Origin of the sequence: Shewanella aestuarii, from assembly GCF_014647215.1 — a bacterium.
Lineage (GTDB): Bacteria > Pseudomonadota > Gammaproteobacteria > Enterobacterales > Shewanellaceae > Shewanella > Shewanella aestuarii.
Genome location: NZ_BMOT01000011.1, coordinates 1 through 57671 on the forward strand (window position 1 = coordinate 1; position 57671 = coordinate 57671).

Here is a 57671-nt window from a genome sequence, read left to right on the forward strand (position 1 = left end):
TGGGTCTCACATTACCCGAAACAGGGAAGTATTTGTAAATTAGGTGGGTTTATTATCCATACAAGGCGCTTAAACGGAACTAAAACAGTGGGTTACGTTTCGCTTCGCTCCACATTATAACCCACAATTTTAGTCCGTTTAGCGCGGCGTTAGGTATTTGGAGAAGTATGAATAATTACGCAACTTTAATCGGCCAAATGCCAATTGATAACCATGCCATTGAGACGAAGTTATCGACGTGGAAAAAATATGAATTAGAGTTTCCAGATGTATGGGAACTCATCGAATCTTTATTTTCTAGTCAACAAACTCTTAAGCTAAGTAGACTTGAATTAAAAGATATTGCTAAAAGTAAAGATTATAAAAAACTAATTGTTGCCACTATCCTTTGGGGTTATTCATCTGGTATGAGAGGTAACAATTTTTCTAAAATAGTAAAAAATATAGACAACATTGTTTGCCTGTTAGATGAAGCTAAAAATGGAGTTGAGAATTGGCAGTCTCATTTTTCTAAGGTAAAAAAAATTAGTGGGCTAGGATTATCTACATATTCAAAATTTGTTTATTTTGTTGGCGGTAAAGTTGAAGGAAGCGAACCATTAATTTTAGATGTACGTGTCATTGATGCTATAAATACTGGATTATATCAGGAGTTTAATTGTGTCCGAAATATAACCTACACAAATGCTCCGACTATATATCCAGAATATTTAAAGGCTGCCAAACTGTTCTCTGCTAATTCCAATTGTTCAGCAGAGCAAGTTGAAATGTTTTTGTTTATGTTTGGTCAAAACCTCAAAAAACATACCTAACAAGGCGCTTAAACGGAACTAAAACAGTGGGTTACGTTTCGCTTCGCTCCACATTATAACCCACAATTTTAGTCCGTTTAGCGCGGCGTTAGCTGTATAGGGAAGTTTGGCATATGAAATCAATTTTTTTTATTTTCCTTTGTCTATTTTTTGTTTCTGAAGTGCAAGCCAAACGGTTGATTTTGGTTACAAAGGTACTTTCAGAAGAAGTGGTGAAACGCAACTTTGATGGCAATGAAGATCCAAGATTAAAACCATTCCAACTAGAACACTCGAATGCTTGTGGTATACAGTTTGTTGAGCTTTATGTTGAGAGCGTTTTAGATGGAAATTTCGATGAGCAAGTCATAGAAGCACATGTGATTATAGGCGAGTGGTGCGGACAACCATTTAAACCATTTCAAGAGTATGTTGTAAGATTATTTGATAAAGAAGACTCAATCGTTTCAATACACCATACTCAATTAGATGGTTGGGAAGTGTTTAATCTATACAGTATTAACAAGCTTTCAAATAACGAGCGGGCTTTAACTAAAGACTGGCATATTAAGCATTTTGATCATTTAACACCTTCAGTTATTAGTGACTATAATGGCAGGCCAGTAATTAAAATAAATGACTTAAAGGCGTCGTATACAGCTAACACATATGAGCCTCCCGCCAGTCAATAGACGAGCCTAACTTATTTGACTGCTTTTGCAGTCAAATTAAAATCAATCAACAAATTCATCTACTTCGTCTGTCATTTAGCTGTCAAATCGTCGTGCTTTTAGAAATAGAAGCATGCAAACACAGATAGAGGCTGTTTAGTGTGAATTTTTAACAATAAAGCATGCTGTTAGACGCTTTATATCGCTTTGTAATATCAGAGGCACGATTAAATAACCCAAGATTTGGCTAAATACATTGCCTTTGAGCTCATTTAGTATACCGTTGACCTCCCTTCGTTTTGTCATTTATCAAAGATACCTGGCTGAGCGCCAATTATTAGGCAGCCAAATGACAAATCTACGCTTACGCTATCAAACCGTTGAGTTTGGTAATACAGATATTCACCTTTGTACTCTTCGCGATAATCAAGAATTTGATGACCCCCAAGGCATAGCTGAAAAGCTGGGTATTTCGTCTGCGACTTGGCCGATATTTGGCATTGTCTGGCCTTCAAGTTTAGTGCTAGCGCATTATATTTCAGATTACGATACAGGCACAAAAAGGATTCTTGAAATCGGCTGTGGCATGGCATTAACCAGTTTAATGTTAAATAAAAAGCACGCCGATATCACAGCAACGGATTATCATCCTGAGGTGGGTAAGTTTTTGCTTCGAAATACGGTGTTGAATCAAGATAAACCGATTGCATACCAACAAACTGATTGGGCAAACCATGATGACAGTTTAGGTTTGTTTGATTTGATTATTGGTAGTGATCTGCTTTACGAAGATGAGCATGTTGAATTATTGGCAAACTTTATTAATGATCATGCCAAACCACACTGTGAAATGATTTTGGTTGATCCAGGTAGAGGCAATAAAAACAAACTGAGTCATAAAATGATTGAGTTTGGTTTTAGCTCAGTGCATTTGAAGCCTGTTCATACTGAATATCTTATCAATCCCTTTAAAGGGCATATTCTCAAATTTGTGCGGTAATTTGAAGCTGCCTTTGTTCTAATAAGCTCGATGCCCTAAGCGTATTGGCCAAGATTTTTTGGTTTCAAATGCCGGTTTGCTATTCCTGATGTTGGCTTGAAGGGAGTTTGATTAAGTCATATTTAGCTGAGGGGAGATTGATAATAAGTACCAATGAAGAATTGGATTAGTAAGTTAACCAGCTTGGTATCTGTTTAGAAATGGAGTCTATTCGAGGTAAAGGTTTATAAAAAATACCTGCTAAACCACTTTAATCTGCAACAGTTTGAACTTGCTCGAACTCTCATGCAGACATAATGACGGTCATCCAGGCGTGTGCTCGCACCTAGCTAACGGGTAATTATAACTGCCACCTTTATCAAGGCAGTGGTCAACTTGCCAAAATTCCGTTTGGCGAAATACGATTTGTAGAATCAGACTCACCATAAAAAACACACATGTTTTAAAGAAAAGAGGGCGGCGTTTTTTCACTAAGCTCCAGATCAGCCCCATTAAGGCCATCAAAGAAGCGATAGGTAAAAACAGCAATAAAGCGCTTTGTACAGCAAGCATGTCAATTAACCTTAAATTTTCATTTTTTACACGGGTTGGACATTTTACCATCAGCCATGGCTAATGAACTCAGCATCTGAATGTATTTGTGGCGCTGTAATACTGGCAGCGACCTGTTTCATTGCTGTGGTGAGCTGGGTTAGTTCATCAGTGCTAATGATGTAGGGCGGCATGATATAGATTAAATTACTGAAGGGTCTTATCCATACGCCTTGCGCAATAAAAGCCTGTTGTAATTCAGCGGTATTGACTGTGTGGTGCATTTCAATCACGCCTACACCACCTAACACGCGCACATCTTTGACCTGTTCAAATGCAATTGCCTCGGCGAGCTCTGCTATCATTTGAGTTTCAATGCTAGCGATTTGTGTTGGCCATAGCTGCTGATTAATTAATTGTAAGCTGGCGGTGGCGGCTGTACAGGCAAGGGGATTAGCCATAAAAGTAGGGCCGTGCATAAACACGCCTGCTGGCGAGTCACTAATGCCTTTGGCGACCTCATCGCTGCACATAGTGGCGGCAAGGCTGATGTATCCACCCGTTAATGCTTTGCCTAAGCACAGTAAATCGGGCTGAATATTAGCATGCTCATAGGCAAATAACTTTCCGGTTCTGCCAAATCCTGTGGCTATTTCATCTAAAATAAGCAACACGTCGTAGTCATCACACAATTGACGGAGTTTAGTTAAATAGGCGGGCGAATAAAACCGCATGCCGCCAGCACCTTGCATGATGGGTTCGATAATAATCGCGGCCACTTGCTGATGATGAGTTGCAAAAGCATGGATTAACGCATCAAGATCGGCTTTATCTAGGGTGTTATTCGCATCTTCTGCGCTTGTTTGTAAGGGACTAAAACCAAATGGTGTTTGCGGGGCAGGAATAAACACTTGTTTGGTGACGTTATCACCAAACATAGTGTGCATGCCGCCATCAGGGTCGCACACACTCATGGCGGCAAAGGTGTCGCCATGATATCCACGTTTCACCGTCATAATTTTTTGTTTGGCGGGTTTGTTTCGGCCCTGCCAGTATTGCAATGCCATTTTTAAAGCCACTTCAACAGCTATTGACCCCGAGTCTGCTAAAAACACTTTGGTGAGTGCCGGGCAGGTCATATTCACTAGGGCTTTACTGAGATCAATTGCCGGTTTATGGGTGATACCGCCAAACATAACATGGCTGAGTTGATGCAGTTGCTGTTGCATTGCGGTGATAATTTCTGGGTGACCGTAGCCGTGCACACATGCCCACCATGAACTGGTGCCATCAATAACGTTTCGGCCATCATCGAGGGTTAACTGACAACCTTGTCCCGATACCACACCTTGGGTTGCAATGGGTTGAGTCATTGATGTGTAGGGATGCCAGATATGCTGACGATCAAAAGCGTAGTCAATGGCGGGATCCGTTACTGAAGGCATGCCCTGTGGAGAAACTGCAGGTTGTAAAAAACTCGAATTGCTCATAAAATAACCATTAGTAAAGTTTGTGGTGTGTGCTGCGTTGACAGTTTACGGGCTACAGGTATCCTAGCCAACATAAAATCAAAATAAAGGAATGATCCATGTCGTTAGCTGAAGTTCGCCATGATTGGCAAAAAGCAGAAATTGAAGCGTTATTTGCACTGCCAATGAATGACTTACTATTTAAAGCTCATAGTATTCATCGTGAAAGCTTTGATCCTAACGAAGTGCAGATCAGCCGTTTATTGTCGATTAAGACCGGTGCTTGCCCTGAAGATTGTAAATATTGTCCTCAAAGTGCGCGTTATGATACCGGCCTTGAAAAAGAACGTTTATTAGAAATCGAAAAAGTTATCACCGAGGCGAAAAGTGCTAAAGCCGCTGGCGCTTCGCGTTTTTGTATGGGCGCAGCATGGCGTAATCCCCGTGAGCGTGACATGCCTTATTTAACCCAAATGGTAAAAGACGTTAGAGCCTTAGGCATGGAAACCTGTATGACCTTAGGCATGTTATCTAAAGAGCAATCTGATCAATTAGCCGAAGCAGGTTTAGATTATTACAACCACAATTTAGACACATCACCTGAGTATTATGGCGATGTCATTACCACCCGTACTTATCAAAATCGCATTGATACCTTAACTAATGTACGCGCATCAGGTATGAAAGTCTGTTCTGGTGGCATTGTGGGTATGGGCGAGCAAGCGTCTGATCGCGCAGGTTTATTACAGCAGTTAGCAAATTTAGCGCAGCACCCAGATTCAGTGCCGATCAATATGTTAGTTAAAGTGGCAGGCACGCCATTTGAAAAAATTGATGATTTAGATCCACTTGAGTTTGTACGTACTATTGCGGTAGCGCGTATCATTATGCCGAAATCTCGGGTACGTTTATCGGCGGGGCGCGAAAACATGAGTGATGAGCTGCAGTCGATGTGTTTCTTTGCTGGCGCAAACTCGATTTTCTACGGCTGTAAATTGTTAACCACGCCGAACCCTGAAGAAAACGACGATATGAGTTTATTTAAGCGTTTAGGCTTACATCCTGAGCAAGGCCCTGTTGCCAATATTGATCAAGATAGCCAGATAGTGGCTAAAGCCAGCGCCCAAAAAGATAAAGCGACTAAACAGTTTTATGATGCTGCGGCTTTATAAACATTTTTCCAGCTTGAATAGGCATGGCTGTTATTTGCGATGATATTAAATTGCCATCGCATTCAGTTAACCATCATAAATTGGCAGAGTAATGGCGCATCCTCTTACTGAGAAAATCACCCAACAATTAACCCAGCAGCAGGCCAGTGGCTTGCTGCGTCAACGTAAATTGTTAGGCTCTGGCACTGATAATCACCCTGTTAATTTTGACTTTAGCCACAATGATTATCTTGGCTTAGCCTCATCAACTGAATTAGCCCAAGCTCTTTATCAAGGCGCATTAACCTATGGGGTTGGCAGCAAAGCCTCGCCTCTGGTCAGTGGTTATGGCGAAGCACATCAGCTGCTGGAACAAAAGTTATGCGCTATAACAGGTCATCAAGCCTGCATGTTGTTTTGTTCAGGATTTAGTGCCAACAGCACACTGATGAAGACCTTATTTGATAGTACTGATGTGGTGATAGCCGACAAGCTAGTTCATGCCTCTATTATTGATGGCCTTGTTGATAGTGGTGCCAAATTAGCCCGTTATCTTCATAATGATATAGACAGTGCCGAGCGCCTTTTAGCCAAACATCCAAACAATGTGCTGATCACCGAAAGTGTGTTCAGCATGGATGGTGATAGCGCCCCCATCAATGCATTAAGTGCGCTTTGTCAGCAATATAATAGCTGGCTGATTGTTGATGATGCCCATGGCTTTGGCGTGGTGGACCCTCATGGTTCAGCGGCTATTACCGCCAAACAAGTTGATATTCAAGTAGTGACCTTTGGTAAAGCCTTAGGCTGCCAAGGCGCGGCTATTTTGGCTAGTCAGGATGTGATTGATTTTTTAGTGGCCAATGCGCGTCATTATATCTATTCGACCGCATTGTCTCCGGCTAATGCCTACCTGGCGTATGCTGCCATCGAGTTGATCCAGAAATCACCTCATTTACCGTCTCAGCTTAATGACAACATCACCTTATTCAGAACCTTAGCATCGCAAGCGGGAATTAACTTAACGGCCTCGCAAACGGCGATTCAGCCGATCATTATTGGTGATAATGCATTAACCATGATGGTGGCAGAATCACTGGCTCAAAAAGGCTTTAAGGTTGGGGCGATACGCTCACCCACAGTGCCTGTTGGCAGTGCAAGACTGCGTATTACGCTCAATGCTAAGCATACATCATTACAGATCAACCAACTGGTAACCCAGCTCGCTTTGTTATTAATAGACCAGCCAATTGAGAATCCATAGATGTTAGATAAATCGGTTGCCGATACCTTTTCCCATGCGGCCAGTCTTTATAAACAACATGATGTGTTACAGCGGATCACCGCCAAAACATTGCAGAGTAATGCCACATTAACAGGCCATCTGGCAGATATTGGTTGCGGACCTGGTACCTGTTTTAATGATTTTCCAGAGGTCTCAAACGTCACCGCAATAGATATTGCTGCTGGCATGCTAGAGCAGGTTAGCTTGAATTATCCTAAGTACTTAACCCTTAACTGTGATGCACAAGAGCTCATGTTAAGCGCCAATAGTGTTGACAGTGTGTACTCAAACCTTGCGCTGCAATGGTGTGAAAGTTTCCCTAAAGCCGTTAATGAGATAGAGCGCGTGCTAGTTGCTAACGGTTTTTGTAATCTCGCCATCGTGGCCGATGGCAGTTTACCTGAGCTACAAACATTAGGTTTCAGAACTAACCAATTTGCCAGTATGCCGACTTTGTTAAGTGCATTTGGTGTTAAAGATGCTGCAACACCATTAAGCAGCAGCCGTTGGAAGGTGTTGCAGGCAAAAGTCGAAAAAGTCACCGTTTATTTTGATGATTTACGCAGTTTATTGTATTCAATTAAAGGTGTTGGTGCATCAGCGGGGCAGGCAGGTAGCCAATCGCGAGTGATGCTATCAAAATCCGCATGGCAAGAGCGGGTGTTATTAGCAAAAGGGCTTGCCACTGAAAAAGGGATTCCTTTGACCTATCACATTGCTTATATCCATGCGCAAAAAGGTTAATTTTCGATAATGGTGTGTGTTTTACATTCTTTTTAAAGTAGGCAGATAATGATTTACTTTGTGACGGGTACTGATACCGATAGCGGTAAAACCTTAATTTCTTCCGCGTTGCTTGCCTTAGCCCACGGCAATAAGTGTGGCTTTAAACCTATAGCATCGGGTTGCGAACCAACACCGGATGGGTTAAGAAACACCGATGCGCAAGCTTTGATGGCACAGTCAAACATGGGCTTGAGCTACCAACAAGTCAATCCTATTGCATTTGAACCTGCCATAGCACCGCATATAGCGGCTCAACAAAGCGCAACAGTGTTAGATGCCAAAGCGGTTGTAAGCCATCTGTTATCTACGCCGATGTTAACGGCTGATTTTGCATTAATCGAGGGCGCCGGAGGTTGGCGATTACCTTTAGGTCATCATCAGTATTTGTCGGACAGTGTTAAGCAACTGGATACATATGTACAGACACATCGAGGCGAACGAGTGGGCGTTATTCTGGTTGTAGGGATGAAGCTAGGCTGTTTAAATCATGCCTTATTGACCCTACAAGCAATTGAAGGTGATGGCTTAAAGGTAGTGGGTTGGGTGGCAAATCAGGTGGATGCCAACATGAGTGAGATTGCCGCTAATTTGGCAAGCTTACAACAAATGATCACCGCCCCTTATTTAGGTTATGTGCCTTACTTAGTTCAACCTAGTGCTGAGCAAGCCGCAACATACTTAAGGTTTGATGCTATTAGCCTGGAAGGGAATTAAAAATACAAAAGGCTTAATCAGATTTGATTAAGCCTTTAACGTTGGCCTGGGCAGCATTCTTGTCTGTTTTGTCGCTGCTTTAAGACTTAAATGTGCTCCAAATCGGCGCGTGATCAGAGGGTTTTTCGATGCCGCGTAATGCATAATCGACATCAGACTCGATTACGTTTGCCACTAAAGACGCCGTTGCTAAAATCACATCTATTCGCAGTCCACGGTTGTCATCAAAGCCCTTGCTGCGATAATCAAACCATGAATAACGTTCAGTGCGCGAAGGATGTAATTGACGGAAACTGTCAATAAACCCCCAATCTAACAAGGTTTTTAACCACTGACGCTCTTCAGGTTGAAAACTACACTTACCCGTTTTTAACCAGCGCTTGGCATTTGGCTCACCGATCCCAATGTCTAAATCAAGCGGCGAGATATTAATGTCACCAATAATAGCGATATCTTCATCAGGCGTATGATGCGTATCTAAATGGGTCATTAAATCTTGATAAAACTTACGCTTTGCTGGGTATTTTGTTTCATGATGGATACTCTCTCCCTGGGGAAAGTAGCCGTTAATGACGGTCAATACCCGGCCATTTTCTTGCATAAATTGACCAATGATTAATCGGCGCTGTGCATCTTCAGCATCATTGTCAAAGCCTTTTAGGACTTTTAATGGCTCTGCTTTAGACAGCATAGCCACGCCGTAATGGGCTTTGCCACCATGATAGTGAACCTTGTAACCCATAGCTTCAACATCCGCAACAGGAAAGGCTTCATCATGTACTTTGGTTTCTTGTAAACCAATGATATCAGGCTGGTGGCTGTCAATTAACGCTTGCAATTGATGCAGGCGAGCACGTAGACCGTTGATATTAAATGAGACTATTTTCATTACGGTAGTACACGCTTAAAGGGTTTTACAATCACGCTTTTATATACGCCAGCAGCAATGTATGGGTCAACATCGGCCCATGCTTGGGCGTCTTCTAATGAAGCAAAATCAGCAACCACGAGTGAACCGGTAAATCCAGCTTCACCTGGGTTTTCATTATCTATTGCAGGATGTGGCCCTGCGGTTAATAAACGACCTTCATCGGCCAGAGCCTGTAAACGAGCAAGGTGATCAGCGCGCACAGATAAACGTTTTTCTAAACTGTTTTCAACATCTTGAGAAGAAATCATATACCACATATTCAAGGCTCCATTTGTTTTATCGGTCGATTTATTACAAAGTTATTATATTAAATTTGGCTAAACATCCAATGAGTTACCCATTACAGTTGGGTTTCTTCAGGGGGGGGTTCCATATGTTTAAATAGATACATGACGGTTAATACCGTATTGATTAAGGTCAATGCGGTTAAACCAAACACTTTAAAGTTAACCCAAGTTTCTAACGGTAGGCTAAATGCTACGTATATATTAACCAAGCCGCAGATAATAAAAAATGCTACCCAGTACCAAGTTACCTGCGCCCAGATCTTGTCTTTTACCTGGATTTCTTTGCCAAGCATGCTTTTAAGTGCAGGTTTGCCGATTAATTGACTTACCCCTAAACCCACTGCAAATAATCCATAGACGATGGTGACTTTCCATTTAATGAATGCATCATCATGAAAAAACAGCGTTAAAGCACCAAATACCGTCACCATAGCAAAGGTGATTAAATGCATTTTTTCAATGTGCTTATACAATATATAGCTAACAACAAGTTGAATGGCCGTGGCAGCAATCAATGCTCCTGTGGCAGTATAAATATCTGCAAATTTATACACGGCAAAGAAAATAATTAAAGGTAAAAAATCAAGCAGTTGTTTCATATTAATTCATATTCACTGTGGGTATTAAGGCTAAGTTGCCTTATCAAAATAGGGCGTGAGTGTACCATGTATCTGCGCGTATCGAGAACCCTTGTGCGACTGAAAAGCTCGCTTTATAGATTAACAATGATTCATTGCTAATCTAACGCAAATGACTAGGCATTAATCCATTTTCCCTCATTAAATCCTTGTTAACTCGAAAAAATCAACTAACAAAGGCAGCAGATCTTAGTGCTCCATCATTTTTAAAAATAGCATTGAGTTGTCTTTTTCATAATCGCTTGTATTTACGAGTGATAATTCCATATGGAATAACGGTTATCCTCAAAATACGATTTCGTTGTGACATTATGTCAACATTATCCAGTAGGAGCGACATCATGAAATCGAGTCTTTTAACTTTATCGCCATTAGCATTGTTAGTGTGTTTACCTGTTAGCGCCAGTGGACTATTTTTGCAAGAAGCTGTTTATGCAAACCAAGGTGCAGCGGGTGCTGGCGACGGTGTTTATACCGGGTCAGCTGCATCAATATGGGTTAACCCTGCTGTGATGTCTTTTATGGAAGGCAACAAAACCACAGTCAACGGCTTAGTATTAGATTTAGGGGTTGATTATTATGATCAAGATAACCCGAGTGTTCGCAATGGAAATAGCCAAGATTATATCGGCTCAGCCGCCATGTTCCATGTTCAGCAGTTAACCGATGACTTACATTTAGGTTTGTCTGTTGCTACCGCTGGAGGCTCTGGTTTAGATTACAGCGCCAACTGGGCGGGTGATTTACAGCTGGAAAATATCAATCTGCTGACGTTACAATTTAACCCTTCATTAAGTTACAAGATAAACGATCAGTGGTCTGTTGCTGTTGGTGCACAAATTAACTTTGCTTCAATGGATGCTCGTATGGTGAAAAGCGATCTTTCAAGTGAAAGCGATTGGGCCTTGGGATATAACGCAGGCGTTGTCTATCAGCCCTCTGAGCAACTTACTTTAGGCCTAAGCTACCGTTCTAAAGTTGAACATGACTTTAATGGCGACATAGATTCAGATTTAGGTGCAAGATTACCTCCCGATGGCACATACATCACCCTAGATAGATACCAAATGGACACCTCTTTAGTGGCGATTGCGGATTTCAGCGCACGTTATCAAGTCAATGCACAGTGGGCGGTGATGTCAACCATTCAATGGCATCAATGGAGTGATTGGGACAGCACCCCAATGTCATTTGACGGTACAGTTAGCGGTAATAATAAGTCAGCGGATTTAACCCAAGCTAGAAATTGGGATGATGTTTGGCATTATGGGATAGGCGCTGAGTATGCCATTACTCCCGATTGGACTTTAAAAGCGGGGGTGTCTTATGAAACTTCACCTCAAGATGATCCAAGCATGCAAACGCCAGATATTCCAGTTGGCAGTCAACTACGTTATTCGGTAGGAGCAAGCACTATGATTGGTGAGTCAAAACTGGATATGTTTTATGAGTATGCTGATTTAGGCCGAGTGGATATTAGTCAGCAGGGTTTCGAGTTAGGCTTAGCTAATGATCACTTATTAAATGGTTACTTTGAAGGGCGGATGCACTTTGTTGGTTTTGCGCTAACCTTTTAATCACTTAAGCTAAAATCATCATTTTGCGATAGATAAAGGAGCCAATGTTTATTGGCTCTTTTTTGATTTTAATTTTGCTGTGTTGTGGGCGAGATTTTTTCTAATGCCGTTAACCACAGCTGCGATTCTGTTAATAACGCGGCACTTTTAGGCGACAGTAAAGGGTTGTTAATTTCAAACTCTATTCGTTTATCTAGCTGTGCTTTTGCGATAACCCCCTCAGTGATAGGGTGATTGTAAAAGAGCTTATCAAAACTACCATCATTAATGGCCAGACGTAATCCATACTCAATCCGCTCAGCCAAGGCGGTATTTTTTTTATTAACAAAAAAGTAGATTGGTGAGGCATACCGTAATAATAAACGCTGCTCTAATACAATGTCATCACTGCGCCTTAATTCATCCCATGGTTCATGGATGGCTCGGGGAAAGTAATCAAAACGCGCTTTAGACAGCATGGCTAATAATTTACTCGCTGATCCTGAAACTACTTTAAAGCCATTTTGCTGCAAAATTTCTGTGTCAGGCCAGTCAATACCTTGTCCTATGATAATTTGTTTGAATGCATTGATTGAATCTACCTGATCAAATCGTGCTTGATCACCTTGACGAATAATCCCAATTCGATAGCCCATTAGGCCTTTTAATAGCGGAATATATACAGCTTGAAGGTGATGCTCTCTAGCTATTGATGTCATGGTCCACACAATATCAAGATGTTGTTTGGACTCCACTAGCTTGATCGTTCGGCTTTGTGGCATTTCAATTTCCACAGGCGTCATTTTATAAGGGCCATACTTGGGTTCACTTTTGTCCATTGCAAGTTCAAGTAATGAAATATAGTAGGCTTGTTTAGGATCAATAAATTGCGCTGATAAGTTATATCTTACTTCCGTCACAGAGGTTTGGGCTGTATTGGCATGACCCCAAAAACTTAATGGTATAAGGCAACTGACTAATAATATGAAATAAATACGGGTTTTCGGCATGGCATCCTGTCCATTAGCGAGTCATAGCAGTGAATATGGTAATCAGTATAGCAGCATAACAAAATGGAGCCGATTTCGGCTCCATTTTCATTGATGGGTCAACTTAGCACAATTACAAGGCTGTAGCGGCCTTCATGTTAGAAGTAAACTCAGCCAGTTTAGCCAGTAAAATGGCTTCATCATGTTGATGAGCTTCAATAATTTTGACTACAGCAGAGCCTGAAATCGCTCCAGCAGCGCCAGATTTTATTGCCTCACGCACCTGTGATGGCTCGGCAATACCAAACCCTAATAGCGGTGGTGGCGCATTAAACTCAGCCAATTGTGCCAAAATTTGCTCGACAGGAGTGCCTGCTTTGGATTCGGTTCCGGTGACACCGGCACGTGATAAAAGATAAGTGTAACCCGCACCGGACTCACTAACCTGTTTAAGTGTTTCAGTGCTTGCATTAGGCGGTGCAATAAATATCGGGTCTATACCATGTGCTTTAGCGGCTTGGCTAAATGGCGTTGACTCTTCAACCGGAACATCGGCAATTAATACTGAATCCACTCCAGCAGCTTGTGCTTTGGCATAAAAGTGCTCAATTCCGTTAGCAAAAACCAAGTTAGCGTAAAGTAATAGACCAATTGGCAATTCAGGGTACAAAGCCCTTACTTTGGCTATTAGCTCAAAACAATCTTCAGGTGTTGTCCCCGCGGCCAGTGCACGTAAGTTTGCCCCTTGAATGACAGGGCCGTCAGCTAATGGATCTGAAAACGGAAAGCCTAGCTCTAACGCATCGGCCCCATTTTCGACTAAGGTTTTGATAATGTTAAAAGACACCTCTAAACCTGGGTCACCTATGGTAACAAATGGCACAAATGCACCTTGTTGCTTTGCGTTTAATGCGGCAAATGCTGCCTGATATCGATTACTCATTGCCGCTCTCCTGTGCTTTGGCTGCTAAAATGTCTGAAACAGTGAAAATATCTTTATCACCTCGGCCGGATAAGTTAACCACTAAGATGGTCTCTTTAGTGGCTTCTTTGGCCATCTTTACTGCATATGCCAGCGCATGAGCCGACTCTAACGCTGGAATAATTCCTTCCGTACGGGCCAGTAATTGGAACATGTCTAAGGCTTCATCGTCGGTCGCCGACTCGTAACGTGCTCGGCCAATGGCATTTAAATGCGCATGCTGTGGGCCTACCGATGGAAAATCTAAACCTGCAGAGACAGAGTAAGACTCTTCAATTTGACCATGGCTGTCTTGCATTAATGGCGCCTTCATACCAAAGAATATTCCGGTTTTACCGTGCTTGAGTGGCGCGCCATGCATTGGCGTATCAATGCCTTTTCCTGCAGGCTCAACCCCAATTAGCTCAACCGAGGGTTCATCAATAAAGTCAGCAAACATCCCAATGGCGTTTGAACCGCCGCCAACACAGGCAATGACAGCATCAGGAAGGCGACCTTCTTTTTCTAACATTTGCTTTTTGGTTTCTTCACCAATAATACGTTGAAACTCACGCACTATTGTCGGAAATGGATGCGGGCCAGCTGCTGTACCTAATAAATAGTGGGCTTTGTCATAACTGCCCGACCAATCGCGCATCGCTTCATTACAAGCATCTTTGAGTGTTGATGACCCCGAGGTTACCGGTATCACTTCCGCGCCCATTAGTTTCATTCTAAACACGTTTGGCGATTGACGTTCAACGTCTTTAGCGCCCATGTAAACTTTACATTTCAGGCCTAATAACGCACAGGCAAGCGCGGTAGCAACGCCATGTTGCCCTGCGCCTGTTTCAGCGATAATTTCTTTTTTACCCATACGTTTGGCGAGCAATGCTTGGCCTAGCACTTGGTTGGTTTTGTGCGCGCCGCCATGCAGCAAATCTTCCCTTTTAAGGTAGATTTTTACCATTGGATTCGGGCTTAAATTACGGGTCAGGGTTAACGCGGTTGGACGGCCAGCGTAGTTTTTAAGTAAGTCGGTAAACTCTGCTTGAAATTCAGGGTCTGCTTGCGCTTCAACAAATGCTGTTTCGAGCTGTTTTAATGCGGGTACTAAAATTTGCGGGACGTACATGCCGCCATATTCGCCGAAATAAGGGTTCAGCTTTAACTTATCCATAATATTGTCCTATTGTTCAATCGATTTAGCACTTTGACTAAGTCAGCGATTCTTGTGAATTTGGTATTATGGACTCAGCCTATTTGAGGCTGAGCCCTAAATTTGGGTTAATAACTGTGATGTTCAGTGTTGTCTTAGTGAGCTAAACACTTGTGCCAGTAGTGTGTGATCTTTTATACCTGGACTGGTCTCAACACCTGAGTTGAAATCTAAACCATAAAACCCCTGCAACGAGGCCTCATAGGCATTACTGGCAGATAACCCGCCAGCCAACATGGCTTGAGATTTATTTTCAATTGCGAGTTGCCAATCAAATTGTTGCCCCGTGCCACCGAACTGGCTTTGGGTTTTACTGTCATATAAATATCTATCTGCGCCTTTTGGGGCCGGTGATATTTGTTGTGTTTGACTATCAATTGCTACGGCTTTCCATATCTGACAAGTCAGATCTAATGCTGCAAATTGTTGCGATAGTTCGGCTATTTCAAGTTCTGTTTCATTGCCATGTAATTGCACCGCATAGAGTGCGAGTGTTTGCGCTGCAGCGACAATATCTTGGGTGTCTGCATTAACAAATACGCCAACTAAATTCAAACTAATCTGCTTTGCTTGCATTTGAGAGACTAAGGCTTGTGCCTGCTCTAAAGTGACAAATCGTGGCGATTTAGGATGAAAAATTACCCCCCCGAAAACACCACCTAATGCAGCAACAGCTTGAATGTCCTCGATTCGAGTTAAGCCACATACTTTATTATTACCGAATATTAACTGACGACAGGCTAAATCAATATCATCTTGCGCCATAATTGAGCTACCAACAAGATAACCATCAACCAAAGGGTTAAGGCGTTGAATTTGCAGATGATGATAAATGCCAGATTCGCTGATCACCACTCGGTCAGCAGGTATTTGCGGCGCTAATAATTCCGTTGTGGCCAAATCTGTAGATAGATCACGTAAATTACGGTTATTTATACCAATAATCGGCGCATTGAGATCAATCGCGCGTTGCAATTCCGCTTCGTTACTCACCTCTGTTAAAGTATCTAATTGGTATTTGTCGGCTTCTGCGGCCAATACACGATACTGTGCATCATCAAGTACCGACAACATCAGTAATACCGCATCGGCGCCTTGGTGAGCGGCTAATTTAACCTGGTATACATCAACGAAGAAGTCTTTACATAATATTGGTTGGGTAACTCGAGCTCGTACCTTGGGAATGTAATCCATGTCGCCTTGAAAAAATTGTTCATCGGTTAATACCGAAATACCCGCAGCGTATTGGGTATAAATGTCTGCAATGGCTTCGACATCAAACACAGGGCGAATTAACCCTTTAGAAGGACTGGCTTTTTTACATTCAAAAATATATTGCGCATTAGGCTGCTTTAAAGCATCGAATAAACTGCGGTCAGATATTTTAGGTTGTAAGCTCACCTCAGGGAAACGCAGTTTTAATGCGGCAATATGGGCAATTTTAGTATCGACAATACGGGTTAATACATTACTTATCGGTTGACTTGGTTGGCTCATTTTCTTGTTACCCTTGTGTTGGCGCAGAAGCTTGGCTGATGGCGGCAAGTTCAGTTAATACATTCATCGCTTTGCCACTGGCTAGAGTTGCTAACGCCAGCTGAGTACCAGCTTGCACAGAATCTACTATGCCACTGACATATAACGCACAACCAGCATTAATGGCGACGGCATCGCGCTGAGCTGCTTCACCTTGGCCCTGTAAAATGGCTTTGGTGATTTGAGCATTCTCACTTGGCTCGCCCCCAGTCAATAAACTGATATCTGCACGAGTGACCCCTAGCTCTTCTGGGGTAAGGGTATAAAATCTAATCTCGCCATTATGTAGCTCGGCCACCTGCGTATCGCCGTGTAAAGCCACTTCATCTAAACCACTACCATGAACCACCATTGCCCGTTTTACGCCTAACGCATTGAGCACATTAACAATAGGGGCTAATAAGGTTGGCGAGTAAACACCCAGCAGCATATATTCAGGCTTAGCTGGATTAATTAATGGCCCCAGTATATTAAATATGGTGCGAGTTTTTAATGCTTGGCGAACCGGAACTGCGTGGCGAACACCTGCATGATAATGCGGGGCAAACAAAAAACATAAACCGAGTCTATCGAGTGCCGCACAAGACTCTGCTGGTGTCATGGTCAGCCCAATACCGCAATGCGCCAGTAAGTCGGATGATCCTGATTTACTCGACACACCGCGGTTACCGTGTTTGGCTACTTTAGCGCCAGCTGCCGCGGCAACAAAGGCCGCGGTAGTTGAAATGTTGATGGTATTAAAACCATCGCCACCGGTGCCGACAATATCCACAACCCCAGTGATAATAGACTGATTGCTACGTGTAAACGGCTTGGCGGCTTGACGTAATGCATCCGCAGCGCCGGTGATTTCATCAATGGTTTCACCGCGCATTTTCAACGCAACTAACATGCCTGCCATGGCGATAGGGTCCATTTCACCTGCAACTATATTGGCAAATAAGCGGGCACTTTGTTCACGAGTTAACGCATTACCTTGATATAAGGTATCTAATAAGGCTTGGGTTGATATTACTGATGTTGACATTATCGGCCTCCTTGAGAGATTGAGGTCGTTGTTAAGTAGTTAAGTGTTTGGGTAAGTAGCTGACTCCCCAAGGTGGTAAGAATGGATTCTGGATGAAACTGAAAGCCCACCGCTTTATGTTTCTCATGCAAAATAGCCATCGGCATTTCATCGGTAGTCGCGATGATATCAAGGCAATCAGGTACTTTTGTTGCCACTAAACTGTGGTAACGCGCCACCGGTAATGGTGAGGGTAAATTTGCAAATACGCCTTGGCCGCTGTGCACAGTCGGGCTGGCTTTACCATGGACTACAAAAGGTGCGCGTTCTACTTTGCCGCCATAGTATTCGACCATAGCTTGATGGCCCAAACAAATGCCTAACATAGGCACTTTCCCTGCCACTTTAGCGATTAATTCCATCATGCAGCCAGCTTCGTGCGGCGCGCCGGGACCGGGTGATAAAACCAATGCCGCATATTGAGTTTCATTGAGCAACTTTTCCGCTAAGTAGTCAGCGCTAACATCGTTTCGGTAAATCAGTACTTCAAAGCCTAAGCTTCTAAATTGATCCACCAAGTTGTAGGTAAAAGAGTCAAAGTTGTCTAGTAAATATAATTTCATTTTGGCTGCTGATGGCGTAACTGAAGCGCTCATAGTCCGCCTCCTAATTTGATTGCAGTGATCACAGCTTGTGCTTTTTGACGGGTTTCATCGGCTTCAGCTTGTGGGTCTGAATCAAACACCACACCTGCGCCTGCTTGAATATGGGCTACATCGTGTTTGACAAAAGCTGAGCGGATAACAATGCAGGTATCCATATCGCCTAGTCCATTTAAGTATCCCACCGCGCCGCCATAACTGCCTCGGCGTGCTTGCTCAGCTTCACGCACTAGTTGTGATGCTCTTACCTTTGGCGCACCCACTAGTGTGCCCATATTCATACAGGCTTGGTATGCGTGTAAGGCATCTAAATCTTGGCGAAGTTGACCTGTCACGCGGCTCACTAAGTGCATCACGTGTGAATAGCGGTCTACTTTTAATAACTCTGCCACTTTACGGCTACCGCTTTGGCTGATACGGGCAATGTCGTTACGGGCTAAGTCGACTAGCATTAAATGTTCAGATAACTCTTTTTTGTCTAAACGCAGCTCTAATTCAATGCGGCTGTCTAAATCAAAATCAATTTGGCCATCTTGAGTTTTACCGCGTTTGCGAGTACCCGCAATTGGATACACTTCTACTTGGTTATTAGCTGCTTCATATTTAAGTGCTGACTCAGGCGATGCGCCAAATAACGTAAAGTCAGGACCACGAAAATAAAACATATATGGACTAGGGTTGGTTTTACGCAGCGCGCGATAGGCACCAAGGGTGTTGGGGCAGGGCAAACTAAAACTGCGTGACGGCACCACTTGAAAAATATCACCGGCAACGATGTGCTCTTTTAAATCGACCACTGTTTGCTTGTAATCGTCATCACTGATGTTAACCGTTTCGTCAGCCATAATGGGCACTAAAGCTTTTGCCGCCGTAATGGTTTGGCACTGTGTAATCACCTGCTGGCGTTGCGCCGTTAGCGCGTCTGTAATACTTTCATTGTGGCTAAATTGCTGGCTAATAATATCTGCCTTTTGCAATTTATGGTCAATTAAAATCAGGGTTTCAGCTAAGTAGAATAAATAGTCTGGACATTCATTGCTGGCGTTTGGCACGGCAGGCAGCGGCTCTACCGTATCGATTAAGTCATAAGCTAAAACACCACCGAGAAATAAGTCTTCAAATTGTGGCTGCTCGTCCGTTTTAATGAATTTAACTAAGGCCCGTAAACCGTCTAGTGGTGAGGTTGATTTTAAGCGGGCATCTTCATCCTGTAAGCTGGTGGCTTTTGCTAGCACTATGGTTAACGCGTTTTGGCTTAACGTATTTATGCTGCCAAACTGCGCTTTAAAGAAAACATCTATTGGTGCGAGTAAGCTTTGGCCATTGGCACTTAAGGCACTGAAGGTTAATTGGTAACCATCACATCGAATCATCAATGCGCCATGAGTTAGCACTATGCTTTTAAGATGATCCTTGCTGTCAATTTCAGCCGATTCCAGCAACATAGTATGCGGCGCATTTTGAGTGACATGTTCATACAGGCTCAAAGGATCTGCATGATAGGTTAACGGTTGTTTTACCGTGCTAACTTGGGCTATTTGTTTTGCTGTCATATTACTGCCTTCGTTTATTGCTTTGCCGAGTCATTGATAACAGTTGAGTCGATAATCACATCAAAAATAATTAAGGTTATTTAGCCTCTGAGCGGGGGCCAAATAACAAGAAAGCCCACATCTCTGCGGGCTTTCTTGTAAAATCTTGTCTCTTAAAATGAGCGCAACGCTTCACACAACCCGATAATTTGGGAAGTGCCACCACCAAGTAATGTTTTGAGAAGCGATAATGTGTGTCATGCGTATCAATCTAAGTTTGTTTTCGTGCCTATAGGAAACCTTAGCTGGTGTTTAATGTCAATTGAATATTACTCATTATGCTAATAAATGAGCAATTAATTGGTTATGTTGAAGCTTTGTTGGCCTATCTTGCTCTTATCTGGTGATTTATTTACACAATCACAAAGCTTTTAGTAGGAGTATCAAGTACAATAACGCCATGAATACTGAATCTATCTTGGCTGATTTACATAGCCACACCACCGCATCCGATGGCATGTTAAGCCCATCAGACTTAGTCGCACGCGCGCTGGAAAAAGGCGTGCAAATGCTATCGATAACCGATCACGATACGGTTGATGGTTTAGCGCAGGCCCACCTATTTAATCGTCAACAGCCAGAACCATTAACCTTGATTGATGGCACAGAAATTTCTACTCGTTGGAATAATTTTGATATCCACATCGTGGGTTTAAATATTGATAGAACTCAGCCTGAGTTGTTGGCGTTTTTAGCATCGCAACGTGAATTGCGTGAAGTGCGAGCACAAGAAATCGGTGTGCGCTTAGCCAAAGCCGGTATTGATGGTGCCTACGAAGGGGCAAAAGCGATAGCGGGTGACGCGGCCTTAAGTCGTGGTCATTATGCCAGATGGTTAGCCGACAATGGTTATGCCAGTGATATGCCCAGTGTATTTAAGCGCTATTTAGCGCGGGGCAAAACCGGTTACGTTCCCAATAATTGGGGCGATATGGCCAATGCGATAAATGTGATCCATCAAGCGGGTGGTTTAGCGGTTTTGGCGCATCCTAGTGGTTATAAGTTGTCAGCAAAATGGCTTAAAAAGCTTGTTAAAGATTTTGCTGAGGCGGGTGGAGATGCTATGGAAGTGGTGCTTGGTCAGCAAACCATTGATGACCGAAATAACTTGCTTGCGTTATGCCACCAACATCAGTTGCTGGGATCGCTGGGAAGTGATTTTCATTTTATAAGCAACTGGATAGAATTAGGTAAAAATTTATATCAACCCCAAGGCGTTACTTGGGTTTGGCAATCAGAATCATGGATGGAACGTTAATGAGCCAATTTTTTTATATACATGAAGAAAACCCTCAAGCTAGATTAATTAATCAAGTTGTGGAAATTTTAAAACAAGGTGGGGTTATTGTTTACCCAACCGACTCTGGCTATGCGCTGGGTTGTATGATTGGCGATAAAAATGCAATGACTCGTATGGTTCGCATTCGTCAGATTGATAATGATCAAAACTTTTCGCTAATGTGCCGTGATTTATCTGAGCTAGCTAACTTCGCTAAAGTCGATAATCAAGCTTATCGTTTGCTCAAAAGCTGCACTCCGGGTCCATACACTTTTATCTTTAAAGCCAGTAAAGAAGTTCCTCGTCGTTTACAGTGTGAAAAGAAACGAACTATTGGTATTCGCGTACCGGATAACTTAATTTTACAAGCACTGTTAGAAGCTTTGGGTGAACCTTTAATGTCAACCAGTTTAGTGATGCCAAATGAAGAGCATGCTGAATCTGATCCAGAACATATTCGCGATATTCTTGAGCACCAAGTTGAAGGCATAGTGTTGGGTGGTTATTTGCCAGAAAAGCAAACAACAGTGATAGATATGTCTGAAGGTGAGATTAATATTTTACGCTATGGCGCAGGTGATACATCAGCATTTGAATAGCCGCTATCCTGATTGCAGATAATGGTATAAACCTTGTGCAATAATGCGTATAATCGCGCGCTGAGTTTTAAGCTTCCCGTTTTTTAGGTACTTATAAACATAATCAATTGATAACGGAGCGATATGCAGGGTCATCAACAAAGCCTTCCATTAGCCATCGTTCGCGGCCAAGCGTTAGAGACGATGCCCATTGATTTGTTTATTCCGCCTGAAGCATTAGAAGTTTTCTTAGAGTCGTTTGAAGGGCCGTTAGATTTACTTTTATATTTAATCCGTAAACAAAAATTGGATGTGGTTGATTTACCCATTCAGCAAATTTCTCAGCAATATTTACTTTATATTGAAGTACTCACTGAGGCTCGGATTGAATTAGCCGCTGACTATTTAGTGATGGCTGCAACTTTAGCGGAAATTAAATCACGTTTATTGTTACCTAAAATGGTGACCGAAGATAACGTAGAAGAAGACCCAAGGGTCATGCTAATTAGGCAGTTAAAAGCCTATGAAGTGATAAAACAAGCCGCATACGATTTAGATGAGTTACCCCGACTAGAACGGGATGTATTTCAAGTCAGTGCTGCGAGAGCACCAAGTATCAAACCTATTATTGTTCCACCCGATGTCACCCTATTTGAGCTAGCAAGGGCGTTTGGTGAGGTACTTAAACGCATTGATGCCAATGAAGATCATCATGTAAAACGAGAGCAGCTGTCCACTCGTGAGCGCATGAGCCAAATTTTAGCTAAACTATCCAGTAGCGACTATCTGCAGTTTGAGCAGCTATTCGATTTTGAAGAAGGCCGAGCAGGCGTGGTAGTGAGTTTTTTAGCGTTAATGGAATTAGTGAAAGAGTTATTAGTGGACGTGGTTCAAAACGAGCCTTTTGCGACCATATACATTAAAGCAAAGTGATCTTGAAGAAGCGTAAATAACCATGCCGACACCAATAAACCCGACTCAATTGAAACAATTAATCGAAGCCAGTTTATTTGTATTAGCAAAACCTATGACTATAAAAGCGCTAAAAGAAACCGTATTAGCGGACTTTAGTGTGTCACGGATGAAAATTAAAGCGGCTGTGGAAGAATTACAGCAAGAATACCAAGAACGTGGTGTCCAATTAGTGAAAGTTGCTGGTGGGTATCGCTTTCAAACTCAAGAAATACTTAGCCCTTTTTTACAGCCGTTATGGCATGAAAAAGCCCCTAAATATTCTCGTGCAACCATGGAAACCTTAGCCGTGATTGCCTATCGTCAACCCGTAACTCGGGGCGATATTGAACAAGTAAGAGGTGTGGCGATCAGCAGCCACATCATAAAAAGTTTAGCTGATAGACATTGGATAAAAGTGGTTGGACACAAAGAAGTGCCGGGCAGACCCGCACTGTATGCAACCACCACAGAATTTTTATCTTATTTTGGCTTAAACAAATTAGCTGATTTACCTGAGCTAAATGATATTGAGTCACTTCAAGCGATGTTTGAAATTGCCCAAAAGGCACCACAAGATGTGGATTCAAGCTCGTAAGAACAAACTAAAGAGTAATACTAATGAGTGAAAAATTGCAGAAAGTCTTGGCCCGTGCAGGCCATGGCTCCCGTCGTGAGATGGAGGCATGGATTGCTGCAGGCCGAGTTAGTATTGATGGTGAAATTGCCAATCTAGGTGATCGTGTTGAAGCCGACGTTAAAGTGCGTATCGACGGTCGCGCAATTTCATTAAAATCAGCGGATGAAGTGATATGTCGAGTGTTGGCATACCATAAACCTGAAGGCGAGATTTGCTCACGCAAAGATCCAGAAGGTCGTCCAACTGTTTTCCAGCGCTTACCTAATATGCGTGATTCACGTTGGGTTGCTGTCGGTCGATTAGACATAAACACCTCAGGTTTACTGTTGTTCACCTCAGACGGTGAATTAGCAAATCGTTTAATGCATCCATCAAATGAAGTTGACCGTGAATATGCGGTACGTACTTTCGGTGAAGTGCCAGAGGTTGCTGTCCAGCGTCTGCGTACTGGTGTGACGTTAGAAGATGGTCCAGCCATGTTTGATAGCATTAAACCGGCGGGCGGCGAAGGTATTAACCAATGGTGGCATGTTACCTTGCGTGAAGGCCGTAATCGTGAAGTTAGACGTTTATGGGAATCACAAGAAGTACAGGTTAGCCGACTAATTCGTATTCGTTACGGTATGGTTGAGTTACCAAAATCATTACCACGTGGTGGTTGGTTAGAGTTGCCATTAGATCAAGTGAATTATTTACGTCAAGTGGCTGGTTTAGAACCTGAGACACGCTCTTTACTGGGTAATGATAAGCACAGTGTTGCTCGTTCTAAAGTGAAAAGTGCTAAAATCCGTCGCGCTGTTCGCAAAACTAAAGTGAGTGGTGGAAAAACCAAACCTTCACGTCAGCGTAGTTAACCATTCACTATAACTGACAAAATAAAAATGCCGCATTAGCGGCATTTTTAATTTGTGTTTTACCGGGGAAGCATCTATTTTTGAATAGGTGAATTTATACTTAAGTTAGGGATTTAAATATGAAAATTTTTATTGCTGCTGTAATGAGTGTGATGCTATTTGCCTGTGCTTCAAGCCCCACTTGGGAAGGTATGTCAGAAGATGATATTGCACAGTGGAAAGCCAATGGATTTGACGCTCGTTCTGCTCAAGTTTGGCATAGAGGAGGTTTCAATGCGATGCAATCTAAAGCATGGATGGAGGCTAAATTTGATGTTGATTCTGCAAAAGATTGGTCAGAAGAGAAGTTTTCTGCTGACGAAGCTGCAAATTGGTCTCAGTCCGGTTTTGAATTAGATGATGCCGTTGAAGAAAGAAGTAAGGGCTTAACACCCGTAAAAGCAAAGTAACATGATTAATGCTATTCATTAATGATAAAGTTGACTAGGTTAAGTCACCCTTAGCTGCCATAAAACTCGTGTAATACTTAAAACAGCCCACGTGGCTGTTTTTTATACGCTTATTTTATTGTTTGATCGCGAATTAGCCCGTGGGTTTTACAATATATTTATATTAGTGAAACACTGAGTGCTTTTAATCTCGTCCTTAATTTTTCCATAATGTGTCAGTTACACTATTGAGTGACTGTGGTTTTAGAGTTGAAATGAATAAAAATAACTCGCTTTGATGTTTTTTGAACCACTTGAATCGCTTAAGTTAAATTAATAGTTGCACGGTTTTAAAAAAACAGTAAAGTGTGCCTCACGTTCAGCGGCGCAGCACATGTTGCTAAGTTGACAATAGATTCTACGAGTTGAAATTCAATTCGTCACAGTTTGCCCGAGTGGTGGAATCGGTAGACACAAGGGATTTAAAATCCCTCGCTGAATAAGCGTGCCAGTTCAAGTCTGGCCTCGGGTACCATTATTAAACTTGCTTGCAAGTGATGGATAAACAAGCCTCGACATTATGTCGGGGCTTTTTTATGTCTGCAATATTTCAATCTCAGGATCTGGGATAGTGGAATAACCACGGCGTGCCACTTTGTGTTGATATGCTTTGTCTGGTTTTAAGTGATGATATTAAAGCGCTGCTGTGGTTTACAAAAGTGTGGTTTATGAATCTGTGGCTGATTCAGTAGTGAAGATCATTTTAGCAGTCAACACCCATGTAAAAATTAGATAATATGCAATTTAGCTTGTTGGTGGCTAAGTGTTCGTGTTAATATCCGCGCGCTTTATTTGAGTCATTGTTGGTCGAGAACAGTGACGCCCATTCTTTTTATTATTTAAGTGAGTATTAACATGTCTTACACAATTAACGCCGAAATCCGCACTGAAATCGGGAAAGGTTCGAGCCGCCGCCTACGTCATGCGAACATGGTTCCTGCTGTAATTTACGGCCCAGGTAAAGAGCCTATCTCTATTAAGTTCTTACACAAAGACATCATCAACATTCAAGAAAACAAAGATTTCTATGAAGGTTTAACTATCGTTGTTGACGGTAAAGAAATCAAAGTAGTACCAAAAGCGATGCAACGTCACGTTTTCCGTCCTATTATTGAACATGTTGACTTCATTTTTGCATAATTGCATTGATGAAAAAAAAGCGCCTTAAGGCGCTTTTTTTGTGTCTGAAATTTAGGGGACTTAATAAATATATACTTTGTTAATCGATATCAAAACTGTAATAGATATCAAGTGATTGGCTCAAACTACCCGATACGGTTTCAAGGTACAATTGGGACAATAAATAGTATCTGACTGTCATTTCATAGCCTGGATTGAATACCCCAATACCGTATTTGATCATCAAGCTTTCACCAATATAGCCACTAATGGCAACACGACCATCATCATTAGCATCTAATTGCACATTGGAAAAACCAAATTGTTCAATGACGCCCCGAGCGGTAGAACCGATGTTATTCATCGCGCCACCGTCAACCTGCGAACCTAAACTTAAGGCCGCTCCCATCATCAGGGAGTTGTTTTGTTGATCACTGCTATTACTGAACCCCTTACCGGTAAGAATGTATGACAGGACTTCCGCTTGTTCTTTAGCCGGATTAGAGAATAGGGTCACAAAGGGGCGCATCGCTGTACCTGTGACTCTGACTCCGGCAGTAATGTCCTCATCTTTGATTTCTCTTACTGCTTCAATATTTAAGTTAGGTACTTCAACTGGGCCGACAAACTGGACTTCACCTGCATTAATCTTCAAGGTTTGTCCCATGAATTTATAATTACCTTTGTTGACTTTGATGTCGCCAAATAATAATGGCGGCTTAAAGGCTTGTTGCTGTAACCTTAAGTTACCTGAAAGCTTGCCTGTTAAGCCCATGCCGTCAATCGATAGCTCTTTGCCCACAACAATATTTATGTCAGCCACAATAGCATAGGGGCTTGTCTGTACTTCAAGTTCAGAAATCGAATCGTTAAATACCACATCGCTAGATAAGGGGACACCCCCTTCAGATAGCTGCATGATTTTAATTTGACCAGAAGGCACATTGACTGAGCCTTTAACAGCCACTTGCTGATGATCAAATTTGATATTAACGTCGGGCGACACATCTAAAATTGCAATAGGAGGTTGGATAACCCCTAATTTATTGCCGTTAACATTGATCTCACCAGAAACTTGCCCGTTAGGCCAATACAATTGGCCATTGACGATGGCTTGTCCATCACCCATATGCCATTGGCCATCTAACTCAGCTTGTTGACCATTGAGTTGCAATCCAAGGAATATTTTTTCAACCAATGTCGGGTTAGAGGTTAGTGCAAATGCGCCTTCGGTTAATTTGATATTACCGGTAATGTCAGGCGTCATTAAGTTGCCAGCAAGATCCATTCGGGTAGATAAATCTCCACTAAGGGTCTGAAGTCTAGGGAAAAACTCACCAAATGGTTCTAAGTTTAATGATTTTATATTGATAAAGCCATCAAGGGTTCTGTCAGGTGTCACATTGATATTAATCTCGGTTTGTAGACTGGCAATACCATCTGAGTCTGCTGTGATGGTGGTTCTTAACTGTTTTTCATCCAATGAGGCTTTTAAAACCAACTCTTGGTAATCGATATTGACCACATTTTTGACATTGCGAATAAGCTTGATGTTACCCGGTAACAGTGTGAAGTTAACTAAGGCCGTTGGCTTACTCTTAGGTTGCCAATTAATTTGGCTAGTGAGCGCAGCATTACCATTCCAATTGATATTTTTAGATAATATGGGCGCTAAAAGCTGTCCGGGATTACCGCTAAAGTTGATGTCAGCTTGACCTTTAGGGCCAAGATCAACATTGCTGGTAAGGCAAAGTTTATTATTGGGGTGGCTTATGCAAAATGCATTAATTTTACCGCGATTCTTTAGCTGATCCCATGCCAACATTATCGGTTCATCTAATTGCCATTTACCAAATATATTGCTGATATTCAGTTGTTTAAGTGTCGCATCAAGGGTTTGCTTTTCAATGTTGGTTTGGCTTAATAACTCGCTATTAATGCTGGTGTCGCCTGTAGTAACCATGCTGGTAGTTTGTTGGCTTTGATCTCCTTGGCTTTCAATATTCAAACTACTGAGTTTGTAACCTTTATAGACAATGTTTCGATTATCTAATGCAACAGAATATTGGTGTTGGCTAAAAGGGAGGTAATGCGCTTTAAGCGCCAAATTATCTAACTTAGCCCCTGCAAAGCTACTATTTTGCATTTCAGCAGTTATATCGACAACAGGGTTGCTACTTTCCCCTGTGACTTCGATTTTAGCGTGAATATTTCCCCTACTGCCGGCAAACCACTGTCTTAAGTCTGGGACATTCAGTTCGGCATCTATGTCCCATACTGCATCTGCACGGCCATTAATAAATAAGTCAGCGCCCAAAGCCGTTGCTTTTAAGTTTTGTGCATTGACGGCAAAATTTTGATCTATTCCAACTTGGCCCTCTAAGGTGATAGGGTAGCCATTCATACGTCCTTTTAATGCAGCGTCGCTAATATCAATTTGCCATTTATCTTTAGAGAGTTTGCCATTAGTGACGAGTTGCCCACTTATTTTACTGCGCAGTGACGTAAATTGTTGCAACCATGCGACGTTTTGCAGGCTTAAATCCTGAGTAACGACCTTGGCCTGCCAGGCTACGTCATCAGCTATATTCACTTCACCTTCAACATACAGTTGACCCGCTGTTGAATTGATATTGAGGGGATACAGTTTTAGGGTGTTTTGCTGAAAGGTTAAGCTTGAATCAATGCTGAGTTCTGGATGGAATGGGCTAACAAATTGACCCATCACTTTAGCTTTAATTGCATCAATTTTGCCTTGTGCTTGCAAAGATTCAATGTTGGCTAAGTATTGCGCTTCTTTGAACGGCCATTGTAATCTGCTATCTGATATTTCGCCTTTAAAAGGTAAGCTTTCATGGCTTAAGTCGACTTCCGCTTGTAGATTGAGCCTTGTGTCGCCGGTTAATTTGGCGTTTATGGTTAACTTCTTAAAATCATCTGTTAACTCAAGGATTAACTTTTGATTGGTAAATCCAGGTAATTCAGTCACCTTATCAATGTTTGCATTAATGCTGATATTCATTGGATAGTTATCAACTAAGTTAATCTCACCTATCAAGTCAATATCGCCATAGGTATGTTTTACATGCAGTTGGCTAAGACCTATGTTGTAGCCGATGTAATTACCCGCAATAATAATTTGTTCAAAAATGTCTTTACGTTGGCCAATCTGCAGCGTGCTATCTGCTGAATTCAGTTGTTTGATAAATAATCTAAATGGCAAATAAACTTCTGGTAAGTCAGCTAATGGCCATGGGTTGGTTGCAGAATCAGCAGTAGTGGACTGTGTTCCATCCTCAGTAGGTATGATCACCGCTAATCCAACACTGCTGATGTGTTCCACTTTTAAATCTGGCCCGGTCCAAAATGCTTTAGCCTGTAATTGTGCCGCATTAAAATGCATGTCGTTAACTGTGACATTGACGTCAGCCAAATCTGCACTATTGAGTGAAATATCAAAAGGTAAGATAAGTAATTCATGCTCAGATGCGTCCAGCTCGGCTAAATGCGCTTCAGGGGAGGCGTCTTTAATCGCTGCGGATTTTTCTGCTTTAGTGAGATGGCTTTCATTGCTTGGGCTTTGTGCTGATGTAATCTGCTTAGGATCAATAAGCTGTGGATCCATGACTGAGCTATTAGCCGCATTACTTAGCAATGCTGTTTGAATATCAACAGTGACTTTTGATGCGCTGAGGGAGTCAACACACAACTGCTTATTAATAAAACACCGAGGTAGCCACTCTATAGCCAGATCGTTAATCTCAACACGAATGCCATCCATCTCCCAAAAAGCGTAGTTGAGTTTAAGATCATGGTTAATGGTGCCTGATTGATAATCTAACTCAAGATTAGGCATGACTTGACTTGCGATAGTGATGCCAACATTACTGCCAATAGAGGTGCCCAATACCAAGGCAATAATAACCAATAGCAATAGTGGGATATAAATAATCATCCGGGTATAAAACTTGACTCTGCGCCATAAATACTTCAAAAAACCTATAACAATAGTGTCTTTAGCTACAGTTTCTGTATTTTCAGGGCTGTTTACCTCTAGATCTTCTACTTGACTGTGTTCCTTATTTGCCGCGCTTGGTGTTGAGGTGTTATCAACTTGGGGATGTTTGCCGTCTTGCTTGGTATCGCCAATCGGTGTTTTTGATGTAGCCATTATAATTCGGTCCCCATGGTTAAATGAAGACGGAATGAACGGTCTACCGTTTCGGTTTCTTTAAGCCCAAAACCTAAGTCTAATTTGATGGGGCCAATAGGGGATATCCAATGGACACCGCCACCTACAGACATGACAGATTCAAATTGATCTGTGTCAAACGCATTACCCGCATCAACGAAGGTTGCCAGTCGCCAGGTTGGGGTTAAGTAATATTGATACTCTACACTGCCTACGATTAAATAGCGTCCGCCAACCACTTGGCGAGACAGTCCACCTTGTGTGTTCTCATAGTCAATATGAGGCCCAAGTTCCTGGTACCGATATCCACGCACCGACTGATCGCCACCGGCAAAATACCTTAAAGAAGGCGCAATAAAAGGAATATCTTCTTTATCTGCGATGTTGGCACCTAAATCAAGTCGAGCCACGAAACGGTGTTTATCAAAGAAGGTGTCAATCCATTTGAGTTTGGCTTGTAATCTTGCTAATCGAATCGCCGAGCCTAAGTTTGGATCTGCATACTCAAGACTATAGGTTTGACGAAACCCTGATTTGGGATCTAGGGTGTTATCACCACGAATCGTTTGACTGACTCCAATTCCTAAAAGATAAAAATTAGGCGAGTAATCAGTCTCAAGTTGGGTATAAAATTCTTTAACCGCTTCAATAGAATAGCCAAACAGCCAGTTGTTATCGGTTCGTCGCTGCCTAATGACGCCAATTAAATATTTTTCGGCTTCAAGTTGACCAGTGTTAATAAACTGCCTGTCTTCAGGAACATAATCTTGAGTGACACCATACTCATCGCGTAACACACCCACTTTGATTTTAAGTTGATCGTCTAATGGGTCAGTTAACGGAATCGTATATGTTGTCAGTAGTTTTGGAGTATTAGGAGACCATTCGGCTGTGGTTTCTTGCTTATGACCATAACGATTGACTTGCGGGGTGCGCCAGGTAACTCTGATCCTTGGCTCTACAGCACCGTCACTACTGTTACCAATATCTACCCCAGCACCCACTTCAAGTGAGTGGCTTGGGCGAGACGTTAATTCCACTTTAATGGGAACATTACCCTCTTTGATTTGTTCGACTTCAGGTAACACTTTAATATTACTAAAATAACCAACATCGATTAGGTTTCGGTTCAAACGGTTGAGTTCAGAGGTGGCATAAGGTGTATCGGCTTCAAAGGGCACTAATTCTTGAATGATATCGTCATTAAGCGTGTGGCCTTTAAAAGAGACATCGCCGAATCGATAGCGTGGGCCTGACTCAAAATGCAGGTTAATTTGCGCGGTGTTTTTATCACGATTAATAACAATTTCGGAACGCGAAAAACGACCATCAAAGTAGCCACGAGCCAAAGCTAAGGTTATCAGCTGTGATTTAACTGTTTCGTACTGACCATGATGCAAAGGATCACCTGGTTTGATGGTTAAGCCATCTAACCAGCGTCTAAAGGATAAGTCTTCAAGCATTTCACCATCAAAATTGATATCAACCCATTGCAAAGTAACCGGTTCTTGTGGGTCAACTTTGATACTGAGCTGCCATGGACCTTTTGTTGTTTCTGTCACATTGATGTCAAGATTGGCTCGATAAAAACCCATAGACTCTAATGCTTCAGTAGTATTGTCTTCGACGGTAAATAAAAATGCTCGCCGCTGAATTTCATTTTGGGGTAAGGAGCCTAAATGGGAGCGAATATTTTTTTCAAGTGCCGACTCAACCCCTGAAATGGAAACCGTTAATAAATCGTCAGCCGCAAGTGCACCACTACTGCGAAATACAGTCAGTGCTAGGATAAAAAAAAGGCTCACTCTTAAACAATTAATTAACAATATTTAGGTACTTACTGATTTACATGCATCTTGTTTATATTGTCGCTAGAAAGCGTTAAAGTCGCAAGGCAAACAATAGGCAGAATTTACGTTAAGAGGAATAATAACAATGAAAAATAAACTATTGTGTCGGTTTCATGCCGGACTAGGTATAGCATCTTTACTCATGGGGCTTAGTTTTAACTTGTATGCTAATGATGAAATGCCATTTTCAATCGCAATTCATGGCGGAGCGGGCACCATTAATGAAGCGGATTTAAGTGAAGTGCAGCAACAAGCTTATCGAGACAAATTACAGCAAGCAATCAATGCTGGGCATGACATTTTAACTAAAGGCGGCGACAGTTTAGATGCCGTTCAAGCCGCCATTAATGTATTAGAAGACAGCCCATTATTTAACGCAGGTGTTGGCGCAGTTTATACTTTCGATGGTAAACATGAGTTAGATGCTTCGGTAATGGATGGGCGCAATATGGCTGCAGGTGCTGTTGCTGGTGTCACTCATATTAAAAATCCCATTAATTTAGCTAGAGCCGTGATGGAGAAATCACCTCATGTGATGCTTTATGGTCAAGGTGCTGAAGAATTTGCCATTACTCAAGGCATGACCTTTGTGTCAAATCAACACTTTGATACCACGCATAGATATAACCAACTTTTAGATGCTAAGCGAAAAATCATCAAGTCTGAAGCGAAAGATCATGATTACCAAGCCTCAGTTAATCAACTTGAAGCCAACTATAAATTTGGCACAGTAGGTGCGGTTGCTCTTGATAAACAAGGCAATCTTGCTGCAGGAACCTCAACCGGTGGCATGACGGCAAAACGATTTGGTCGTATAGGCGATGCACCGGTTATTGGCGCGGGTAATTATGCTGAAAACGGTACTTGCGCAATTTCAGCAACTGGGCATGGTGAATACTTTATTCGCTATAACGTGGCAGCCGATATCTGCGCGCGAGTAAAATATCAACAAAAATCAATTATTCAAGCGGCTGATGAGGTTATCAACCAAAGACTCGTCAGCGCGGGTGGCACTGGTGGGGTGATTGCTATTGATGCTAAAGGCAATATTGCGACCCCGTTTAATACTACAGGTATGTATCGCGCAACTAAAGTGGGTGATCAGCCTGCTAATATTATGATTTGGCGAGATAAATAATTATTAATCTCGCGACGTGGTTAGCCGTATGATTCGTTTTTTTGATAATCGATTTATCCGATGATATTGATTGAATTTATTTTGCTGCTGTTTAATGGTTTTTGACTAAACTTAGATATAAGCATGGTGTGATGACATGCTTACTAAGACCTTTGGTTGTCGTGGAGGCGTCAGATGACGTTACAACTTCTTAAACAACCTAAATATAAGTCGCCCAATCCTATGCGCTAAACCTGATATATCAGGAGGATTGTGCCAGAAAAACATTATGGGGAAATGAAATGGATTCTATCAAAATTATTGATTATATGGATAAACGCCCGGTGCTACTTAAGGCCAACATGTCAATTGCCGTGGCGGTTGAAAAATTACTGACTAGCAATCGTCCAGGTGCCCCTGTCATTGGCGAAAAAGGCGAGTTAGTTGGCTTTTTATCACAGCAGGATTGCCTTGCAGTTATGCTAAAAAGCAGTTATCACTGTGATTTAACCAGCACGGTAAAAGATTGTATGCGTACAGAGGTGTTAAGTGTTGGTCCGCAAGACAGTATGTTGCAATTAGCTGAACAAATGACTGGTGAAAAACCCAAGATTTACCCAGTGGTGGATCAAGGCAAAGTCGTCGGAGCTATTACACGCCAAGATGTCCTTAAAGCGATGAACACTTACATGCAACAATGTTATTTAACACCAGCCTAATGCGATAATCGGTATAGGTGCTTAAAAAGCCAGCATTCTGATGCGCTAAAACATACCAATGTGTCCGCTTCCTTGCTAGGATCGACTATTTCGATTTCGATGCTAGCCAAGGAAACAAATTTGAACGCGGATATTAAGCCACTCTCCAAAGCCTTCTTACAGCGTTGTGTGCAAACCGACGCGGCCTACATTCGTCGCCGTTTGTTCCGTCTTAATAAGCAAAGCAACTCAGCGCCCAAAAGTGAAGCGGCGATGCAAGCCGAAATGGCGGATCTTGAAGCTAGAGCGATAGCATCGGTTGAGAAAGTACAACAACGCCTGAATAACCGCCCTAAAATTCATTATCCAGATGACCTACCTGTTTCTCAAAAACGTGATGAAATTGCCAGTGCTATAGCCACGAATCAAGTGGTCATAGTGGCGGGAGAAACGGGCTCAGGTAAAACCACTCAGTTGCCTAAAATATGTCTCGATTTAGGGTTGGGGTGCCGAGGCATTATTGGTCATACCCAACCAAGACGTCTAGCGGCTCGCAGTGTTGCCACCCGTATCGCAGATGAATTGAATAGTCCGCTAGGTGAGGTAGTCGGCTTTAAAGTACGTTTTGCTGATGCAATAAGCGAAAACAGTTACATTAAGCTAATGACCGACGGTATTTTACTGGCTGAACTCACATCGGATAAATATTTAAACCAATACGATGCAATCATTATCGATGAAGCGCATGAGCGCAGCCTCAATATCGACTTTATTTTAGGTTACTTGAAACAAGTACTGAAAAAACGTCCTGAACTAAAAGTCATTATTACTTCCGCAACTATCGATGTTGAGCGATTCTCAAAGCATTTTGACAATGCACCTGTGATAGAAGTGTCCGGTCGTACCTATCCAGTGGACACGCGTTATCGTCCTTTGCTGCAAGATGATGATGCTGATCGTGATGTCACTGATGGTATTTTTGCCGCCGTTGATGAGCTTATCGCCGAAGGGCCTGGCGATATTCTCATTTTTATGAACGGTGAGCGTGAGATTCGAGATACCGCAGATATGCTGCGCAAACAGAATTATCGTGATACAGAAATTCTGCCTTTGTATGCGCGGTTATCTTATGGTGAACAATCTAAAGTTTTCAGTAGCCATATCGGTCGCAGGATCGTGCTGGCCACCAACGTGGCAGAAACGTCATTAACGGTTCCAGGTATTCGGTATGTCATTGATCCAGGAACCGCAAGAATAAGTCGCTACAGTTATCGCACAAAAGTGCAACGTTTACCGATAGAACCTATTTCGCAAGCCAGTGCTAATCAGCGTCAAGGACGTTGTGGCCGTGTTGGCCCCGGAATTTGCATACGCTTGTATGATGAGTCTGATTTTATTCAGCGCCCTGAATTTACGGATCCGGAAATTTTGCGGACTAATTTAGCCTCGGTTATTTTGCAAATGCTGGCCATTGGTTTGGGAGATATTGCAGGGTTCCCGTTTATTCAACCGCCAGAGCAAAAACACATTCGTGATGGTTTTTTACTGTTGGAAGAGTTACAAGCGGTAAAGAAACAAAAAGGCGATTTAGTGCTCACTCAATTGGGGCGCAATTTAGCTAAAATCCCCCTTGACCCTCGATTAGCTCGGATGGTGTTTGAAGCAAATCAACAAGGCTGTTTACATGAGGCGCTAGTGATCACCGCAGGGTTATCGATTCAAGATCCTCGCGAGCGCCCCATAGAGAAAAAACAAGCTGCAGATGAGTGTCATAACCGGTTTGCTGATAAAGATTCAGATTTTAGTAGCTGGGTAAAATTATGGGATCACATTAAAGATCAGAAACGAGAACTGTCAGCCAGTCAATTTAGAAAACAGTGCCGCGATGAATACTTAGCTTATTTAAGGGTGCGTGAATGGCAAGATCTGTATACCCAGCTAAAACAGGCTGTTCACGAATTAAAATGGCGCCTGAATGATACGCCAGCAAGTTACGATAACTTACATAAAGCATTATTGGCGGGTTTGCTGAGCCATATTGGTTTTAAAGACGTTAACAATGAGTACTTAGGTGCGCGAAATCGAAAGTTTTTCGTCTTTCCAGGCTCACCTTTGGCTAAAAAAGGCCCTAAGTGGATTATGGCGGCAGAGTTAACTGAAACCTCAAGGTTATTCGCCCGCTGCTGTGCCAAAATTCAACCTGAATGGTTAGAGCCATTAGCTACGCATTTAATGAAGAAAAATCATGTTGAACCGCATTTTGAAGCGAAAGCGGGGAGCGTGGTCGCCTTTGAGAACCAGGTGCTCTATGGCTTAACGGTTGTTAACCGCCGTCGGGTGCAATATGGCCCAATTGAGCCGATTGAAGCCCGAGAAATCTTTATACGAAGTGCGCTTGCTGAAGGTCAGTTACAAACTAAAGAAGCGTTCTTTGTTAATAATCAAAAGTTGTTAGAAGACATTGAAAGCCTGGAGCATAAATCAAGACGTCGTGACATTTTGGTGGATGAAGACGTGTTGGTGGATTTTTATGAACCTCGGATACCTGCAGGTATTTATAACGCGCCGCTATTTTTTAAATGGTGGAAAAAAGCCCGCGTAGCACAACCTGAGTTATTAGATTTCAATGAAGATCTATTGATGCAGCGCAGTGCAGATCATGTTTCCGCTTTAGATTTTCCAGAAGTGTGGCACAAAGGCAATTTAGCGCTGACAGTCAGTTACCATTTTGAACCGGCAAGTGCCGATGATGGCGTGTCTATTCATATTCCTGTCGCACTATTAAATCAGATAGATGATCTAGATTTTGACTGGTTAGTACCAGGATTAAGAGAAGAGAAAGTCATTGCATTAATTAAATCTCTGCCTAAAGCCTTACGACGTAATTTTGTCCCAGCACCGGATTATGCTAAAGCGTGTGTGCAGGCGATGACGCCGTTTGAGTTACCCTTAATTGACAGTTTATGTAAGCAATTACTTCGCATGAGCGGCACTCGTATCAGCCCAGATGATTTTGATTTTAGCCAATTAACCGCCCATTTATTAATTAATTTTAAAATTGAAGATGATAAAGGCCGTTTAGTTGCACAAGGTCGACAAATTGAACCGTTAAAAGAGCAGTTACAAGGTGTGGTAGCTAAAGCCATTAGACAGGTGGCTGATAAAGGTATTGAACAGGAAAGTTTAACCTCATGGTCATTTGGCAATTTGCCTGAGCAATATCAGCAACGAAAAGGCAATTATGAGGTAAAAGCCTTTCCTGCGCTGATTGATAATAAAGTCGATGTGGCAATTAAACTGTTTGATGATGAACTTGAAGCGGCTAAACAGCATAGGTTAGGGATCAGACGTTTATTACTCATCAATATTCCTTCACCGGTTAAGCATTTACAAAAATCCTTACCCAATAAAGCGAAACAGGCAATGTACTTCAACCCTTTCGGACAGGTTCAATTGCTGATTGATGATATTATTCAAGCCTCTGTACAACAATTACTTGATCAAAAAAATCTGGATATTCGTAACGAACAACAGTTTGAGCAAGCAAAAGATTGGGTGAGACAAGAGTTAAATACCACAGCGGAACAAATTGCCTTGAAAGTCGAACGGGTGCTGACAATTTACCAGCAAATCAAAAAGCGCTTAAAAGGTAAAATCAGTTTAGATATTGCTTTTGCAATGAGTGATATACAAACGCAACTTGATAAGTTGGTTTATAAAGGATTTGTACAGGAATGTGGTTGGGATAAATTAGCGGATGTTGCACGTTATTTATCCGCGATAGAAAATCGTTTAGATAAATTACCTGTCGATCCAAGCCGCGATAGATTGCACATGCACAGTATTAGCAAAGTTGAGGCAATACTGGCAGCACAGCTAGCAAAAGTGCCACGTTTACAGCCAGTACCCGATGCCTTGATAGAGGCGAGGTGGATGATTGAGGAGTATCGAGTCTCATGCTTTGCTCAAGTGTTAGGCACAGCATATCCTATTTCTGAAAAGCGTATTTTAAATCACATTAATCAAGTTTAAATGACTTTGATGATTAAGACTAAACCTCAATTTGTGCTGCAAATTGAGGTTTTTTATAGCGATATTTTACCAACGCAAACGCTCAGACATAAGGCTTTGGCCATGATGTTCAATAATTTCACCTACAGATTGTTGATTAATCTGGCTTAGTGCTGATATCTCGCTAATGAGCCTGTCTTGCACATCCACAGGCATGCTCATATTATCCATAAACAAATGCATCGCTAAATTATCTGCTTTACCAAACAAATCCACTAATTTGCTCGCTTCATACTCAACAAGTGTATTCATTGTGACTCCCTAAAACCGGTTGGGGTTATTTAAAATATAGTCTTAAAAAACCGCCCTGTTATAACCATTGGTAGTAATGAAACTCAAAACTCTGGCATTGAGGGTATAAAAAGCGAACTATTGTGTGAAAGTCTTTCACTTATTTGGTCTAAAAAGGCATTATTCAGCAATAAAAACATTCAATTCTGTAAGTTTTTTGTAATAATCGGACGGTTAGGCTAGTAATGCAGATCCTTTGGTTGATATACTTGCTAGCAAGAAGAACGTGATTGGTACTCTTCTCTGTTAATAGGTAAATGTTACTGACAAAATTGTCAAAAAATAAACATACCTAGACCCTCAACGACCTTAAAAGAAGATTGGAGTGATTATGGAAGTTCATGAATACGAAAACGCTTACTACCAAGTAAAAGACGACGTGTTAGAGTCATTACCTTCTGAAGAAGAGTAATAACGACTGAACTCGGAATCACAACCTATGGATTTAGGTTGGCGCTCCAAGAGACAATACAAGCAAATTTAAAAATAGCAGCCTAGGCTGCTATTTTTTTATCTTTTTTACCTAAAACCTTTAAATTTTAAAGTGAGCATTGATCTGAGATAGATTTGAGATTGAACAATAGAAGATGTTTAAGCCTGCATGCTTTGTAAAGTGCTAGTAAGCAGGCTATCAAGAAGGATGTTTTCAATGCTTAACCGCTGATACGGCCTTTTTCTGGTAGAACTTCAATAATGACCCATTTCTTACCGCGTTTCTCTAAGCGCAAAGTGCGATCATCTATCCAGGGTTTACCGCCTTTTAATCCTTCCATTTTGACAATAATAGTCACTTCATCGGTAAACTTGCGGAAAAAGTCGATATCAATCTCATCGATACTCATGGTGACATTTGTCATCGACAGGCCTAATACATGACGTTGTACTGATGATGCTATGTGATAGTGTTCTAACACTTCTCTCATTTCAGGCGTAACATAGGGCAGGGCCTTACTGACATCTCTGTCGGTATAAATGGCTTCAAAAAAGCTGAGGGTGACGCTTTCAGGTGTTTGCGGCGCTTCAGTTTTTTCAATGACCTTCTCGCAGCCAAATAATACCAATAAACTGAAAATTAGAATAAATCTGTACATAAAAATATCAATAACCTTATAAAAATGACTGCAGGCACAAAGCAATTAAACGCAAACCTCATTAAATAGTGGGTTTGGTATAAAACTTAGTCAAATGAATGGTTAATAGTATCTATAATTAATTTATCACTAGCAAGGTTAGTGTAAAAATTGCTATGGTGAAAGTGTACAGATAACTAAACCTACCCACGGCCTTTACTTCAAAAGTCGCTAATGCTGCGCGTCTTAAAGGTTATCCACAGAATCTGTGGACAAGTATGTTAACGAATTAACTGAAACTTCATAAGCTGTTGTTTTTTAAGCTATATAATTCTTGGTTAAAAATTGCCTCTTTGAGTTAAAACTCTGTAATAAAAAAGCACTGCCATTATAGCAGTGCTTTTTTGTGTCGTTAACTTATCAATAAATTGCCATAGAAGCGGTTTATTTTGCTTCGTTTTGTGCCGCTTGAATGGCAGTTAATGCGATGGTGTAAACAATATCATCAACGAGTGCACCGCGAGATAAATCGTTTACAGGTTTACGCATGCCCTGCAACATTGGGCCAATACTGATTAAATCTGCACTTCGCTGGACGGCTTTGTACGTAGTGTTACCTGTGTTTAAGTCAGGGAATACAAATACTGTCGCTTTCCCAGCCACTGGGCTGTTGGGTGCTTTAGATTGTGCCACGTTTGGCATCACAGCCGCATCGTACTGAAGTGGGCCATCAATGATTAAGTCGGGACGTTTTTCTTTTGCAATACGGGTGGCTTCACGAACTTTATCAACATCAGAACCTGTACCGGACGTGCCAGTAGAGTAGCTGATCATTGCCACACGAGGTTCGATACCAAATGCCGCCGCAGACTCGGCAGACTGAATCGCGATATCCGCTAATTGCTCTGAGTTAGGATCAGGGTTAATAGCACAGTCACCATAAACCAGCACTTGATCAGGCATCAACATAAAGAAGATTGAAGAGACTAAGCTTGACCCTGGCGCCGTTTTTATCAGCTGTAAAGGCGGACGAATAGTATTCGCCGTGGTGTTAATCGCACCCGATACAATACCATCTACTTCATCCTCAGCTAACATCATGGTACCTAATACCATGTTGTCTTCTAATTGCTCTTTAGCCACCACTTCGGTTAACCCTTTATGACGACGCAGACCCAGCATTGGCTCGACATATCTGTCACGTGCTGTTTCAGGGTCGATAATCTCAACACCTTCACCAAGGACGACATCTTGAACAGAAGCAATACGAAGAATCTCTTCTCTGTTACCTAATAGCACACAGCGGGCAATACCACGTTCAGCACAAATTGCCGCAGCTTTGATTGTACGAGGTTCTTCACCTTCAGGCAGCACAATGGTCTTACGCGCAGCACGGGCAAGCTCTGTTAACTTGTAACGGAATGCGGGTGGCGATAAACGATGTTCACGGGTTGAGCCTTGAGTGACGCTTTCAATCCAGCTTTGATCTATGTGACTGGCTACGTACTCTTGCACTTTTTCAACTCGCACTGAATCGTCAACAGGCACTTCATGATCAAATCGCTGAATATTAAGCGAGGTTTGCCATGTGTTACTGTCAATTAAGAAAACAGGTAAGCCAGTTTCAAATGCTTGCTCACAAAGTTTCATTATTTCAGGTTCTGGTTGATAGCCACCGGTGAGTAGTAATGCACCAATTTTTACGCCATTCATTGCAGCTAAGCACGCCGATACAATCACATCAGAGCGATCACCCGAAGTCACCAATAATGAGTTGGTTTTAATATGATTAACCATATTAGGGATCGAGCGGGCGCAAAATGTCACCCGGCGCATACGGCGGGTGTGCATTTCACCGGCATTGATGATTTTGGCATTCAAATGCTTGGCTAAATCCGATGCCCTTGGTGAAATTAAATCTAAGTTAAATGGTACACTGCCTAGAATACGTAGTGGGCTTTTACCTGGTAGTTGAAACATACCAGCCGTATCACCAATTTTAGGGTCATTATGATCAAAGACCTCAGATAAATCTGGACGAGCTCGTCCTTCTTCATCTGTTGGGGCACCAATTTTGTTGATAACGGCGCCAATAACACGTTTGTTTTTAACGCCTCCCCACGAGTTATAAGCTATCTCTAAACGATTCATTAACCCGTTTGGCGTGTCATTTCCAGGCGTTGCAATAAATACCACATCAGCATCAAGTGCTTTCGCAATTTCGTAGTTAATGTCGTCAGCAAAAGGATGGCTGCGTGTTGGCACTAGGCCTTCAATTACGATGGTTTCAGTATTAGATGCACATTCAGCTGCTCTGGCAATGATTTGCTCCATTAACACATCTGTTTGTTCTGAACGGATTAACGCTTCGGCATGCTCCATATTGAATGGCTCAAGTGGGTTAACCGTGGGTGACTTACTTAAAATCGTCGTTGAACGCTCAGGACCTTTATCGCCGGAACGGATTTGCGCAATAGGTTTGAAAAATTGCACTTTAACGCCTTTGCGTTCAAGGGCACGGACCATACCTAAACTGATCGATGTTAAACCCACACCAATTCCAATCGGAACCAGCATAATATTACGAGACATAAAAACCTCTAATCATCTAATGTTTACTTAACCCAAACTCGGGTTAAGAAATAAATCGCCTTGAGAGAGTCCAAATTCACTATCTAACGTTCAAACATAAACTTCGCCATTAAAGGAAGGTCAATGTAAGCGTTAATAATTAGCCTATTGCGAGTATTCTTAGCTAAAGAAAAACCCAGTTGCCTGTGCAAAAAGCTATTTGATATGCATTTATTATCCCTAACTGAGTTTACTTAGCTGAAATTAACTTTACCGCATCTTCAGCAATAACCCATTCTTCATTGGTTGGGATAACCATAGCGACTGGACTGTTATCTGCAGTGATAATGCCATTCTGACCAAAACGAGCCGCTTTATTTTTAGTCTCATCAACTGTGAAGTTAAATATAGCTAATAAGTCCAATACTTTTGCACGAATAATGTCAGAGTTTTCACCTATGCCACCGGTGAAAACAATCGCATCTAAACGTGAAAGAGGTACGGTATAAGCAGCAATATACTTAGCCAGTCTATAACAGAAAATCTCAAGTGCCAGCGTGGCGCCTTTATGGCCATCTTGATAGCCTTCTTCAATTCCACGACAATCATTGGTTAATTCTGAAATGCCTAACAGACCACTTTGTTTGTTCAATAAATTGTTAACTTCGGTAAGGGTATAGCCTAACTGATTAACTAAATGGAAAATAATCGAAGGGTCTAAGTCGCCACAACGTGTGCCCATGACCAAACCTTCAAGGGGTGTTAAGCCCATAGATGTATCAACACTTTTACCGCCTTTTATGGCGGTAACAGAAGCGCCATTGCCTAAGTGCGCGACGATAACATTGGTATCAGAAATCGGTTTGTTAAGCACTTTAGCCGCTTCACGGCTAACATATAAATGGCTAGTGCCATGCATGCCATAACGACGAATACCATGCTCGCGATACAGTTTATATGGTAGGGCATAAACGTACGCTTTTTCAGGCATGGTTTGGTGAAACGCGGTATCGAATACTGCAACTTGTGGTAATGCAGGAAACGATGCCATTGCCGCACGAATACCGATTAAATGTGCCGGATTATGGAGTGGGGCAAGTGATGCACAGTCTTCAATCCCTTGAATGACATCAGGTGTGATAATGACTGAGCGAGTAAATTTCTCGCCGCCATGAACAATTCGATGACCAATGGCTTTAATTTGCGCCGCTAATTCAGGCTGGCCAGCTAAAATCGTGTTAACTATATATTCAACCGCTTCACGATGCGCTGTAAATGCGCCTAATTTGGATTCGTTTTTGTGACCTTGAGCTTTCCATTTGATACGTGAGTCTTCAAGACCAAAGCATTCTGCTAATCCTGAAATGTGCTCTTGTCCTGATTGGGCACCAATAACGGCAAACTTGAGTGATGAACTGCCGCAGTTTAAAACTAATACTAAATTATCTGACACTTGGTTATCTGACATAATTAGACCTTTATAAGCTTAATCAACAATTTTATAAAATGCGCAGCCTAATCCATGTTTGGCAGCGCCTTGGTATCGTGTTAGCCAATATCATTTTGGCTGTTTATTTGGGACAAACTTACTCAATATGCTATTGTTTAAGCATGTTCCACCATGTTAGGTAATTCTCTTTGGTACTCAATGTTGTCACGCTACTTCGCGACGGTAAAAAATACATGTCCACTTGGCCTATGGTGCGCCAGTTAGGCTTATATTTCCCGGAATACCGAGTGGTAAAAGCGACTCAAACAGCCTTTTGGGCAATGCCTGTTATTGCGTTGTTTGTCGCATTTAGCCAAATTTATGTATTGGGTTGGGCGCATTTGCCTCAAACCCTAGCGATGACGTTGCTTATCATCAGTTTGCCCATTCAGGGACTATTATGGTTAGGCTGGCGTGCTAGCCACCCATTACCGTTAACCTTATTTGATTGGAGCAATCAATTGAGTCAAAAACTCAATCAAATGGGAGTCACTTGCCAACCTTTAGGTGCCAAAGCATGTTACTTAGACTTGGCTGTACTACTTAATATTGCCTTTGAACGCTTAGATAAACACTACTGGGACGAGCTATAAGCTAAACCTAGTTGAAACTCAGGTGTTATTGCCACAAGGCTAGTTAAAAACAGGCGGCTATGCCTCGTTCAGTAAAGACTTGTTGAATGGATAACATGGTTTCTTCACTGGGTGGTGACACGTTTACTAAGGGTGATGTCTCGCCAAAAGCCAGCCATTTATGTTCACCAAGTTGGTGATAGGGTAGTAATTCTACTTTTTCTACGTTCGACATAGGTTTAATAAACTCAGCCAATTTAACGGCTGATGCAACATCATCAGTGAAGCCATTGACGACCACATAACGTATCCAGGTTTTTTGGTTACGTTTTGCCAAGTATTGCGCGAATTGTAATGTTCGCTGATTGCTAACTTTTGTGAGTATGATGTGGCTTGGGTCGTCCATTTGCTTAATGTCTAGCAACACTAAATCTGTGTTATCGAGTAATTCATCGATTACAGGGTCGTACTTTCTCACAAAGCCGTTAGTGTCTAAACAAGTATGAATATCCTGTTGTTTACAGGCTTTAAAAAGTGTAGCAACAAATTCAGCTTGTAAGATCGCTTCACCACCACTGGCAGTAACACCGCCGCCACTGGATTCCAAAAATGGACGGTATGTCATGATTTGAGACATTAACTCATCAACAGATACTTCTTTACCGCCCTCTAAATCCCATGTATCACGATTGTGACAATATTGACAACGCATTAAACAGCCTTGCATAAAGGCAATATAACGAATGCCGGGACCATCTACGGTACCAAAAGATTCAATTGAGTGAATACGACCCATTGTCATAACAAACCCTTTAAATGATATATATCTATAAATTAAGCAAAGAAAAAAGCTGTATCGAATATTCGATACAGCTAATTTTAGCAGACTTTATAAACCTTTAGTGAAGGTTCTGGTGATAACATCTTGTTGTTGCTCTGGGGTAAGCGCATTAAAGCGAACAGCATAACCTGATACACGAATGGTGAGCTGTGGATACTTATCTGGATTGACTATGGCATCCTCAAGCATGTCACGGTTCATCACGTTAACGTTTAAATGTTGGCCGCCTTCTTGACGGTCATTGTGGGTGAAGTATCCATCCATCAATGCCGCTAGGTTATTGCGACGTGCAGTATCTTCTTTACCTAGCGCATTTGGCACAATGGAGAAGGTATAAGAAATGCCATCTTGCGCATGTTCAAATGGCAGTTTACCTACAGAGGTTAATGATGCTATCGCACCATTTTCATCACGGCCGTGCATAGGGTTAGCACCTGGCGCAAATGGTGCACCTGAACGACGACCATCAGGTGTGTTCCCCGTTTTTTTACCGTAAACCACGTTTGACGTAATGGTTAAAATCGACTGTGTTGGCACAGCATTGCGATACATTTTTCTATCACGAATTTTTGCCATAAAACGCTCAACCAAATCACAGGCAATATCATCAACACGTGCATCATTATTACCAAATTTTGGATAGTCGCCTTCAATTTCAAAATCGACAGCGATGCCATTTTCGTCACGAATAGGACTCACTTTGGCATATTTAATTGCTGAAAGTGAATCAGCAGCAATTGATAGACCGGCAATACCACACGCCATAGTGCGACGCACATCTCGGTCATGTAATGCCATTAATGCAGCTTCGTAAGAATACTTGTCATGCATGAAATGAATCGTGTTTAACGCAGTGACATATTGGGTTGCTAGCCAATCCATTTGTGAATCTAAACGAGACATTACATCATCAAAATCCAGTACTGGATCTGTAATCGCTGCCGTTTTAGGGGCAATTTGTGTTTTCAGTTTTTCATCAACGCCACCATTGATAGCGTATAACATGGTTTTAGCTAAGTTAGCGCGAGCGCCGAAAAACTGCATGTGTTTGCCAACAATCATGGGGCTAACACAACAGGCAATAGCATAGTCGTCAGATTGGAAATCTGGACGCATTAGGTCGTCATTTTCGTATTGTATCGAACTGGTATCAATAGACACTTTTGCACAGTAACTCTTAAAACCCTGTGGTAATTGAGTTGACCAAAGCACGGTAATGTTTGGCTCAGGGCTTGGGCCCATGTTGTAAAGCGTGTGTAAAAAACGGAAGCTTGACTTAGTCACAAGCGTACGGCCATCAACACCCATACCTGCGATTGATTCGGTAGCCCAAATCGGGTCTCCAGAGAAGAGCTCATCGTATTCAGGGGTACGTAAAAAGCGCACCATACGTAGCTTCATGACAAAATGGTCAACCATTTCTTGGGCTTGTTGTTCAGTAATGACATCATTTTTGATATCACGTTCAATATAGATATCTAAAAATGTTGATGTACGACCTAATGACATTGCTGCGCCATTTTGGCTTTTTACTGCAGCAAGGTAACCAAAATAAGTCCATTGAATCGCTTCTTTGGCTGAAGTTGCTGGTTTTGAAATGTCACAGCCATATTTAGCTGCCATGACTTTCATTTGTGCAAGTGCGCGATGTTGCTCGGCAATTTCTTCACGTAGCTGGATAACGTTGTTGAGATCTTCACCAGCTTCCATTTGCGCTTGTAATGAAGTGAACTGGGCAAGCTTGTCTTGCATTAAGTAGTCGATACCGTATAAAGCAATACGACGGTAATCACCAATAATGCGGCCACGGCCGTAAGCATCAGGTAAACCTGTTAATACACCAGACTTACGACAAGCCATAATTTCAGGGGTATAAACATCAAATACGCCTTGGTTATGGGTTTTGCGTAACTCTGAATACACATAGTTAACGTCGCTGTCTAATTCGCGATCGTAAGCCTTACAAGAACCTTCCACCATACGAATGCCACCATTGGGTAACATGGCACGTTTAAGTGGTGCATCAGTTTGTAAGCCAACAATGGTTTCAAGTGACTGGTTAATATAGCCTGCATCGTGAGAGGTTATGGTAGATACCATTTTGGTATCAAAGTCGATTGGGGCGTGGGTGGTATTTTCTTGCTTAATACCTTCCATCACTTTATCCCAAAGTGACAAGGTGGCATCGGTAGCATCCGCTAGAAATGACTCATCGCCTTTGTAAGGGGTGTAGTTCTTTTGAATAAAATCACGCACATTGACTTCAGTTTTCCAGTCACCTGCGACAAAGTTATTCCATGCATTTGCAAACACCGTTGTAAGATCAGTCATGCTTATTACCTTTAAACTTAATGGATCGGTATGTCAGTCTGCTTGGCATTACTGCGGCTTTAACATCAGTCACACTCGCTTAGCTAACCAGGCTGTAAATTCTGTTCAGGTTTTTAATGCTATTGATAACAAAACCACCTGATTAGTCTTGTCTTCTTTATAACGTCAAATCCATCAATTGTGGTTGCAATGGATAAGTCTCTATCGACACAGACGCTAAAAGGATAGTTCCAAATTTGCCTTATGTAATATTGGTAAGACCAATTTACCCTTGTATAATATCACAGCCTTTTGACATTGCCATTAATTGACCGGAATTTTATAAAGTATTTAGTCAAAACTGTTAGCCAGCTAACAGTTTTGACACTATAATTCGCGCCTTTAGCAGGAATTAATTAACCTGTTGCTTATTGTATGTGCGATGGTCTGTGTCTGAAAGTGTATTTAAGCAGTTTTGATAGGCACGACATGTTATCAAAAAGTTAATTCTAAATTGGTCTTACCAAATTACCGTGTAATTTTTTTTAGATTACTCTTAGGTAAAAGTGATAAGCAAATATGGCTTATTAATGGTGGTCCGCGTGCTCAAGCGAATAATGTTGTCATCGAGAGTGATTAATGAAATCTGAAAATAGCCAAACCACTTTGGTGGCCAATCAACAAGCCGCCATTAAAGCTGAAACATCATTGTCGATTGCCGACGATTATGGAATGAAAAAAGTCCAAAAATCATCATGGCAATCGTTTACGCTCGCGATATTTTCAGGGGCGTTTATAGCCATTGCTTTTGTGTTTTATATCTCTGTTACCACTGGAAGTGATGCTGGCTGGGGGATGACGCGCTTTATTGGTGGTATTGCCTTTAGTTTAGGCTTAATGCTGGTGATTGCTGCTGGCGGTGAATTATTCACCAGCACAGTGTTAACCAGTGTAGCTTGGGTGAATAAGCGGATCACTATGAGACAACAGTTACAATGCTGGACAAGGGTTTACCTTGGTAACATGGTAGGTGCATTACTTATGGTGTTGCTTATTATGCTAGGACGGTTATTTGAATTAGCCGACGGCCAATGGGGATTAACGGCATTGAATATTGCCCAGCACAAGTTACATCACACTTGGTTGCAAGCATTTGTCTTAGGTATTTTATGTAATGTGTTGGTGTGTTTGGGTATTTGGATGACATTTGCCACAAAAGATCTATTAACTAAATGTTTTCTTGTGATATTACCTGTTGCCATGTTTGTTGCTGCAGGTTTTGAACACTGCATTGCAAACCTATTTATGCTGCCTTTTGGTGTTGCAGTACAAAACTTTGCCCCAGACAGCTTTTTTATGGCGTTAGAAATTAGCCGAGACCAATTTAGCGACGTTAACTTAGCTAACGCCATTTTTAATAACTTAATTCCGGTGACGTTAGGTAATATTGTTGGCGGGGCTGTAGCAATTGGTTTAGGTTACTGGTTAGTTGAAAACGGCAGTTTTTCAACTTTCAACGCAACAAGCATCATAAAAACTACGGCGAAAACAGAAGCTGATTAGTGCCTTAGCTGCAACATCAATATTGAATCTAATAAAGCAGGCTAGCAAGTACCATTAAGGTTTAGCTAGCCTTCTTATTACTGCGGAGTTGATAGCGTTTGTTTAGCGACATGTTTACCTTCAGCTTTGGCCTTTACACAACAAGCTTTTTATACTCATTTGAGTTCATCCTAAGTCCCTTTAAAACATCGCAGTTACCTTCGGGTTATATTGATGAGATATATTGTTCATGGTTCAAAACCCCGAGTTTGGTTGCTTAAGAAACTCAATCTCATCTATGGTTGAATGACGCCCAAGAATGGTATTTCGATGCGGATAACGACCAAATTTATCAATAATCTCTTTATGCTTATATTCAAAGTCTAGGTTGTTTTGTATGCCCACAGACTTAAACAGTCGGACAGCTTCAATGTGTATTAACTTAGACTCACTGTGCATAAATGGCATATAAAGGAAAATACGCTCAACTGCTGATAATTGATTATCGAAACCTTTTGAAATAGCAGATTGAGCAAGTGCTAAGGCCATTGGATCACATACAAATGAAGCTGGTTTATCACGATAAATATTCCGTGAAAATTGATCAAGAACGATGATTTCAGCAAGGCAACCCAATGCTGTTTCACGCCAATGAAACAACTCACTCGCTTTAGCTTGATTGTGGCATTCGCCAAAACGAATTTGAATCATTGAGTCAAATGCCGCATCTTTTTGCCATCATTGCTTAGGCTCAAGCTCTTTAAACCAAAAATCTATGATTTGCTTATGCATTTCAGTGCCCATTGTTAGCAAAACTTCCACTGTTAAGTTTTGCAGCTTTTAGCACTTACTACAAACCGTCTGGTGTTTAGATACCTTTATTATTGAATAATATATTAAATCAAATGGTTTGTTTGAACATCTGATTCTTTGTCGAGTCGTGTTTTGCACCGTCTCTAATTTTGATTACTGTGTGGCATTAATATTCAACAGGCTGGTTTTGTTGGTTTATATGTTTCCAAAAAAGCACCTGAATAGATGACAGTAGCACTTAATATTGATTATGAGTCCTTGTTACGGGGAAAAGCGTATCAAACAGCCCTTAACAGTGCTAACTGAGTTGAAAGTTAGTCAAAACTATATTCCCTTGAGCTGATAATTTTAGTCTATAGCCTTTACTTTACACCTAAACAAGGTATGGCCTAAGCCTATGTTATCTATGTCTTCATCAATATATAAACCCGCATCATAAATCAATTTCAACATGTCTTTACTGTGGTACATGCGGCTGTTGCCATTGGCTATTGCGGTAAAATAAAGTGATGTCGCATTAATGCAATAAGCGCCAGCTTCATTAGGCTGCCTATCCCAATAGGTTTCTAGTATGCAGAGTTCGCTGTGGGGATTCATGGCCGCAACAGTTCGCGCTAATATCTGGGCTATCTCAGTTTTTGAAAAACAGTCTAAAAACTGACTCATCCAATACAGATCTCCGCCTTGGTAAAAGGGCTGTTGATGGTCGAGTAAATTGGTTTCAAAACAATGCACTCGCTCTGCTACATTGTTTTTCTGCGCATTTTGCTTGGCGACGGCAAGTTGGCCGGGTAAATCCATAATGGTGACATTGACGTTGGCATCATAGGCGGTACATGCAAATGCCCATTTCCCGGTATTACCACCCACATCAATAATATGATCAGGTTTTGATTTGAATATGATGGGTAACAGGCTGTTAAATGCATGGTCAGAATAATAATGATCAAAATCAAACCAACTTTTTTTTGTTTGCTCTGGAAGTTGGCTTAACCCTGGATAGATGGTATCCCAATCGCCTAAATGCTTTAAACCTGCAGCTTTGCCCTGTTTTAGGGCTGACTCTAACTCAAATAACCCTTGATAGCAGACGTCATGGATAAAATTGAGATTCGTTGATGCCATGTCATCATGAAGTAAAAAATATCCTGTTTTGTCGAGACGATAATGCTCATCAGCGCACCACAGTAGGCCCATGCTAAGTCCCATATCGAGTAATACATGGATGGCATACTCAGACAACTCACTTTGCATTGTTAACTGATTGAGCGTGATACCGATTTTACCTGCATCATCTATCTGTTTAAGTAACATAAATTGATTTAGACAACGGGCAACCTGAAAACTGACTGGGGCAAAAGCAATTTTTTGTGCTTCAAATTTAGCATCAAATGCAGATATTTTTTTTGGCGATTGATAAAAAGACATGTAATAAATAACTCAGTAAAGGCTAGGGCATTTACTGAATTTTACCCGTTATGTACAAGCTGGGTTTTGAGCTAGCTCGTGTTTATGATGATGAATGATGTTGGACATCACTATATGACAAAGTAAGGTTTTGTTTGCGATGAAAGTGATTTTTTGTCTTTAACTTTGAGTAAAATGCTGCATTTTAGCAACACTAAAACATGTTTATTAAAAAATATGTCAATAAAAATAAGCTAATAAAAAGCCCGACATAAGCCGGGCCATTTTAATAATTGTTGGTTATAACAAGCTAGTCGCTATATCAACCACATTATTATTGTACGTTTTCGCTTTCACCAAACTCACCAGCAAATAACACTGATGATAAGTAACGCTCAGCTGCTGATGGTAGAACCACAACAATGGTTTTGCCAGCAAACTCAGGAAGCGCTGCGATACGGTTAGCCGCTACGACAGCTGCACCAGAAGAAATACCGACCAAGATACCTTCTTCTTTCATCAAGCGACGTGACATTTCAATTGCGTCTTCATTGCTAACAGCTTCAACGCGGTCAACTAATGAAAGGTCTAGGTTTCCAGGAATAAAACCAGCACCAATACCTTGAATTTTATGTGGACCAGGCTGAATTGGTTGACCTGCTTTGGCTTGAGCAATAACAGGCGAATCAACAGGTTCAACCGCAACAGAAATAACTTCTTTACCCTGTGCTTTTAAGAAACGACTTGTACCTGTGATCGTGCCGCCAGTACCCACACCTGCAACAAACACATCTACTTGACCGTCGGTGTCGTTCCAAATTTCAGGTCCGGTTGTTTTTTCATGGATCTCTGGGTTAGCGGGGTTACTAAATTGGCCCAGTACCAGGTATTTTGACGGATCTGATTGACGAATTTCTTCGGCTTTATCGATCGCGCCTTTCATGCCTTTAGCACCTTCGGTTAACACTAAGTTTGCACCCAATGCTTTTAGTAGTTTACGACGCTCAAGGCTCATCGTGTTTGGCATTGTAAGGGTTAACTTGTAACCACGAGCCGCAGCAACATAAGCAAGCGCAATACCAGTATTACCTGATGTTGGTTCTACTAACTCTATGTCTTTTGTTAATGTGCCTTTCTTTTCCGCATCCCAAATCATGTTAGCGCCAATACGACACTTAACACTGAAGCTAGGGTTACGAGCTTCAATTTTAGCTAACACGTTACCGTTACTTACACGATTTAAACGAACAAGTGGGGTATTACCTAAAGTATAAGAATTATCTTCGAAAATTTTGCTCATGGATTGTTTGCTCCTATTTTTGCATTGTCTAATCATAAACATCCATTGGGAATTTAGAAGTGAATATTTGTTATTCTATATTCTTTTTGGTTATAAAAGATGTTTCTGTTATTCTAATTTGTTGTTCAGAGGTTGTTTTGTAACCAGATGGTGCCATCTAGACTCGGGTATGGTCTGACCTTTGTGCAATTTAGGATTTAATTGTAAGAGTATTGTCGAGTTAATACTAAAATACGCTAATTGGTTAAATGAATGTTTTTCGATACCGTTTACCTTGTTCTCTAGCTGTCGTATCCCATTCAATATGAGATGCAAAAACAGTTGATTGACGGTTGACAGCTCAAATTTAACGTAAACACATTAACAATGGTATACATCATGATAAAAGTGGTTATTTCTGGCAGTGGTCTTTTTGTTCCTCCTTATTCTGTTTCTAATCAAGAATTAGTCGAAAGCTATAATAGCTACGTTGATTTACATAATCAGCAGCATGCCGCGTTAATCGATTCAGGAGAAAAAGCCCCTTTAGCTTATTCTTCGAGTGAATTTATTGAAAAAGCGTCAGGAATTAAAAATCGCTATGTCATGGTAAAAGAGGGCATATTAGACCCTCATATCATGATGCCATTAATTGCTGACCAACCCTCTGAAGATCTATCAATACAAGCATCAATGGGGATAGCTGCAGCAAAAGATGCTTTGGCACAAGCGCAGGTCAATGCCGAAGACATCGACTTAGTCATTGTTGCCTGTGCATACACACAACGTGCTTACCCAGCAATCGCCATCGAAATTCAACAAGCGTTAGGCACAAAAGGTTTTGCTTACGATATGCTCGTGGCATGTTCATCGGCGACATTTGCTATCGTCAGTGCGATGAATGCCATTAAAGGCGGCAGCGCAAATCGCGTGTTAGTGATTAATCCTGAATTGACTTCACCTCAAAGCAACTTTAGAGACCGAGATAGCCACTTTATTTTCGGCGATGTGGCCACTGCGGTTGTTGTGGAAAGACAGGATTTAGCCCAAACAGAACATGCCTTTAATATTTTATCGACCAGTTGTATGACAGATTACTCAAACAATATTCGCAGTAATTTTGGATTTGTTAACCGTTGTGATCCAGAAAACAGCGCAACTGCCGATAAACTGTTTCATCAACAAGGTCGTAAAGTATTTAAAGAATTGCTGCCAATGATTTATCAACATTTAGATCAGCAATTTGCCGATGAGCAGATTAAGCCTGAAGAATTTAAACGTCTTTGGTTGCATCAAGCTAATATTAATATGAATATGTTTGTAGTTAAGAAATTATTGGGTGATGATGTTGAATCTATGACAGCACCCATAGTGCTAGATGAGTTTGCTAATACGGCGTCTGCGGGATCCGTGATTGCGTTCAACAAATACAGCGATGACTTTAAAACCGGCGATTTAGGTTTGCTCTGTTCTTTTGGGGCAGGTTATTCCATCGGCAGTATTGTTTTGGAAAAATGTTAAATTTTAGGTGATTAATTTGCGAATATTGATAGTTGAAGACAGTGAGGCGGTATCTAAAGTTCTTAAGCATTTAATTGTACAAGAGCTGGATTGTGATGTGGATATTGCCCCAGATTTGGCTGCTGCCATAACGTTACTCGATGTTAATCAATATTTTATAGTCGTCGCAGATTTAAATTTACCAGATGCACCTAATGGTGAAATTGTCCGTCTAGTGCTTAATTCATATCACACCACCTGTATTGTATTAACGGGTAATCTTGATTCTCAACAACGTAAAGAGCTGCTTAAATTAGGCATAGCGGATTATGTGCTTAAAGAGAATCGATATAGCTATCAATATGTGGTTAAACTGATTTCACGATTAAAGCGCAACCAACAAGTTAAAGTGTTGGTTGCCGATGATTCAGTGGTGAGTCGTAAGTTTGTGCGGGTGTTACTTGAACAACATTTATTTCAGGTAATCGAAGCCCATGACGGCGCTCAAGCCTTGACTGTTTTGAAAGAACAGCCGGATATTCAATTATTAATCACTGATTATAATATGCCGAACGTTGATGGTTTTGAGCTCATTTTACGAGTAAGAGAGCAATTTAGCCGTGAAAACCTTGCCATTATTGGTTTGTCTAATGATAACGATGAAAGTTTATCAGCGCGCTTTATCAAAAATGGTGCCAATGATTTCTTACAAAAACCCTTTGTGCATGAAGAGTTTCACTGCCGTGTACTCAATACCTTAGATTCACTTGATATGATCCGTAGCCTTTGGGAAACCGCCAATCGCGACTATCTCACCCAAGCTTTTACCAGACGCTACTTCTTCAAAAAACACCAAAATGAGCAGCAAGACAATAATGTGTTCTCTGTGGCCCTTATTGATATCGATTTTTTCAAGAAAGTGAATGACACTCATGGTCACGATGTTGGTGATCAAGTGCTTATTGAGTTTGCAAAACGTTTAGAAACGGCATTTGGGCAACATTTTACTGTAGCAAGGTTCGGCGGCGAAGAGTTTGTTGTGGCCTTTAAAGGGTTAGACGGTGAGAAAACCCATACCTTGATGGATAAGTTTAGACAGCAATGCGCCAATAAAGTGATTGATACCTCAATAGGACCAATCACTATGACATTCAGTTGTGGTGTGGCGACACTTAGCAAAGAATCCATTGATAGCGTTCTCAACCGTGCCGATGAATATTTATATTTAGCTAAAGAAGGCGGCAGAAATCAGGTGATCTCAAAAGGCTAATATATAAACATCAGGTTTTAGGTTTTAGCTGTGCTTTTGCAGCATATTACACATTATCACTTTGGCTTGTTCTATCGATATTGAACCTAAGTAAATTCCTATTTTACCAGTAACAACCATGATGGAGCTTGGAAATAGGCAGAAATGCGCCATCAATGAACCCAGTATCAACTATATGCAAATATTGCGTTACTAATATTCAATTCGAATATAGAGGATACTTTCATCTGTTTATTTTGCGGAGAATAATTTTATCAATGATGTTATTTTCAGGAATAAAAGACGATATAAAGAATCCACTTTTAGAATGTTAAAAGTGGATTTAAAGCATGTTTTTTCACTTTTTAACAATTGCAATTTCGTTTTTATTAAAGTAACCATGCATAGCTTATTTTCATAAAGTAGGTTTTTTCATTTTGAGTCAGGTTATCTATGTCATCATCGGCTTTAAACGCATCCGAATACCCTAAATAAAATACACTTTGTGGATTCAGTTTATAACCATAAAGAATTTCATTGCCCAGATCTTGATATTTTGCATTGGGTTGATGGTAAAGATAGAGACTTGGGTCCCGTTCAATGTCGGTATAAATACTGGAGAGGCGAATAAAGCTATTTAAGCTGATTTGCCAATTTAGTCTTAAATCGCTTAAGTTTGCTGTGAATAGGCGGCCGTCATCAACATCAAGTGTTTGGTAGCGGTGTGAAAAATCGAACACGATAGATTCAGTAACCTTCCACTCAACACTCGGGTTGAACATGGTTAAAGTGCCCAAACGGTCGTTAACAAAGTCGATGTTGTCACCGTAGTTGACATCAAGCTCAAGTTTTAACGCTTTAACGGGGACAAAGTTGGTATAAAACCAGCCTATGGTTTCATCAAACATTTGAGTATTATTTTGAATATTGATGTTAGATGGGTCATGGCGTCTGCCGACGCGTTCTCTTTGGGCGATACCTGAAGCAACATAACTTTGGTATCCACCTTCTAATTCAATGTATATCTCACTTTCTTGTTCAAGTTTCTCATCTTGCTGGGTATGGGTAATATCCCAATCACCTGCTACCGTGACTTTGCTAAAAAAATGATCTGTTGGGTACCAACGGTAACCGCCACCGGCCACAAACTTCTGTGCATCAATTTTTTCAATAAAACCTAGGTCGGCTCTAAAATCATCACCAATTGATTCATATTGGCTGCTGGCAAACCAATTACGGCGATCATGCTTATAGGTTAATTTGAACATGTTATCGCTAAAAGCGTCTGACTTATTTGTGCGAAGTACCCGTTCGTTATAATCACATGAGGAAAGGTCACATTCTGTCGGCGGTATCGCACAATCATCGCCATTACAAAATTGATTGAATAAATCATACGGGTACAAGGTTTGTGAATAAGCATATTGAGCGGTAAAGGTATCTTGCTGTGTCGGTTGATACTTTAAGTCGGTGCTGTAAACATAGTTATGATATTCATCCGCTGTTTTTAATGTCATCACACCACCAATCGAAAACTGCTTGCTTGGATCGTAACGATATCTAGCAGCCACATTATGACTTTCTTGATCAAGGGTAGCTATGTCAGAACTTAGATTGCCCGGCACAAGAAACTGAGTTTGGATATCATTTGTGGCCAAAACTCCCACTGTGTGATCATCAGTTTTACTGGTGACCTTAACACCATAATCAGGAGAGCTGATATTGCGGGTGTGTAACAACTCCATTTGGCTATCAAAGTAATCTTTGTTATCTAAGAAGAACGCCCGTTTTTCAGGAAAAAACAGCGCAAAGGTATTGTTAACATCTAATTGTCCCGCATCAGACTCGACCTGAGAAAAATCGGGATTAATGGTGGCATTTAACAGCGTTGTCGGCGTAATGCCCCAGCGTAAATCTAAACCTACCTCTGTGTTGGTTTCGTCTTGCCATGCCCCTTCAGGGGACAATGGACGCTGATTATTTTGATTAGCCACAATTGATGGGGTAATTTGAATATCTTGACCTTGTTTGGCACCTTCAAGCCCTTGCAAGATCCCCAGTTGGCATAACTGACAGGATACATTGCGATCTATTTTGTGTGTTGAAAAACGTTGGCTTTGATTGCGAGGATAAAATCGAATAAATTCAATCCCCCAGTTTTGTATTGTATGGGAGTCATCAAAGTTAAACAGTCGCAGTGGCAGTTGAACTTCAACTTGATAGCCCGAATCAGTTATCTTACCTTGGCTATACCAAATACCATCCCAAGCATCACTTTCTAACCCTGTTAGTTCATTCTCAATCGAGTCACTTTGCACGCCATAGGGGTTAATAAAAAACTGATAAGCTAATCGAGCATTGTTGAACGTGTCTAATTTGATGCCGACCATGTCATCACCCCACGAGTTATCACGATCTCGAAGATTCGCGCGAATTTTCTGTGGTTGAGGATCCTGCGCGGTAAAGGCAATAAATAAACTGGTTTCGCTTGCAAACACTTTTGCAGTTGTACGAACCGGTGCGGCGATATTTTCACCTGGAGAGGTTTCAAATTTAAGCTCAACTTCTGCTGCGTTTTGCCATTGTGGCTCAGAAAATTCGCCATCAATGTCAATTTCACTGCTTAGGGTTGGGATAGTGACTTGAAACTGTTCGCTGCTACCCGCAAATGCATTGAAAGTCGATAAGCTTACGAATAATAGAAGGATATTAGAATATTTGTTCACAGTGAGATTGGGATCTTTATTGTTGTTTCCGGCATTGTCGCAAACAAATGCGTTAATTCCGACCTTTTATGCAATAAAAAGATTATCAAAATGTTACTGAGTGGGGCGCTAAAGATAAATTAAAAGTAAATATTTGCGTGTTGGATTGGACCGGTAGCTAAGTTATCCCCTTAGCTACCGATTTTGAAAGCGTTGTATGCCTATAATCTCACAGGCAACTTGGTTAAGCATGTTATGCCGTACCAGTTAATCTTTTGCAATGCGAGTATTCTTATAAGCCTCGCGGTAACGCTCTACCCACATTGCAGTTGCACCACAAATAGCCACAGGCATGACGATAAAATTCACAACAGGGATCATTGAGAATAAAGTGACCGAAGCACCAAAACTGAAACTGGT

Annotated in this window: 45 protein-coding genes, 1 tRNA gene and 1 pseudogene (1 of these 47 running past the window's edge); 23 read left to right on the top strand and 24 right to left on the bottom strand. The window is 41.5% G+C overall.

Annotated elements, in window-relative coordinates:
* Window positions 1-167 precede the first annotated feature (167 nt).
* The 3 genes from IEY03_RS14460 to IEY03_RS14470 all read left to right on the top strand — a co-directional run bounded on the left by IEY03_RS14460 (window position 168) and on the right by IEY03_RS14470 (window position 2462).
* Window positions 168-812 (top strand): 8-oxoguanine DNA glycosylase OGG fold protein, encoded by a 645-nt coding sequence (locus tag IEY03_RS14460; protein WP_188842963.1) that lies wholly within the window; start codon window positions 168-170, stop codon window positions 810-812.
* Window positions 813-925: 113 nt separating this feature from the next.
* Entirely contained in the window at window positions 926-1483 is a 558-nt protein-coding gene (locus tag IEY03_RS14465) for a hypothetical protein (RefSeq protein WP_188842965.1), read from the top strand.
* Between the two features lie 328 nt (window positions 1484-1811).
* Window positions 1812-2462 (top strand): class I SAM-dependent methyltransferase, encoded by a 651-nt coding sequence (locus tag IEY03_RS14470; protein WP_188842967.1) that lies wholly within the window; start codon window positions 1812-1814, stop codon window positions 2460-2462.
* Between the two features lie 602 nt (window positions 2463-3064).
* On the opposite strand, the gene bioA is transcribed toward IEY03_RS14470, so the two are convergent.
* Entirely contained in the window at window positions 3065-4438 is a 1374-nt protein-coding gene (bioA, locus tag IEY03_RS14475) for an adenosylmethionine--8-amino-7-oxononanoate transaminase (protein WP_188843137.1), read from the bottom strand.
* Window positions 4439-4581: 143 nt separating this feature from the next.
* On the opposite strand from bioA, the gene bioB reads away from it, so the two are divergent.
* The 4 genes from bioB (at window position 4582) to bioD (ending at window position 8398) form a co-directional block, all read left to right on the top strand.
* On the top strand, window positions 4582-5634 hold the full coding sequence (gene bioB, locus IEY03_RS14480) for a biotin synthase BioB (protein ID WP_188842969.1): 1053 nt from the start codon (window positions 4582-4584) through the stop codon (window positions 5632-5634).
* 91 nt (window positions 5635-5725) lie between these two features.
* Complete coding sequence (locus IEY03_RS14485; protein WP_188842971.1) at window positions 5726-6877, top strand: aminotransferase class I/II-fold pyridoxal phosphate-dependent enzyme; 1152 nt, start codon at window positions 5726-5728, stop codon at window positions 6875-6877.
* Window positions 6878-7642, top strand: a complete 765-nt coding sequence (locus IEY03_RS14490; RefSeq protein ID WP_188842973.1) for a methyltransferase domain-containing protein — start codon at window positions 6878-6880, stop codon at window positions 7640-7642. It begins immediately after the preceding gene.
* A gap of 51 nt (window positions 7643-7693) precedes the next feature.
* On the top strand, window positions 7694-8398 hold the full coding sequence (gene bioD, locus IEY03_RS14495) for a dethiobiotin synthase (protein WP_188843139.1): 705 nt from the start codon (window positions 7694-7696) through the stop codon (window positions 8396-8398).
* 79 nt (window positions 8399-8477) lie between these two features.
* Here the strand turns inward: bioD and xthA are convergent, their stop codons facing one another.
* The 3 genes from xthA to IEY03_RS14510 form a co-directional block, all read right to left on the bottom strand.
* The gene (gene xthA, locus IEY03_RS14500; protein WP_188842974.1) at window positions 8478-9287 is read right to left on the bottom strand and encodes an exodeoxyribonuclease III; all 810 of its coding nucleotides are present in this window, start codon (window positions 9285-9287) and stop codon (window positions 8478-8480) included.
* A complete protein-coding gene (locus IEY03_RS14505; protein ID WP_188842976.1) occupies window positions 9287-9586 on the bottom strand; it encodes a YciI family protein in 300 nt (99 codons plus the stop codon). The genes xthA and IEY03_RS14505 overlap by 1 nt, the downstream gene beginning before the upstream one ends.
* Window positions 9587-9669: 83 nt before the next feature.
* Complete coding sequence (locus IEY03_RS14510) at window positions 9670-10215, bottom strand: septation protein A (protein ID WP_188842978.1); 546 nt, start codon at window positions 10213-10215, stop codon at window positions 9670-9672.
* A gap of 380 nt (window positions 10216-10595) precedes the next feature.
* On the opposite strand from IEY03_RS14510, the gene IEY03_RS14515 reads away from it, so the two are divergent.
* Window positions 10596-11831, top strand: a complete 1236-nt coding sequence (locus IEY03_RS14515) for an OmpP1/FadL family transporter (RefSeq protein ID WP_188842980.1) — start codon at window positions 10596-10598, stop codon at window positions 11829-11831.
* Between the two features lie 68 nt (window positions 11832-11899).
* Here IEY03_RS14515 and IEY03_RS14520 read toward each other — a convergent pair whose 3' ends face one another.
* The 7 genes from IEY03_RS14520 to IEY03_RS14550 form a co-directional block, all read right to left on the bottom strand.
* Complete coding sequence (locus tag IEY03_RS14520) at window positions 11900-12820, bottom strand: transporter substrate-binding domain-containing protein (protein WP_188842982.1); 921 nt, start codon at window positions 12818-12820, stop codon at window positions 11900-11902.
* A 112-nt stretch (window positions 12821-12932) separates the two neighbouring features.
* Complete coding sequence (gene trpA, locus IEY03_RS14525; RefSeq protein ID WP_188842984.1) at window positions 12933-13742, bottom strand: tryptophan synthase subunit alpha; 810 nt, start codon at window positions 13740-13742, stop codon at window positions 12933-12935.
* Window positions 13735-14940 (bottom strand): tryptophan synthase subunit beta, encoded by a 1206-nt coding sequence (trpB, locus tag IEY03_RS14530; RefSeq protein ID WP_188842986.1) that lies wholly within the window; start codon window positions 14938-14940, stop codon window positions 13735-13737. Before trpB ends, trpA begins: the two co-directional genes overlap by 8 nt.
* A gap of 123 nt (window positions 14941-15063) precedes the next feature.
* A complete protein-coding gene (trpCF, locus tag IEY03_RS14535) occupies window positions 15064-16476 on the bottom strand; it encodes a bifunctional indole-3-glycerol-phosphate synthase TrpC/phosphoribosylanthranilate isomerase TrpF (RefSeq protein WP_188842988.1) in 1413 nt (470 codons plus the stop codon).
* Window positions 16477-16483: 7 nt separating this feature from the next.
* Window positions 16484-17542 (bottom strand): anthranilate phosphoribosyltransferase, encoded by a 1059-nt coding sequence (trpD, locus tag IEY03_RS14540; protein ID WP_188842990.1) that lies wholly within the window; start codon window positions 17540-17542, stop codon window positions 16484-16486.
* The gene (locus IEY03_RS14545; RefSeq protein ID WP_188843141.1) at window positions 17542-18144 is read right to left on the bottom strand and encodes an aminodeoxychorismate/anthranilate synthase component II; all 603 of its coding nucleotides are present in this window, start codon (window positions 18142-18144) and stop codon (window positions 17542-17544) included. Before IEY03_RS14545 ends, trpD begins: the two co-directional genes overlap by 1 nt.
* Before the next feature lie 29 nt (window positions 18145-18173).
* Window positions 18174-19736 carry an anthranilate synthase component 1 gene (locus tag IEY03_RS14550; protein ID WP_188842992.1) on the bottom strand — a complete coding sequence of 521 codons (1563 nt, stop codon included), beginning with the start codon at window positions 19734-19736 and terminating at the stop codon, window positions 18174-18176.
* A gap of 439 nt (window positions 19737-20175) precedes the next feature.
* Between IEY03_RS14550 and rnm the strand changes: the two genes are divergently transcribed.
* The 8 genes from rnm to rplY all read left to right on the top strand — a co-directional run bounded on the left by rnm (window position 20176) and on the right by rplY (window position 25705).
* Complete coding sequence (gene rnm / locus IEY03_RS14555; RefSeq protein ID WP_188842994.1) at window positions 20176-21033, top strand: RNase RNM; 858 nt, start codon at window positions 20176-20178, stop codon at window positions 21031-21033.
* Window positions 21033-21653 carry an L-threonylcarbamoyladenylate synthase gene (locus IEY03_RS14560; RefSeq protein WP_188842996.1) on the top strand — a complete coding sequence of 207 codons (621 nt, stop codon included), beginning with the start codon at window positions 21033-21035 and terminating at the stop codon, window positions 21651-21653. The genes rnm and IEY03_RS14560 overlap by 1 nt, the downstream gene beginning before the upstream one ends.
* 123 nt (window positions 21654-21776) lie before the next feature.
* Window positions 21777-22565: a segregation and condensation protein A gene (locus IEY03_RS14565; RefSeq protein WP_188842998.1), complete on the top strand. Its 789-nt coding sequence runs from the start codon at window positions 21777-21779 to the stop codon at window positions 22563-22565.
* Between the two features lie 22 nt (window positions 22566-22587).
* Window positions 22588-23181 (top strand): SMC-Scp complex subunit ScpB, encoded by a 594-nt coding sequence (gene scpB / locus IEY03_RS14570; protein ID WP_188843000.1) that lies wholly within the window; start codon window positions 22588-22590, stop codon window positions 23179-23181.
* Window positions 23182-23204: 23 nt separating this feature from the next.
* A complete protein-coding gene (gene rluB, locus IEY03_RS14575) occupies window positions 23205-24077 on the top strand; it encodes a 23S rRNA pseudouridine(2605) synthase RluB (RefSeq protein ID WP_188843002.1) in 873 nt (290 codons plus the stop codon).
* A gap of 119 nt (window positions 24078-24196) precedes the next feature.
* Window positions 24197-24526 (top strand): hypothetical protein, encoded by a 330-nt coding sequence (locus IEY03_RS14580; RefSeq protein WP_188843004.1) that lies wholly within the window; start codon window positions 24197-24199, stop codon window positions 24524-24526.
* A 428-nt stretch (window positions 24527-24954) separates the two neighbouring features.
* Window positions 24955-25040, top strand: a tRNA-Leu gene (locus tag IEY03_RS14585).
* 380 nt (window positions 25041-25420) lie between these two features.
* Window positions 25421-25705 (top strand): 50S ribosomal protein L25, encoded by a 285-nt coding sequence (gene rplY / locus IEY03_RS14590; RefSeq protein WP_188843006.1) that lies wholly within the window; start codon window positions 25421-25423, stop codon window positions 25703-25705.
* A 79-nt stretch (window positions 25706-25784) separates the two neighbouring features.
* On the opposite strand, the gene IEY03_RS14595 is transcribed toward rplY, so the two are convergent.
* Together IEY03_RS14595 and IEY03_RS14600 are read right to left on the bottom strand one after the other, a co-directional pair.
* Window positions 25785-29855 carry a translocation/assembly module TamB domain-containing protein gene (locus tag IEY03_RS14595; protein ID WP_188843008.1) on the bottom strand — a complete coding sequence of 1357 codons (4071 nt, stop codon included), beginning with the start codon at window positions 29853-29855 and terminating at the stop codon, window positions 25785-25787.
* Complete coding sequence (locus tag IEY03_RS14600) at window positions 29855-31681, bottom strand: autotransporter assembly complex protein TamA (protein ID WP_229778349.1); 1827 nt, start codon at window positions 31679-31681, stop codon at window positions 29855-29857. Before IEY03_RS14600 ends, IEY03_RS14595 begins: the two co-directional genes overlap by 1 nt.
* Window positions 31682-31868: 187 nt before the next feature.
* On the opposite strand from IEY03_RS14600, the gene IEY03_RS14605 reads away from it, so the two are divergent.
* The 3 genes from IEY03_RS14605 (at window position 31869) to hrpA (ending at window position 37573) form a co-directional block, all read left to right on the top strand.
* On the top strand, window positions 31869-32864 hold the full coding sequence (locus tag IEY03_RS14605; RefSeq protein WP_229778352.1) for an isoaspartyl peptidase/L-asparaginase family protein: 996 nt from the start codon (window positions 31869-31871) through the stop codon (window positions 32862-32864).
* A 281-nt stretch (window positions 32865-33145) separates the two neighbouring features.
* Window positions 33146-33562: a CBS domain-containing protein gene (locus tag IEY03_RS14610; protein ID WP_188843012.1), complete on the top strand. Its 417-nt coding sequence runs from the start codon at window positions 33146-33148 to the stop codon at window positions 33560-33562.
* Between the two features lie 99 nt (window positions 33563-33661).
* Entirely contained in the window at window positions 33662-37573 is a 3912-nt protein-coding gene (gene hrpA, locus IEY03_RS14615) for an ATP-dependent RNA helicase HrpA (RefSeq protein WP_188843145.1), read from the top strand.
* Window positions 37574-37639: 66 nt separating this feature from the next.
* Here the strand turns inward: hrpA and IEY03_RS14620 are convergent, their stop codons facing one another.
* The 4 genes from IEY03_RS14620 to ackA all read right to left on the bottom strand — a co-directional run bounded on the left by IEY03_RS14620 (window position 37640) and on the right by ackA (window position 42997).
* Window positions 37640-37864, bottom strand: a complete 225-nt coding sequence (locus IEY03_RS14620) for a hypothetical protein (RefSeq protein WP_188843014.1) — start codon at window positions 37862-37864, stop codon at window positions 37640-37642.
* Between the two features lie 692 nt (window positions 37865-38556).
* Window positions 38557-38994 (bottom strand): nuclear transport factor 2 family protein, encoded by a 438-nt coding sequence (locus IEY03_RS14625; protein ID WP_188843016.1) that lies wholly within the window; start codon window positions 38992-38994, stop codon window positions 38557-38559.
* 423 nt (window positions 38995-39417) lie between these two features.
* On the bottom strand, window positions 39418-41565 hold the full coding sequence (gene pta / locus IEY03_RS14630; protein ID WP_188843018.1) for a phosphate acetyltransferase: 2148 nt from the start codon (window positions 41563-41565) through the stop codon (window positions 39418-39420).
* A gap of 229 nt (window positions 41566-41794) precedes the next feature.
* The gene (gene ackA, locus IEY03_RS14635) at window positions 41795-42997 is read right to left on the bottom strand and encodes an acetate kinase (RefSeq protein WP_188843147.1); all 1203 of its coding nucleotides are present in this window, start codon (window positions 42995-42997) and stop codon (window positions 41795-41797) included.
* A gap of 185 nt (window positions 42998-43182) precedes the next feature.
* On the opposite strand from ackA, the gene yfbV reads away from it, so the two are divergent.
* On the top strand, window positions 43183-43626 hold the full coding sequence (yfbV, locus tag IEY03_RS14640; RefSeq protein WP_188843020.1) for a terminus macrodomain insulation protein YfbV: 444 nt from the start codon (window positions 43183-43185) through the stop codon (window positions 43624-43626).
* Between the two features lie 43 nt (window positions 43627-43669).
* On the opposite strand, the gene pflA is transcribed toward yfbV, so the two are convergent.
* The gene (gene pflA, locus IEY03_RS14645) at window positions 43670-44407 is read right to left on the bottom strand and encodes a pyruvate formate lyase 1-activating protein (protein ID WP_188843021.1); all 738 of its coding nucleotides are present in this window, start codon (window positions 44405-44407) and stop codon (window positions 43670-43672) included.
* Between the two features lie 87 nt (window positions 44408-44494).
* Window positions 44495-46777: a formate C-acetyltransferase gene (gene pflB / locus IEY03_RS14650; protein ID WP_188843023.1), complete on the bottom strand. Its 2283-nt coding sequence runs from the start codon at window positions 46775-46777 to the stop codon at window positions 44495-44497.
* Between the two features lie 618 nt (window positions 46778-47395).
* Between pflB and focA the strand changes: the two genes are divergently transcribed.
* Window positions 47396-48319, top strand: a complete 924-nt coding sequence (focA, locus tag IEY03_RS14655) for a formate transporter FocA (RefSeq protein WP_188843025.1) — start codon at window positions 47396-47398, stop codon at window positions 48317-48319.
* Window positions 48320-48553: 234 nt separating this feature from the next.
* Here the strand turns inward: focA and IEY03_RS14660 are convergent.
* From IEY03_RS14660 to cysK, 3 genes and pseudogenes are all read right to left on the bottom strand, one after another.
* Window positions 48554-49090, bottom strand: a pseudogene (locus IEY03_RS14660) (DUF924 family protein).
* A 369-nt stretch (window positions 49091-49459) separates the two neighbouring features.
* Window positions 49460-50539 carry a methyltransferase gene (locus tag IEY03_RS14665; protein ID WP_188843027.1) on the bottom strand — a complete coding sequence of 360 codons (1080 nt, stop codon included), beginning with the start codon at window positions 50537-50539 and terminating at the stop codon, window positions 49460-49462.
* A gap of 313 nt (window positions 50540-50852) precedes the next feature.
* The gene (gene cysK / locus IEY03_RS14670; RefSeq protein WP_188843029.1) at window positions 50853-51818 is read right to left on the bottom strand and encodes a cysteine synthase A; all 966 of its coding nucleotides are present in this window, start codon (window positions 51816-51818) and stop codon (window positions 50853-50855) included.
* A 378-nt stretch (window positions 51819-52196) separates the two neighbouring features.
* On the opposite strand from cysK, the gene IEY03_RS14675 reads away from it, so the two are divergent.
* Window positions 52197-53318, top strand: a complete 1122-nt coding sequence (locus IEY03_RS14675; RefSeq protein ID WP_188843031.1) for a beta-ketoacyl-ACP synthase III — start codon at window positions 52197-52199, stop codon at window positions 53316-53318.
* Window positions 53319-53334: 16 nt separating this feature from the next.
* On the top strand, window positions 53335-54567 hold the full coding sequence (locus tag IEY03_RS14680) for a response regulator (protein ID WP_188843033.1): 1233 nt from the start codon (window positions 53335-53337) through the stop codon (window positions 54565-54567).
* Between the two features lie 368 nt (window positions 54568-54935).
* Here IEY03_RS14680 and IEY03_RS14685 read toward each other — a convergent pair whose 3' ends face one another.
* Together IEY03_RS14685 and cysZ are read right to left on the bottom strand one after the other, a co-directional pair.
* A complete protein-coding gene (locus IEY03_RS14685) occupies window positions 54936-57272 on the bottom strand; it encodes a carbohydrate binding family 9 domain-containing protein (RefSeq protein ID WP_188843035.1) in 2337 nt (778 codons plus the stop codon).
* Window positions 57273-57518: 246 nt separating this feature from the next.
* Window positions 57519-57671, bottom strand: the 3' end of a protein-coding gene (gene cysZ / locus IEY03_RS14690; protein ID WP_188843036.1) for a sulfate transporter CysZ. 621 nt of this gene lie beyond the right edge of the window; 153 of the gene's 774 nt are visible here — the last part of the coding sequence; its start codon lies beyond the right edge, outside the window — the gene reads right to left on this strand; its stop codon occupies window positions 57519-57521.

Coding starts and splice junctions, on each gene's coding strand:
- IEY03_RS14490 (WP_188842973.1), top strand. CDS start 6,878: ATGTTAGATAAATCGGTTGCCGATACCTTTTCCCATGCGGCCAGTCTT.
- cysK (WP_188843029.1), bottom strand. CDS start 51,818: ATGAGCAAAATTTTCGAAGATAATTCTTATACTTTAGGTAATACCCCA.
- focA (WP_188843025.1), top strand. CDS start 47,396: ATGAAATCTGAAAATAGCCAAACCACTTTGGTGGCCAATCAACAAGCC.
- IEY03_RS14545 (WP_188843141.1), bottom strand. CDS start 18,144: ATGAAATTATATTTACTAGACAACTTTGACTCTTTTACCTACAACTTG.
- IEY03_RS14675 (WP_188843031.1), top strand. CDS start 52,197: ATGATAAAAGTGGTTATTTCTGGCAGTGGTCTTTTTGTTCCTCCTTAT.
- trpB (WP_188842986.1), bottom strand. CDS start 14,940: ATGGATAAGTTAAAGCTGAACCCTTATTTCGGCGAATATGGCGGCATG.
- xthA (WP_188842974.1), bottom strand. CDS start 9,287: ATGAAAATAGTCTCATTTAATATCAACGGTCTACGTGCTCGCCTGCAT.
- IEY03_RS14550 (WP_188842992.1), bottom strand. CDS start 19,736: ATGACAGCAAAACAAATAGCCCAAGTTAGCACGGTAAAACAACCGTTA.
- IEY03_RS14610 (WP_188843012.1), top strand. CDS start 33,146: ATGGATTCTATCAAAATTATTGATTATATGGATAAACGCCCGGTGCTA.
- pflA (WP_188843021.1), bottom strand. CDS start 44,407: ATGACAATGGGTCGTATTCACTCAATTGAATCTTTTGGTACCGTAGAT.
- trpA (WP_188842984.1), bottom strand. CDS start 13,742: ATGAGTAATCGATATCAGGCAGCATTTGCCGCATTAAACGCAAAGCAA.
- pta (WP_188843018.1), bottom strand. CDS start 41,565: ATGTCTCGTAATATTATGCTGGTTCCGATTGGAATTGGTGTGGGTTTA.
- IEY03_RS14510 (WP_188842978.1), bottom strand. CDS start 10,215: ATGAAACAACTGCTTGATTTTTTACCTTTAATTATTTTCTTTGCCGTG.
- rluB (WP_188843002.1), top strand. CDS start 23,205: ATGAGTGAAAAATTGCAGAAAGTCTTGGCCCGTGCAGGCCATGGCTCC.
- IEY03_RS14565 (WP_188842998.1), top strand. CDS start 21,777: ATGCAGGGTCATCAACAAAGCCTTCCATTAGCCATCGTTCGCGGCCAA.
- rplY (WP_188843006.1), top strand. CDS start 25,421: ATGTCTTACACAATTAACGCCGAAATCCGCACTGAAATCGGGAAAGGT.
- IEY03_RS14485 (WP_188842971.1), top strand. CDS start 5,726: ATGGCGCATCCTCTTACTGAGAAAATCACCCAACAATTAACCCAGCAG.
- scpB (WP_188843000.1), top strand. CDS start 22,588: ATGCCGACACCAATAAACCCGACTCAATTGAAACAATTAATCGAAGCC.
- IEY03_RS14620 (WP_188843014.1), bottom strand. CDS start 37,864: ATGAATACACTTGTTGAGTATGAAGCGAGCAAATTAGTGGATTTGTTT.
- IEY03_RS14520 (WP_188842982.1), bottom strand. CDS start 12,820: ATGCCGAAAACCCGTATTTATTTCATATTATTAGTCAGTTGCCTTATA.
- rnm (WP_188842994.1), top strand. CDS start 20,176: ATGAATACTGAATCTATCTTGGCTGATTTACATAGCCACACCACCGCA.
- IEY03_RS14665 (WP_188843027.1), bottom strand. CDS start 50,539: ATGTCTTTTTATCAATCGCCAAAAAAAATATCTGCATTTGATGCTAAA.
- pflB (WP_188843023.1), bottom strand. CDS start 46,777: ATGACTGATCTTACAACGGTGTTTGCAAATGCATGGAATAACTTTGTC.
- trpCF (WP_188842988.1), bottom strand. CDS start 16,476: ATGAGCCAACCAAGTCAACCGATAAGTAATGTATTAACCCGTATTGTC.
- IEY03_RS14625 (WP_188843016.1), bottom strand. CDS start 38,994: ATGTACAGATTTATTCTAATTTTCAGTTTATTGGTATTATTTGGCTGC.
- bioA (WP_188843137.1), bottom strand. CDS start 4,438: ATGCCTTCAGTAACGGATCCCGCCATTGACTACGCTTTTGATCGTCAG.
- hrpA (WP_188843145.1), top strand. CDS start 33,662: ATGCTAGCCAAGGAAACAAATTTGAACGCGGATATTAAGCCACTCTCC.
- IEY03_RS14505 (WP_188842976.1), bottom strand. CDS start 9,586: ATGTGGTATATGATTTCTTCTCAAGATGTTGAAAACAGTTTAGAAAAA.
- IEY03_RS14470 (WP_188842967.1), top strand. CDS start 1,812: ATGACAAATCTACGCTTACGCTATCAAACCGTTGAGTTTGGTAATACA.
- IEY03_RS14595 (WP_188843008.1), bottom strand. CDS start 29,855: ATGGCTACATCAAAAACACCGATTGGCGATACCAAGCAAGACGGCAAA.
- bioB (WP_188842969.1), top strand. CDS start 4,582: ATGTCGTTAGCTGAAGTTCGCCATGATTGGCAAAAAGCAGAAATTGAA.
- IEY03_RS14460 (WP_188842963.1), top strand. CDS start 168: ATGAATAATTACGCAACTTTAATCGGCCAAATGCCAATTGATAACCAT.
- IEY03_RS14605 (WP_229778352.1), top strand. CDS start 31,869: ATGGGGCTTAGTTTTAACTTGTATGCTAATGATGAAATGCCATTTTCA.
- IEY03_RS14465 (WP_188842965.1), top strand. CDS start 926: ATGAAATCAATTTTTTTTATTTTCCTTTGTCTATTTTTTGTTTCTGAA.
- trpD (WP_188842990.1), bottom strand. CDS start 17,542: ATGTCAACATCAGTAATATCAACCCAAGCCTTATTAGATACCTTATAT.
- IEY03_RS14515 (WP_188842980.1), top strand. CDS start 10,596: ATGAAATCGAGTCTTTTAACTTTATCGCCATTAGCATTGTTAGTGTGT.
- IEY03_RS14580 (WP_188843004.1), top strand. CDS start 24,197: ATGAAAATTTTTATTGCTGCTGTAATGAGTGTGATGCTATTTGCCTGT.
- IEY03_RS14560 (WP_188842996.1), top strand. CDS start 21,033: ATGAGCCAATTTTTTTATATACATGAAGAAAACCCTCAAGCTAGATTA.